Source organism: Amphritea sp. (assembly GCF_048266285.1).
Taxonomy (GTDB): Bacteria; Pseudomonadota; Gammaproteobacteria; order Pseudomonadales; family Balneatricaceae; genus Amphritea.
In genome coordinates, this window is the sequence record NZ_JBLWZV010000010.1 from 56,539 (window position 1) to 114,209 (window position 57,671).

At 49.9% G+C, this 57,671-nt stretch carries 52 protein-coding genes (2 of these 52 only partly in view); 40 read left to right on the top strand and 12 right to left on the bottom strand.

Annotated elements, in window-relative coordinates; translation table 11 throughout:
* From ACN0T0_RS12360 to can, 10 genes are all read left to right on the top strand, one after another.
* A protein-coding gene (locus tag ACN0T0_RS12360) for a type 4a pilus biogenesis protein PilO (protein ID WP_417226506.1) crosses the window boundary here: on the top strand, positions 1-54 show its 3' portion. 549 nt of this gene lie to the left of the window's left edge; 54 of the gene's 603 nt are visible here — the last part of the coding sequence; its start codon lies off the left edge, out of view; its stop codon occupies positions 52-54.
* On the top strand, positions 38-586 hold the full coding sequence (locus ACN0T0_RS12365) for a pilus assembly protein PilP (protein WP_417226508.1): 549 nt from the start codon (positions 38-40) through the stop codon (positions 584-586). Before ACN0T0_RS12360 ends, ACN0T0_RS12365 begins: the two co-directional genes overlap by 17 nt.
* A 20-nt stretch (positions 587-606) precedes the next feature.
* The gene (gene pilQ, locus ACN0T0_RS12370) at positions 607-2,700 is read left to right on the top strand and encodes a type IV pilus secretin PilQ (protein ID WP_417226510.1); all 2,094 of its coding nucleotides are present in this window, start codon (positions 607-609) and stop codon (positions 2,698-2,700) included.
* A gap of 10 nt (positions 2,701-2,710) precedes the next feature.
* Positions 2,711-3,229, top strand: coding sequence for a shikimate kinase AroK (gene aroK / locus ACN0T0_RS12375; protein ID WP_417226512.1), 519 nt, complete (start codon positions 2,711-2,713; stop codon positions 3,227-3,229).
* Positions 3,230-3,243: 14 nt separating this feature from the next.
* Positions 3,244-4,320, top strand: coding sequence for a 3-dehydroquinate synthase (gene aroB, locus ACN0T0_RS12380; protein WP_417226514.1), 1,077 nt, complete (start codon positions 3,244-3,246; stop codon positions 4,318-4,320).
* 12 nt (positions 4,321-4,332) lie between these two features.
* Positions 4,333-6,009 carry an SPOR domain-containing protein gene (locus ACN0T0_RS12385; RefSeq protein WP_417226516.1) on the top strand — a complete coding sequence of 559 codons (1,677 nt, stop codon included), beginning with the start codon at positions 4,333-4,335 and terminating at the stop codon, positions 6,007-6,009.
* A 174-nt stretch (positions 6,010-6,183) separates the two neighbouring features.
* A complete protein-coding gene (gltB, locus tag ACN0T0_RS12390; RefSeq protein WP_417226518.1) occupies positions 6,184-10,638 on the top strand; it encodes a glutamate synthase large subunit in 4,455 nt (1,484 codons plus the stop codon).
* A 72-nt stretch (positions 10,639-10,710) separates the two neighbouring features.
* Positions 10,711-12,132, top strand: coding sequence for an FAD-dependent oxidoreductase (locus tag ACN0T0_RS12395; protein ID WP_417226520.1), 1,422 nt, complete (start codon positions 10,711-10,713; stop codon positions 12,130-12,132).
* A 142-nt stretch (positions 12,133-12,274) separates the two neighbouring features.
* Positions 12,275-13,339: a uroporphyrinogen decarboxylase gene (gene hemE / locus ACN0T0_RS12400; RefSeq protein ID WP_417226521.1), complete on the top strand. Its 1,065-nt coding sequence runs from the start codon at positions 12,275-12,277 to the stop codon at positions 13,337-13,339.
* A gap of 58 nt (positions 13,340-13,397) precedes the next feature.
* Positions 13,398-14,123, top strand: coding sequence for a carbonate dehydratase (gene can, locus ACN0T0_RS12405; RefSeq protein WP_417226523.1), 726 nt, complete (start codon positions 13,398-13,400; stop codon positions 14,121-14,123).
* Between the two features lie 67 nt (positions 14,124-14,190).
* On the opposite strand, the gene ACN0T0_RS12410 is transcribed toward can, so the two are convergent.
* Complete coding sequence (locus ACN0T0_RS12410; protein WP_417226525.1) at positions 14,191-15,465, bottom strand: O-acetylhomoserine aminocarboxypropyltransferase/cysteine synthase family protein; 1,275 nt, start codon at positions 15,463-15,465, stop codon at positions 14,191-14,193.
* A 159-nt stretch (positions 15,466-15,624) separates the two neighbouring features.
* On the opposite strand from ACN0T0_RS12410, the gene radA reads away from it, so the two are divergent.
* The gene (radA, locus tag ACN0T0_RS12415; RefSeq protein WP_417226527.1) at positions 15,625-16,998 is read left to right on the top strand and encodes a DNA repair protein RadA; all 1,374 of its coding nucleotides are present in this window, start codon (positions 15,625-15,627) and stop codon (positions 16,996-16,998) included.
* Position 16,999: 1 nt separating this feature from the next.
* Here the strand turns inward: radA and ACN0T0_RS12420 are convergent, their stop codons facing one another.
* Together ACN0T0_RS12420 and ettA are read right to left on the bottom strand one after the other, a co-directional pair.
* A complete protein-coding gene (locus ACN0T0_RS12420; RefSeq protein WP_417226528.1) occupies positions 17,000-17,359 on the bottom strand; it encodes a PilZ domain-containing protein in 360 nt (119 codons plus the stop codon).
* A gap of 128 nt (positions 17,360-17,487) precedes the next feature.
* On the bottom strand, positions 17,488-19,149 hold the full coding sequence (gene ettA, locus ACN0T0_RS12425; protein WP_417226530.1) for an energy-dependent translational throttle protein EttA: 1,662 nt from the start codon (positions 19,147-19,149) through the stop codon (positions 17,488-17,490).
* Positions 19,150-19,418: 269 nt separating this feature from the next.
* Here ettA and ACN0T0_RS12430 point away from each other — a divergent pair, with 269 nt between their 5' ends.
* The 14 genes from ACN0T0_RS12430 to ribA all read left to right on the top strand — a co-directional run bounded on the left by ACN0T0_RS12430 (position 19,419) and on the right by ribA (position 30,710).
* On the top strand, positions 19,419-19,838 hold the full coding sequence (locus ACN0T0_RS12430) for an Hsp20/alpha crystallin family protein (RefSeq protein WP_417226531.1): 420 nt from the start codon (positions 19,419-19,421) through the stop codon (positions 19,836-19,838).
* A 209-nt stretch (positions 19,839-20,047) separates the two neighbouring features.
* A complete protein-coding gene (gene glyA / locus ACN0T0_RS12435) occupies positions 20,048-21,304 on the top strand; it encodes a serine hydroxymethyltransferase (protein ID WP_417226533.1) in 1,257 nt (418 codons plus the stop codon).
* Positions 21,305-21,469: 165 nt separating this feature from the next.
* Positions 21,470-21,949, top strand: coding sequence for a transcriptional regulator NrdR (nrdR, locus tag ACN0T0_RS12440; protein ID WP_417226535.1), 480 nt, complete (start codon positions 21,470-21,472; stop codon positions 21,947-21,949).
* A 5-nt stretch (positions 21,950-21,954) separates the two neighbouring features.
* Entirely contained in the window at positions 21,955-23,076 is a 1,122-nt protein-coding gene (ribD, locus tag ACN0T0_RS12445) for a bifunctional diaminohydroxyphosphoribosylaminopyrimidine deaminase/5-amino-6-(5-phosphoribosylamino)uracil reductase RibD (RefSeq protein ID WP_417226537.1), read from the top strand.
* 2 nt (positions 23,077-23,078) lie between these two features.
* On the top strand, positions 23,079-23,747 hold the full coding sequence (locus tag ACN0T0_RS12450; RefSeq protein ID WP_417226539.1) for a riboflavin synthase: 669 nt from the start codon (positions 23,079-23,081) through the stop codon (positions 23,745-23,747).
* A 24-nt stretch (positions 23,748-23,771) separates the two neighbouring features.
* Positions 23,772-24,890, top strand: coding sequence for a bifunctional 3,4-dihydroxy-2-butanone-4-phosphate synthase/GTP cyclohydrolase II (ribBA, locus tag ACN0T0_RS12455; protein WP_417226541.1), 1,119 nt, complete (start codon positions 23,772-23,774; stop codon positions 24,888-24,890).
* Between the two features lie 5 nt (positions 24,891-24,895).
* Positions 24,896-25,369 (top strand): 6,7-dimethyl-8-ribityllumazine synthase, encoded by a 474-nt coding sequence (ribE, locus tag ACN0T0_RS12460; RefSeq protein ID WP_417226543.1) that lies wholly within the window; start codon positions 24,896-24,898, stop codon positions 25,367-25,369.
* Position 25,370: 1 nt separating this feature from the next.
* A complete protein-coding gene (nusB, locus tag ACN0T0_RS12465; protein WP_417226545.1) occupies positions 25,371-25,850 on the top strand; it encodes a transcription antitermination factor NusB in 480 nt (159 codons plus the stop codon).
* 7 nt (positions 25,851-25,857) lie between these two features.
* A complete protein-coding gene (gene thiL, locus ACN0T0_RS12470) occupies positions 25,858-26,835 on the top strand; it encodes a thiamine-phosphate kinase (RefSeq protein WP_417226547.1) in 978 nt (325 codons plus the stop codon).
* A 4-nt stretch (positions 26,836-26,839) separates the two neighbouring features.
* A complete protein-coding gene (locus tag ACN0T0_RS12475; RefSeq protein ID WP_417226548.1) occupies positions 26,840-27,313 on the top strand; it encodes a phosphatidylglycerophosphatase A in 474 nt (157 codons plus the stop codon).
* Positions 27,314-27,624: 311 nt separating this feature from the next.
* The gene (locus tag ACN0T0_RS12480) at positions 27,625-27,957 is read left to right on the top strand and encodes a PepSY domain-containing protein (protein WP_417226550.1); all 333 of its coding nucleotides are present in this window, start codon (positions 27,625-27,627) and stop codon (positions 27,955-27,957) included.
* 4 nt (positions 27,958-27,961) lie between these two features.
* Positions 27,962-28,624: a response regulator transcription factor gene (locus tag ACN0T0_RS12485; RefSeq protein ID WP_417226552.1), complete on the top strand. Its 663-nt coding sequence runs from the start codon at positions 27,962-27,964 to the stop codon at positions 28,622-28,624.
* The gene (locus ACN0T0_RS12490) at positions 28,621-29,967 is read left to right on the top strand and encodes an ATP-binding protein (RefSeq protein ID WP_417226554.1); all 1,347 of its coding nucleotides are present in this window, start codon (positions 28,621-28,623) and stop codon (positions 29,965-29,967) included. The genes ACN0T0_RS12485 and ACN0T0_RS12490 overlap by 4 nt, the downstream gene beginning before the upstream one ends.
* Positions 29,968-30,077: 110 nt before the next feature.
* A complete protein-coding gene (gene ribA, locus ACN0T0_RS12495; RefSeq protein WP_417226556.1) occupies positions 30,078-30,710 on the top strand; it encodes a GTP cyclohydrolase II in 633 nt (210 codons plus the stop codon).
* Positions 30,711-30,788: 78 nt separating this feature from the next.
* On the opposite strand, the gene dxs is transcribed toward ribA, so the two are convergent.
* The 3 genes from dxs to ACN0T0_RS12510 are packed head-to-tail and all read right to left on the bottom strand — an operon-like array spanning position 30,789 to position 33,713.
* On the bottom strand, positions 30,789-32,582 hold the full coding sequence (gene dxs / locus ACN0T0_RS12500) for a 1-deoxy-D-xylulose-5-phosphate synthase (protein ID WP_417226610.1): 1,794 nt from the start codon (positions 32,580-32,582) through the stop codon (positions 30,789-30,791).
* A 5-nt stretch (positions 32,583-32,587) separates the two neighbouring features.
* Complete coding sequence (locus ACN0T0_RS12505) at positions 32,588-33,469, bottom strand: polyprenyl synthetase family protein (protein ID WP_417226558.1); 882 nt, start codon at positions 33,467-33,469, stop codon at positions 32,588-32,590.
* A gap of 4 nt (positions 33,470-33,473) precedes the next feature.
* Positions 33,474-33,713: an exodeoxyribonuclease VII small subunit gene (locus ACN0T0_RS12510; protein WP_215952165.1), complete on the bottom strand. Its 240-nt coding sequence runs from the start codon at positions 33,711-33,713 to the stop codon at positions 33,474-33,476.
* Positions 33,714-33,938: 225 nt separating this feature from the next.
* On the opposite strand from ACN0T0_RS12510, the gene pomA reads away from it, so the two are divergent.
* Positions 33,939-34,703, top strand: coding sequence for a flagellar motor protein PomA (gene pomA / locus ACN0T0_RS12515; RefSeq protein ID WP_417226560.1), 765 nt, complete (start codon positions 33,939-33,941; stop codon positions 34,701-34,703).
* Between the two features lie 14 nt (positions 34,704-34,717).
* The gene (locus ACN0T0_RS12520; protein ID WP_417226562.1) at positions 34,718-35,671 is read left to right on the top strand and encodes a flagellar motor protein MotB; all 954 of its coding nucleotides are present in this window, start codon (positions 34,718-34,720) and stop codon (positions 35,669-35,671) included.
* A gap of 114 nt (positions 35,672-35,785) precedes the next feature.
* Here ACN0T0_RS12520 and ACN0T0_RS12525 read toward each other — a convergent pair whose 3' ends face one another.
* Both ACN0T0_RS12525 and ACN0T0_RS12530 read right to left on the bottom strand, forming a co-directional pair.
* Positions 35,786-36,091 carry a c-type cytochrome gene (locus ACN0T0_RS12525; RefSeq protein ID WP_417226563.1) on the bottom strand — a complete coding sequence of 102 codons (306 nt, stop codon included), beginning with the start codon at positions 36,089-36,091 and terminating at the stop codon, positions 35,786-35,788.
* A 161-nt stretch (positions 36,092-36,252) separates the two neighbouring features.
* The gene (locus ACN0T0_RS12530; protein ID WP_417226565.1) at positions 36,253-36,456 is read right to left on the bottom strand and encodes a hypothetical protein; all 204 of its coding nucleotides are present in this window, start codon (positions 36,454-36,456) and stop codon (positions 36,253-36,255) included.
* Positions 36,457-36,756: 300 nt separating this feature from the next.
* On the opposite strand from ACN0T0_RS12530, the gene ACN0T0_RS12535 reads away from it, so the two are divergent.
* The 11 genes from ACN0T0_RS12535 (at position 36,757) to ACN0T0_RS12585 (ending at position 50,180) form a co-directional block, all read left to right on the top strand.
* The gene (locus ACN0T0_RS12535; protein ID WP_417226567.1) at positions 36,757-37,224 is read left to right on the top strand and encodes a hypothetical protein; all 468 of its coding nucleotides are present in this window, start codon (positions 36,757-36,759) and stop codon (positions 37,222-37,224) included.
* Between the two features lie 149 nt (positions 37,225-37,373).
* Complete coding sequence (locus ACN0T0_RS12540) at positions 37,374-38,006, top strand: 2OG-Fe(II) oxygenase (protein ID WP_417226569.1); 633 nt, start codon at positions 37,374-37,376, stop codon at positions 38,004-38,006.
* A 161-nt stretch (positions 38,007-38,167) separates the two neighbouring features.
* Positions 38,168-39,688 carry an ArnT family glycosyltransferase gene (locus ACN0T0_RS12545; protein WP_417226571.1) on the top strand — a complete coding sequence of 507 codons (1,521 nt, stop codon included), beginning with the start codon at positions 38,168-38,170 and terminating at the stop codon, positions 39,686-39,688.
* 150 nt (positions 39,689-39,838) lie between these two features.
* Positions 39,839-42,097, top strand: coding sequence for a phosphoenolpyruvate--protein phosphotransferase (ptsP, locus tag ACN0T0_RS12550; RefSeq protein WP_417226573.1), 2,259 nt, complete (start codon positions 39,839-39,841; stop codon positions 42,095-42,097).
* A 5-nt stretch (positions 42,098-42,102) separates the two neighbouring features.
* Entirely contained in the window at positions 42,103-42,618 is a 516-nt protein-coding gene (locus tag ACN0T0_RS12555) for an MgtC/SapB family protein (protein WP_417226575.1), read from the top strand.
* Positions 42,618-43,757: a flavohemoglobin expression-modulating QEGLA motif protein gene (locus ACN0T0_RS12560; RefSeq protein WP_417226577.1), complete on the top strand. Its 1,140-nt coding sequence runs from the start codon at positions 42,618-42,620 to the stop codon at positions 43,755-43,757. The genes ACN0T0_RS12555 and ACN0T0_RS12560 overlap by 1 nt, the downstream gene beginning before the upstream one ends.
* 80 nt (positions 43,758-43,837) lie before the next feature.
* Positions 43,838-45,277 carry a class II fumarate hydratase gene (locus ACN0T0_RS12565; protein ID WP_417226578.1) on the top strand — a complete coding sequence of 480 codons (1,440 nt, stop codon included), beginning with the start codon at positions 43,838-43,840 and terminating at the stop codon, positions 45,275-45,277.
* A 299-nt stretch (positions 45,278-45,576) separates the two neighbouring features.
* The gene (locus ACN0T0_RS12570) at positions 45,577-46,782 is read left to right on the top strand and encodes an acetylornithine transaminase (RefSeq protein ID WP_417226579.1); all 1,206 of its coding nucleotides are present in this window, start codon (positions 45,577-45,579) and stop codon (positions 46,780-46,782) included.
* A gap of 164 nt (positions 46,783-46,946) precedes the next feature.
* Positions 46,947-48,386: a RimK family protein gene (locus ACN0T0_RS12575; RefSeq protein ID WP_417226581.1), complete on the top strand. Its 1,440-nt coding sequence runs from the start codon at positions 46,947-46,949 to the stop codon at positions 48,384-48,386.
* Between the two features lie 3 nt (positions 48,387-48,389).
* On the top strand, positions 48,390-49,535 hold the full coding sequence (locus ACN0T0_RS12580) for a GNAT family N-acetyltransferase/peptidase C39 family protein (protein WP_417226583.1): 1,146 nt from the start codon (positions 48,390-48,392) through the stop codon (positions 49,533-49,535).
* Between the two features lie 123 nt (positions 49,536-49,658).
* Positions 49,659-50,180: a c-type cytochrome gene (locus tag ACN0T0_RS12585; protein WP_417226585.1), complete on the top strand. Its 522-nt coding sequence runs from the start codon at positions 49,659-49,661 to the stop codon at positions 50,178-50,180.
* A gap of 55 nt (positions 50,181-50,235) precedes the next feature.
* Here ACN0T0_RS12585 and ACN0T0_RS12590 read toward each other — a convergent pair whose 3' ends face one another.
* The 3 genes from ACN0T0_RS12590 to ACN0T0_RS12600 form a co-directional block, all read right to left on the bottom strand.
* Complete coding sequence (locus ACN0T0_RS12590) at positions 50,236-52,383, bottom strand: methyl-accepting chemotaxis protein (protein ID WP_417226587.1); 2,148 nt, start codon at positions 52,381-52,383, stop codon at positions 50,236-50,238.
* A 504-nt stretch (positions 52,384-52,887) separates the two neighbouring features.
* Entirely contained in the window at positions 52,888-54,174 is a 1,287-nt protein-coding gene (locus tag ACN0T0_RS12595) for an NAD(P)/FAD-dependent oxidoreductase (RefSeq protein WP_417226589.1), read from the bottom strand.
* A gap of 217 nt (positions 54,175-54,391) precedes the next feature.
* Complete coding sequence (locus ACN0T0_RS12600; RefSeq protein ID WP_417226612.1) at positions 54,392-55,273, bottom strand: LysR family transcriptional regulator; 882 nt, start codon at positions 55,271-55,273, stop codon at positions 54,392-54,394.
* A gap of 95 nt (positions 55,274-55,368) precedes the next feature.
* Between ACN0T0_RS12600 and ACN0T0_RS12605 the strand changes: the two genes are divergently transcribed.
* A complete protein-coding gene (locus ACN0T0_RS12605; RefSeq protein ID WP_417226591.1) occupies positions 55,369-56,544 on the top strand; it encodes an MFS transporter in 1,176 nt (391 codons plus the stop codon).
* Between the two features lie 110 nt (positions 56,545-56,654).
* On the opposite strand, the gene ACN0T0_RS12610 is transcribed toward ACN0T0_RS12605, so the two are convergent.
* Positions 56,655-57,560 (bottom strand): LysR substrate-binding domain-containing protein, encoded by a 906-nt coding sequence (locus ACN0T0_RS12610; protein WP_417226593.1) that lies wholly within the window; start codon positions 57,558-57,560, stop codon positions 56,655-56,657.
* Between the two features lie 106 nt (positions 57,561-57,666).
* Here ACN0T0_RS12610 and ACN0T0_RS12615 point away from each other — a divergent pair, with 106 nt between their 5' ends.
* Positions 57,667-57,671, top strand: partial view of a hypothetical protein gene (locus ACN0T0_RS12615; protein WP_417226595.1) — the 5' end (the start) only. The gene runs 238 nt beyond the window's last position; 5 of the gene's 243 nt are visible here — the first part of the coding sequence; its start codon is at positions 57,667-57,669; the stop codon falls past the right edge of the window.

A 57,671-nucleotide genomic window follows, 5' to 3' on the forward strand; every position in this document is an offset into this window, starting at 1 on the left:
CAGTTGGATATGACAATTAGTGCAAAGACTTATCGCTATGATGATACCAAGTAAAGTTTTGCGTTTTCTGATTCTTGTTCCCTTTCTTCTCGGCGGTTGCGTCTGGATTGAGGATGTCAGCGATCTGCGTAGTTTCGTCGCGCAGGAGAAACAGAAGAAAGTTCAAAAAGTGGAGCCGCTGCCTGAATTTAAGGCCTATCATAGTTTCGTCTATGAAGGTGCCAGTATGCGCAGTCCATTCAAACCATTAGTTTCTATCATAACAGTCGATACCGAAGAGGGTGTTGCTGACGACGGCAATAGCGGTATTAAGCCGGATATTGACCGAGAAAGATCTTACCTTGAAACATTTTCGCTGGATAATCTTGCCATGGTTGGCAGCATCAATATGAGCGCAAACGGTTCTCGCTGGGCGCTAATCAAGGACAAGAAGGGAGAAGTACACCGGGTATCCGTCGGTGATTATATGGGGCTGGATTATGGCAAGGTAATTGCCGTTAACAGCGATAATGTTGAGCTTATTGAGATTGTTACAAACGGCCGGGGTGGTTGGATGCGACGTCCCCGTAGCGTGGTGATGGATTGATGACGATGATGGTGAATACTGTGAATAAGAATATTCAGGCGGGTAAACTAACGTACTCCGCTCTCGCTAAGATGGCGGGAATGGTCATCGGATTGTTGATGCTAGCTGTCAATGCGATAGCGGCGGATGCAAAACTAATGGAATCGTCTTTTGTTGCGCTTCCTGATAATAAACTTGAAATACGTTTCGATTTTGATGTGCCGCCAACGCTGCCTAAATCGTATATGACTAACAGTCCTGCGCGGGTTGTGCTGGATATGTGGGGCGTTGAAAATACTCAGAACAGCCGTTTGCTGAGTATTGAGAGTGGCAATGTTGATAAGATCAACTTCGCTCAGGTCGCCGGACGCTTAAGAGTAGTCGTTGATCTGTTTGAGGCCTCTTCTTTTGAAACCCGTACCGATGGTAATAGCTTGTTTTTGACCGTGGGCGACCGCGGAATGGCGAAACAAGAGACTGCTAAGGTAAGTAATTCAGTATCTGCTGGCTCTAAAGCTAAGCCTGTCTTGCCAGATAAAACTCATGTAAGTGGTGTGGATTTTGAACGGACTGCCGATGGTGCGGGCCGAGTTGTTGTCTCGTTGACCGATGATCGTGCCGGCGTTGATGTGATTGAAGAAGGTAATAATGTTGTTGTAAACCTGTTAGGTGTCGGCCTGTCCGCTAGCTTACAAAACCGCATTGATGTACAGGATTTTGCTACACCGGTGATGTTTATTGACTCTATGGCCAGTGGCGAGAATGTTTCTATTCTAATCAAGCCCTCTGCTGAGCCTTATGATTATATGGTTTATCAGACTAACAACCAGTTAGTTGTGGATGTGAAGCCGATCACTCAAGCTGAACAGGATCGTATCGAGGAAGAGCGTTTCCCTTATAGCGGTGAGCGCATCGACTTGGATTTCCAGAATGTAGAAGTACGCTCGGTATTGCAGATTCTAGCTGAAGTGGCTGAGATGAACTTGGTGGTCAGCGACAATGTTGGTGGTAATATCACCCTGCGGTTGAAAAATGTCCCTTGGGATCAAGCGTTAGACCTTATTCTGAACACCAATAAGCTTGATAAGCGTGAAATGGGCAATGTCCTGCTGATTGGTACAGCCGAAGAGATTTCCGAACGGGAACGGATCGAATTGGAAAGCAGCAAGCAAGTGGAAGAGTTAGCGCCACTGCGAACTGAGTTTATTCAAGTCGATTTCCGCAAAGCGTCCGATATGGTTTCTCGCTTGAATGAGGCTAAGCTGGTTTCAGAAAGAGGATTGATTTTAGCTGATGACGAAACCAATGTATTGATGGTGCGTGAAACAGCTAACCGAATGGAAGAGATCCGTTCAACCCTGCGTCGCTTCGATACTGAAGTTGCGCAGGTGCTGATCGAAGCGCGACTGGTGACGGCAAATACCACCGTATCCAAAGATCTTGGTGTTAAGTGGGGTCTCGGGTATGGGGATACCGATTCATCTGGTAACGGCATCTCAATCGGTAGTTCCATTTCAGGTGTGTCTTCACCCGGTTCTGTGCCTAGTGGTTTGATGGTTGACCTTGGCGCTAATGTTACGTCCCCAGCCTCTGTGGCGATTGGCCTTGCGTCTAATAGTGCACTGCTGCAGCTTGAGCTATCTGCATTGGAGTCTGATGGTCGTATCGAAGTTATTTCTCAACCCAAAGTTGTTACCACCAATGGTAAAATGGCTTTGATTGAGTCTGGTAAGGAAATTCCATATACCACCACCGATGATGACGGTAACACGGATACCGAATTCAAGGATGTGGTGCTGTCATTGGAAGTTACCCCACGTATTAATCCTGGGGATCGTATTGCCATGGACTTGGTGATTAAGAAAGATTCGATTGGTGAGACATTGTCCAACGGTGAGATCAGCATTATCAAAAACCTGCTGGAAACATCGGTTGTTGTGCCTGATGGACAAACCGTTGTATTGGGTGGCGTTTTTGAAAATGAAACACAAAACACTGTTAATAAAACCCCATTGTTGGGTGATATTCCGGTGCTTGGGGCTCTTTTCCGAAATAAGTCCACCTCGAATGTTAAGGCCGAACTACTTATTTTTATCACGCCTAAGCTGGTAAAAGAGTCACTGTCAGCTCAGTAAGGTTGTTGTATTGAATATATTTCTAATTGGCCCTATGGGTGCTGGTAAAAGCACCATAGGGCGTCTTCTTTCCCATGAGTTAAAGTTAAGGTTTGTCGATTCGGATAAAGTGATTGAAGAGCTTGCCGGGGCTGATATTCCCTGGATCTTCGATGTGGAGGGTGAGCAAGGATTCCGCGACCGGGAAGCGAAAATCATTGATCAGTTGAGTGCTGAAGATAATTTAGTGCTCGCGACCGGTGGTGGTGCTGTGTTGCGTTCTGAAAATCGTTCTAACTTGCAAGGCCGAGGCACAGTGGTTTATCTACAGGCTTCGGTTGCTCAACAGCTTGAGCGCACGGCGCGGGATAAAAACCGTCCCTTACTGCAAACACCCGATCCAGAAACGGTTCTGAATACACTGATGGAACAGCGTCATCCTCTTTATCTGCAAGTGGCCGATGTTGTGGTGGATACTGAACGTCGTAACCCCAAAGCGGTGGTTACTGATATAATGGCGGAGCTTCGTGCACAGCAAATTATCAAATAGAGATAAGCCCCTCCATGCAAACGTTAAACGTAGATCTTGCTGATCGCTCATACCCTATTTTTATTGGCTCCGACCTGTTTCGTGCTGAAAACCTGACTCCCTATATCAAAGGAAATCAGGTACTGATTGTCAGTAACGAAACGGTGGCCCCCCTTTATCTCGATCAATTAAGAGCCGTGTTGCCTTCGGTTCAGGTGGATGATGTGATTCTACCTGACGGTGAGCAGTTCAAAACGTTGGATCAGCTCGGTGTAGTTTATGATCGTTTACTGGCCTGCCGGCATAATCGCACGACAACGCTGATTGCACTCGGTGGTGGGGTTGTCGGGGATATGACCGGCTTTGCGGCGGCTAGCTATCAGCGCGGTGTGAATTTTATTCAGATACCGACGACACTATTGTCGCAGGTTGACTCCTCTGTGGGTGGTAAGACGGGTGTTAACCATCCGCTGGGTAAGAATATGATTGGTGCTTTTCATCAGCCCCAAGTCGTATTGGCGAGTGTTGATGTATTAAGCACGCTGCCTGACCGTGAATTATCAGCGGGGCTGGCGGAAGTGATTAAATATGGATTGGTTTACGATATTACCTTTCTGGATTGGCTTGAAGCGAACATGACTGGGCTAATCGGCCGGGATACTGCGCTATTGAGTCATGCTATCTATCGCTCCTGTGAACTCAAGGCTGAGGTGGTCGCTCAGGACGAAAAAGAGTCGGGTGTCCGGGCGTTGTTGAATCTAGGTCATACCTTCGGCCATGCAATTGAATCCTGTCAGGGGTATGGTAATTGGTTGCATGGCGAGGCGGTTGCAGTCGGTACCGTGATGGCAGCGGATCTTTCACGTCGACTGGGCTGGATTAGCGATGCTGATTATCAGCGAGTTGTACGTATTATGCAGACGGCAAATTTGCCGGTAGAAGGCCCTGAGGGTATGACTGCCGACGAGTTTATGTCGCTCATGGCGGTGGATAAAAAAGTGATTGATGGTCAGCTGCGATTGATTTTGCTGCGAGAGTTAGGCAATGCGGTGGTAACCGATCAATTCGAGCCACAAATGTTGCAGCAAACATTAACCCACTTTACCGCTTAAGAGGGCGTGCAGATGGCAGAGCTTGAAGGAAATAGAGACGGTGACTTGGCGGATGCGTTTGCCGAATCGCACAAGGATTTCTTTTATGAGCCATCTTCACGATTGCAGATGCTGGAAAAACTTGAGCATCTCAGTCGCTTCAGTGACTTTTTATTATTAGTGACTGGGCCATCCGGTTCAGGTAAGACAACCTTAGTACGCCGATTACAGGCGGCCCCGAGTGACCGAACCTTACGGCTATGTGCAGTTGATGGTCGTCAGACACCGGGATTGAACGGTTTATTGATCTCATTGAGTGAGCAGCTGAGTCCTGAGCTTGATATTCAGGCGGATAATCAGGCTATGCTCAACGCTATATACAGCTTCGCGCAGGTGATGGCGGTAGAGCACATCCAATGGGTTATTATCATTGATAATGCCGATGAGTTGGAGAAAGCTGCGATTCAACTGTTGTTACAGATGTTGAGTGAGGCTCAAGGTTTACCGATTAAGCCTCACCTGCTGATGGCCGCCGGGGAAAACTTTCAAGCGCAGCTACAGGGTTATGATGAATATGAGCTGTTAGATGCTCAGGTGCATCAACTGATGCTCGAACCGTTCACCTTTACCGAAGCCCGAACTTATCTGTTGCAGCGTTATAGTGCAGCGTCATCGCTAAGCGAAAAAGAGTTACAAGCGGTTTATGATGGTGCAGAAGGTTATCCTGGCGGGTTAAATCAGCAGGTTGAGCAGCAGTTGCGCGGTGGACGTATTAAAAAGACGGCGCAACCAACGGGGCTTACCCGGGTGCACTTTGTCAGTATTGCCGCGGTGTTGTTAGTCGTATTACTCGGCAGTTTGTGGCAGTACTGGCCCGAAAGTGATGAGGGTACCACCCGCACTCAGGTAGAAATTCAATTACCGGTCGAAGCCGGTCCAGTGATCGCCTCGACTGAGTTGCCGCCTGTCAGTCCTATTGAAGCTGAGTCCGTTCAGGGTTCAGTTGAGTCTCTCTCTGATGATGCTATCGTGACAGCGCCGCAAACCAATCTAACTCCCGGCATACCGCCATCTGATGCCGCATTAGTTAAGGTTCAACCTGTCGCGCCAATTAATTTACCCGCTTCGTCTGAGGTTGTTGTTGAAGCGGAGCCGTCAGCGGCTATCGCAGCGTTATCATCGACTCAGCCGATAGAGTCGCCAAGGGTACAGCCTCAAGTAAAAACGCAAGTGAAACCGTTAGTTCAGCCGGTCGTGAAACCTGAGCCCGCCCCCGTACGCCCCGCTGTTGCTGCTGAACCTAGCAAACCAGTGGTTGCGGCGAAAGCTGCAGTTGTGGCAGCGCCTAAGGCGGCTAAAGTTGTCCCTGCACCTAAGCCTTCAGCGCCGGTCGTGGCTGCTTCATCACTGACCGAGGCGGAGCAAACATTGATGGGTTGGCCTGCTTCTGGTTATACGCTGCAGATGCTTGGCGCGGGGCTGAAAAGCAGTGCCGAACAGTTTATTCGGGCTCAGGCTGAGCCGCAGAAGTTTTACATGTTTCAAACCCGTTACAAAAATAAGCCCTGGTTTGTGGTAGTCTATGGACAGTTTAAAGACCGTAATACCGCGCATGCGGCTGCGGCCACACTCCCTTCAGCCTTGGCTAAGCTGAAGCCTTGGGCGAGGACTATTCAGGGGATTCAGGCGGATATAGCGACCAGAAAATAGGTTTTTTTTGTCTTACCTCGGTAAACAAAAAATTCATCTGTCTTGCTTATAATTTGTCCTTCCCACCCTCGCTGTGTAAAATACCTGTCCCTTTTTCCCTGCATTTATAACTGTAGCTGGAATATGGTGGATGCAATATATTGATAATTAAGAACTTTTTGGTGGGATTCGTTTATGAGCATAGGTCTGTATCGCCCTGGTGAGTTCAAAGACAACTGTGGTTTTGGCCTGATGGCCCATATGCAAGGTGAACCAAGCCACAACGTATTGTTGAAGGCGATTGAAGCACTTGCATGTATGACCCACCGTGGTGGGATCGCGGCTGACGGCAAAACCGGAGATGGCTGCGGGTTACTGATGCAGAAGCCGGATGCGTTTCTGCGTGCTGCTGCAAAGAGCGACCTCGGGGTTGAACTTGGGGATAGCTATGCCGTCGGCATGGTCTTTCTGTCTAAAGAGCCGGCCCTCGCGGCGGCTGCACGGGAAGTATTGAATAATGAATTGGCAGCGCAAGGATTGATTGTTGCCGGTTGGCGCGTCGTGCCGACGGATCCTACCTGTCTGGGCCCGATTGCAAAAGACACGCTGCCATTGATTGAGCAGGTTTTTGTGACCACCGATAAAGTCGATCGTGAATTTGCGGTTAGCCTATATACGGCCCGTCGCAAGACCGAGATCGCTCTGAGTGCAGATAGCGATTTCTATATCTGTAGTCTATCGGATAAGGTTATTTCCTATAAAGGTCTGACAATGCCGGTGGATCTGCCGGTGTTCTACCAAGATCTCAGCGATGAGCGTCTGGAAACCGCTATCTGTACTTATCATCAGCGTTTCTCTACCAACACTGCGCCACGCTGGCCGTTGGCTCAGCCGTTCCGTTTGCTGGCTCACAATGGTGAAATTAATACCATTGAGGGGAACCGCAACTGGTCTCGTGCCCGTTCGAGTAAGTTTGTTACCGAACTGCTGCCGAATGTGGATGAGCTGCAGCCGATTGTTAATACCACCGGTTCCGATTCTTCTAGTATGGATAACATGCTGGAATTCTTGATGGTAGGCGGCATGGATCTTTACCGTGCTGCGCGCATGATCGTGCCACCGGCTTGGCAGAATGTGGATACCATGGATGCCGAGTTACGGGCATTCTATGATTACAACTCCATGCATATGGAGCCTTGGGATGGCCCTGCCGGTATGGTAATGACCGACGGCCGTTTCGCGGTTTGTATGCTGGACCGAAATGGCCTGCGTCCATCCCGTTGGGTGATGACCAATGATGGCCTGATCTGTACCGCATCAGAGATCGGTGTCTTTGACTATAAACCTGAAGATGTTGTATCTCAGGGGCGTGTTGGTCCGGGTCAAATTCTCTCTATCGATACCCAAACCGGGGAAGTGTTACATACCGCCGATGTGGATGAGCGACTGAAGAAAGCGCAGCCCTATAAGAAGTGGATGCGTGAGAACGCTTTGCCTCTCGAACAAACCATGAACCTGACTGAAGAGTCAAAATCTTTCTGTGAGATGACCCCGGAAGAGGTCAAAACACATATGAAGATGTTCCAGGTGACCTTCGAGGAACGGGATCAAATCCTGCGACCATTGGGCGAAAGCGGTATGGAAGCCGTGGGTTCCATGGGTGACGACAAGCCAATGGCGGTGCTGTCATCAAAAGTGCGCTCTGTTTATGATTACTTCCGCCAGCAGTTTGCTCAGGTGACTAACCCACCGATCGATCCCCTGCGGGAAGCGATCGTGATGTCGTTGGAAACCTGTATCGGTGCTGAGCGAAACGTCTTTGAAGAAACACCAGAACATGCGCGTCGGGTTATTCTGACGACTCCAGTGTTGTCGGCCAGTAAGTTTTTGCGCCTGAAAAACAACACTGTTGATGGCTTTGGTGTAGCGCAGATCGATCTGAACTATGACCCTACGGTTATGGATCTAAAAGCGGCGATTGAATCGGTTGCTGATCAAGCCGAAGCCTTGGTGCGTTCCGGCAAGGTTATTATTATCCTGTCTGATTTCGCGATAGCTGAAGGCAAATTGCCGGTGCATGCCGCGATGGCGACCGGTGCCGTACATCACCGTTTGATTAACTCCGGCCTGCGGGCTGACGCTAATATTGTGGTGGAAACCGGTACGGTTCGTGATCCGCATCACTTTGCTGTGCTGTTTGGCTTCGGTGCAACTGCAGTTTATCCATACCTTGCGTATCGTGTCTTGACTGACCTGTGTGCTACCGGCGAGATGCGGATGGACTGGCTCGATAGTCATGAAAACTATCGTAAAGGTATTAAGAAAGGCCTGATGAAGATCCTCTCGAAGATGGGGATCTCTACGGTGGCATCTTATCGTGGTGCCCAGCTGTTTGAAGCCGTGGGTATTTGCTCTGAAGTGGTTGATCTGTGTTTTTCTGGAGTTGCTAGCCGTATCGAAGGCGCTGATTTCAGCGATTTCCAGAAAGATCAGCAGATATTGTCTAACGACGCTTGGATTGCCCGTAAGAAAATCCAACAGGGTGGTTTACTAAAATACGTCCATGGCGGTGAATATCACGCCTACAACCCGGATGTGGTACGCACGATCCATACGGCTGTTCGCAGTGGTGATGCCGCTGATTATCAGGCCTATGCTGATCTGGTGAATAAGCGTGGCGTGGCCACGATTCGCGACCTGATGGGGTTGCGGAAAGATGTTCAGTCGATTCCCCTGAGTGAAGTGGAACCGGTCGAAAATCTGTTTAAACGTTTCGACTCCGCGGCGATGTCACTCGGTGCCCTGTCTCCAGAAGCGCATGAATGTCTGGCGATGGCGATGAACGAGTTGGGCGGTCGCTCGAACTCCGGTGAGGGGGGGGAAGATCCTGCTCGTCATGGGACCAATCGGCGTTCTAAGATTAAACAGGTGGCGTCTGGCCGCTTTGGTGTGACTCCTGAATACCTGATCAATGCGGATGTAATGCAGATTAAGGTCGCTCAGGGTGCTAAGCCCGGTGAAGGTGGACAGCTGCCCGGTGGTAAAGTAAACGAGTTGATCGCACGGCTGCGTTATTCAGTGCCGGGTGTGACGCTGATTTCGCCACCGCCGCACCATGATATCTACTCGATTGAAGATTTGGCTCAGCTGATTTTCGATCTGAAACAGGTTAACCCAGAAGGGCTGGTTTCAGTGAAGCTGGTTTCTCGTCCAGGTGTTGGCACGATTGCCTGTGGTGTGGCCAAGGCCTATGCTGATCTAATTACGATCTCCGGTTATGATGGCGGTACTGCGGCTAGCCCACTGACATCGGTTCATTATGCCGGGTCGCCATGGGAGCTGGGTCTGGCCGATGCGCATCAATCACTGCGCGGTAATCATTTGCGTGGCAAGATTCGCCTGCAAACGGACGGCGGTTTAAAAACGGGTCTGGATGTGGTTAAAGCAGCGATCCTTGGTGCTGAGAGTTTTGGTTTCGGTACCATGCCGATGGTTGCTGTCGGTTGTAAGTATCTACGTATCTGTCATTTGAATAACTGTGCCACCGGTGTGGCAACCCAAAACGAAGAGCTGCGGGAGAAACATTACCGTGGCACGGTCGAGATGGTGAAAAACTATTTCCGCTTCGTTGCTGAAGAAACCCGTCAGTGGATGGCTTCGGTTGGTGTTCGCTCGTTGGAGGAGCTGGTCGGTCGCGTTGATCTGCTGGAACTGCTGGCCGGTACCACGGTTAAACATGGCAAATTAGATCTGTCGCCGCTGATCTCGGATGCTGGTATTCCGGCTGATTATCCGCAAACCTGTCAGGTTGAACACAACGATCCTTATGATACCGGTGCTTTGAATAGCAAGATGCTAGCACTGGCAGAACAAGCGATTAAAGATAAGTCTGGTGCCGAGTTTGAGTTGGTAATTACTAACTGTGACCGCTCAGTTGGTGCTCGCACTTCCGGTGCTATCGCGAAGGTGCATGGCAATCTAGGCATGTCTTCAGCGCCAATTCGCTTTAACTTTACCGGTCATGCCGGGCAGAGCTTTGGTGTTTGGAACGCCGGTGGTCAGGAATTATTCCTCAAGGGTGATGCCAACGACTATGTCGGCAAAGGCATGGCGGGCGGTAAGATTGTTATCAGTCAGCCAGATGTTGTCACCTATGCGAGCAATGAAACGGCGATTATCGGTAATACCTGTCTATACGGTGCTACCGGCGGTACGTTGTATGCAGCGGGTTGTGCGGGCGAGCGTTTTGCGGTGCGTAACTCAGGTTGTCATGCGGTTATCGAAGGTGCCGGTGATCACTGTTGTGAGTACATGACCGGTGGTCTGATTACGGTACTGGGTCAAACGGGCTACAACTTCGGTGCGGGTATGACCGGTGGCTTCGCTTATGTACTGGATATGGATAATACCTTTGTTGATAAGTACAACCATGAGTTGGTGGATATCCATCGGGTCGCGCCACAGCACATGGAAGAGTACAAAAACCATCTGCGCTCTGTGATTATCGGCTTTGTTAAAGCCACCGCTAGTCAGTGGGGTCAGGAGATGATTGATAACTTCGATGACTATATCGGTCGTTTCTGGTTGGTTAAGCCAAAAGCAGCCAGTCTGGGAGAGCTGCTGACTGATATGCGCTCTCGTCCGGAGTGATGGGTTCATCGAACAGGTGTTTAGTTATAGCTGTGTCTGCCTGCGGGCAGACATTATTAGGCGGGGTGAAGAATGTCTGAACGTCTGAAGAATGATTTTCAGTTTCTGGAAGTAGAGCGTGAAGGACCAACCAAGATTGCAGCGAATGTCCGTAAGAAGGAGTTTGCTGAGATCTATGAGCCGTTCAAATCTGAGGATGCGTCGGAACAAGCGCATCGTTGTCTTGAGTGCGGCAATCCATACTGTGAGTGGAAGTGTCCGGTTCACAACTATATTCCTAACTGGCTTAAGTTGGTGTCAGAAGGCAATATTATTGAAGCGGCCGAGCTGAGTCATCAGACCAACTCATTACCGGAAGTCTGTGGCCGTGTTTGTCCACAGGACCGTTTGTGTGAAGGTGCCTGTACACTGAATGATGAGTTTGGTGCTGTGACAATTGGTTCGGTGGAAAAGCATATCACTGATACCGCGTTTGCCATGGGCTGGCGTCCGGATATGAGTAAAGTGCCGGTCACCGACAAAAAAGTGGCTGTCATCGGGGCTGGTCCTGCGGGTCTGGCTGCGGCGGATGTACTGGTGCGTAACGGTGTTAAACCGGTGGTCTTTGATCGCCATCCAGAAATTGGTGGCTTGCTGACCTTTGGTATCCCAGAGTTTAAACTGGATAAAGATATCATGGTGCGTCGCCGTGAAGTCTTTACCGACATGGGTGTTGAGTTCCGTCTGAATACTGAAATTGGTAAAGACGTGCAGATGCAAACACTGGTCGATGAATACGATGCAGTATTTCTCGGTATGGGTACCTATACCTACATGAAGGGTGGTTTCCCCGGTGAAGAGTTGGAGGGTGTTTATGATGCCTTGCCGTTCTTGATCTCTAACGTCAACCGTTGCCTTGGCTTTGAAAAAGACGTGGCCGATTATATCGGCGTGAAGGGTAAGAATGTGGTTGTGCTCGGCGGTGGTGATACCGCGATGGACTGTAACCGTACCTCTATTCGTCAAGAAGCCAACAGTGTTACCTGTGTTTACCGTCGTGATGAAGCCAATATGCCGGGTTCTAAACGTGAAGTTGAAAACGCTCGTGAAGAGGGTGTGCAGTTCATGTTTAACCGCCAACCGGTGGAGGTTGTCGGTGATGGCACTAAAGTGACCGGTATTAAAGTGGTGACTACCCAAATGGGTGAGCCGGATGAAAACGGTCGTCGTCGTCCTGAAGTGGTCGAAGGCAGTGAAGAAGTTCTGCCAGCGGATGCGGTTCTGGTTGCCTTTGGTTTCCGTCCAAGTCCTGCACCATGGTTTGCGGATTTTGGTATCGATCTGCATCAGGATGGCCGTATCAAAACCTCGGTCGATGAAGCGTTTGCTTTCCAAACTAGCAATGAGAAAGTATTTGCCGGTGGTGATATGGTGCGCGGCTCTGATCTCGTTGTTACCGCTATCGACGAAGGCCGTAAAGCGGCCGAAGGCATGTTGGATTACCTTAAAGTGTAATTATCTGCCTGTTTGAAAAAGGTCGCTTCGGCGGCCTTTTTTTATCTTTATGTTACAGATCAGCAAACAGGAGAGTTGTTCGCGCCTGTGTGTAAAAACCTGTAAAATGCCCCCAGTTTTGAATCTGAATCGAGAAAAAGCAATGGCTGAATTGAAGAATGATCGTTTTCTGCGCGCGCTGATGCGTGAGCCTGTCGATGTTACACCGGTATGGATGATGCGTCAGGCGGGTCGTTATCTGCCAGAGTATCGTGCGACTCGTGCTCAGGCCGGTGATTTTATGAGCCTGTGCAAGAATAAAGAGCTAGCTTGCGAAGTGACTATTCAGCCGTTGGAGCGTTACGATCTCGATGCCGCGATTCTGTTCTCCGATATTCTGACCATTCCTGATGCGATGGGTTTAGGTTTGTACTTCGAAGCGGGCGAAGGGCCTAAGTTTAAAAAGGTTATCCGTACTGAAGCCGATGTTGATGCGCTGCCGGTGCCGGATTCAGCCCGTGATCTTGATTATGTGATGGATGCAGTGAAAACCATCCGTACTGAGCTGAATGGCCGGGTTCCATTGATCGGTTTTTCTGGCAGTCCTTGGACGCTGGCAACCTATATGGTTGAGGGCGGTTCGAGTAAAGATTTCCGGCATATTAAACAGATGATGTATGCGACCCCAGAGGTGCTGCATCAGCTGTTAGACAAGTTGGCCCAGTCTGTGACTGACTACCTTAACCAACAGATCCTCAGTGGCGCTCAGGCAGTACAGATCTTTGATACCTGGGGTGGTGTGCTGAGTGGCCCAATGTATCAGCTGTTCTCGCTTAACTATATGCAGAAGATTGCTAATGGTTTGATCCGTGAACATGAAGGCCGTACCGTGCCGGTGATTATGTTTACTAAGAACGGTGGTCAGTGGCTCGAAGCGATGACTGAATCCGGTGCCGATGCGTTAGGTTTGGACTGGACTATCAATATTGATGATGCCCGTGCGAGGGTTGGCGATAAAGTGGCGCTGCAGGGAAATATGGATCCGTCCGTGCTGTATGGTTCAGCCGACGTTATTCGTACCGAAGTCGCCGACATTCTGGCTCGTTACGGCAGTGGTCCGGGTCATGTGTTCAACCTCGGACACGGTATACATCAGTTTGTTGATCCTGATCAGCCGAAAATTTTTGTTGATGCGGTGCATGAACTCAGTGCGCAGTATCACGTCTAACAGACATCATGTTAAATAAGGGGGCGTTAAGCCCTCTTTTGTTATCTAGCGGAAAATCATGAAACGACTGACTCAACTTTTAGACAGCAATCGGCAGTGGGCCGAACAGATTAACCAGGATGATCCGCACTTTTTTGAAACCCTCGCTCAACAGCAGGCGCCGGAATATCTTTGGATCGGTTGTTCTGATAGCCGGGTGCCGGCCAACGAGATTGTGGGTATGTTGCCGGGTGAGCTATTTGTACATCGTAATGTATCAAACCTGGTTATCCACACGGATATGAACTGCCTTTCTGTGATTCAGTATGCGGTTCAGGTGCTCAAGGTTAAACATATCATGGTAGTGGGACATTACGGTTGTGGTGGTGTTAAGGCGGCGTTAGAGAGCACTCCTCATGGCTTGATCGATAACTGGTTGCGGCAGATTCGCAAGGTGAATCAAAAACATCGTGATCTGCTATCCGCATGGGATCATTCTCATCAGCGATTGGATCGGCTATGTGAGCTCAATGTGATTGAGCAAGCGTTTAACGTCTGTGAAACCACGATTGTTCAAGATGCTTGGGCCGAGGGGCAAGATCTGACTGTGCACGGTTGGATCTACGGTTTGAATGATGGGTTAGTCAATGATCTCGAATTCAATGCTTCTGAGGATGAAGAGGTTGAAACGCAATATAATTTGGCGATCAGTAAGATTGAAGCCTTGCGGCAATTGGCGGTCGCATCGGAAAAAGGTCACAATGCCCGCACCTTGTGGGACCGAGTACGTAAGCTCTTTGATTAACTGTTTTTGCAACGACTAGCTCTGATAACAAAAAGCCCCGCAGTTGCGGGGCTTTTTTTAGCGGGTGTTACTTAGCCGCTTGAAGCGACTGTTCTAAATCAGCTAGTAGGTCATCGATATGCTCGATACCGATGGATAGGCGAACCATATCATCGCTAACACCTGCAGATTTCAGCTCTTCATCGTTCAACTGACGGTGAGTGGTTTCAGCAGGGATAGATGCCAGTGATTTGCAATCGCCGATATTCACAAGGCGAGTGAAAATATTCAGCGCATCATAGAACTTACGGGTCGCTTCACGGCCACCGGCGATACCAAAGCTGAGGATGCCGGATGCCTGTCCGTTCATATACTTCTTAGCCAAGGCATTGTCTTTGTGGCTTTCCAAACCTGCGTAGCTCACCCATTTGACCTGTTTATGGCCTTCTAGGTATTTAGCTACCTTGAGGGTGTTTTCGCAGACCCGTTCCATCCGCAGTGACAGTGTTTCAACACCTTGCAGCAATAAGAAGGCGTTCATGGGTGACAGTGCCGCACCGGTATTGCGCAGTGGTACCACGCGACAGCGACCAATAAAGGCGGCTGGACCAAAGGCTTCGGTGTAGACCACGCCGTGGTAAGAGATATCGGGGGTATTTAGCAGTGGGAAACGATCAGCGTGGTCAGCCCAAGGGAATTTGCCTGAGTCGATAATGACACCGCCGATGGAGTTACCGTGGCCGCCAATATACTTAGTGGCCGCTTGAACAACGATATCCGCACCGTGTTCGATAGGACGCCACAGGGCTGGGCTAGCGACGGTGCTGTCGACGATCAATGGCAGACCGTGTTTATGGGCCAGTTCAGCCAGTGTTTCAATATCAGCAATGCCGCCGGATGGGTTGCCGATCGATTCGCAATAGATGGCGCGGGTGCGATCATCGATCAGGGCTTCCATTGCACTAAAGTCATCTTTATTGGCAAAGCGGGTTTCAATACCTTGACGGGGCAGTGTGTGAGCAAACAGGTTGTAGGTGCCGCCGTATAGCTCGCTAGTGGCGATGATGTTGTCACCGACTTCCGCAATTGTTTGGATCGCGTAGGTGATGGCTGCCATGCCCGATGCCACGGCCAGTGCCGCAACACCGCCTTCCATCGCGGCGATCCGCTGTTCCAGTACATCGCTGGTTGGATTCATGATGCGGGTGTAGATATTGCCAGGGACTTTCAGATCAAACAGATCGGCGCCGTGTTGGGCATTGTCAAAAGCGTAAGAAGTGGTTTGATAGATCGGCACCGCGGCCGCTTTAGTCGTTTCTTCCGGGCTGTAACCACCATGGACGGCAATTGTTTCCAGTTTCATCTGATGCTCCTCATGAACAATGTGATACGTTTATTTTCGTTTTAGGTCGATTCTTGTGCGCTAGATTGTAGCCCTTCAGCGGCAGAAATAAAGTTCTCTTTTGTACAAGCTGCCGCTGCTTCCGCTAGAATGCGCTGACTGATTTGAGAGGAGAGCCCGATGGCTAAGGCAAAGAGTGCGTATGTCTGTAATGACTGCGGTGCAGATTATTCTAAATGGCAGGGGCAATGTAGCGCCTGCCATGCGTGGAATACCCTGACCGAAGTGCGCCTCGGCAGCGCCAAACCTAGTGCCGCACGAGGCGCGCGGTTTGAAGGCTATGCGGGCGCAGGTGGCCTAGCCAAGGTGCAAGATTTATCGGAAGTTAATCTGGCGGATATGCCGCGCTTTGCTTCGGGCTCGGGTGAACTTGACCGGGTATTGGGTGGCGGGCTAGTGCCCGGCTCGGCAATTTTGATCGGCGGCCATCCGGGGGCGGGTAAGAGTACGCTGTTATTACAGACTATGTGCCATCTAGCACAGCAGATGCCTGCGTTATATGTCACCGGTGAGGAATCATTACAGCAGGTGGCCTTACGGGCGCAGCGTTTGGGGCTGACCACCACGAATCTGAAGATGCTGTCAGAAACCAGTGTTGAGCAGATCTGTACTATCGCCGAGCAGCTCAAACCGAAAGTGCTGGTGGTGGATTCGATTCAGGTGATGCATGTGGATGATGTGCAATCGGCCCCGGGTAGCGTCTCACAGGTGCGTGAAGCAGCAGCTTATTTGACTCGGTTTGCCAAACAGACCGGCACGGTGCTATTTCTGGTGGGTCATGTGACCAAGGATGGCTCGCTCGCTGGACCAAAAGTGCTGGAACATATGATCGATTGTTCGTTGCAACTTGAGGGGGATAGCGATGGTCGTTTTCGTACCCTGCGTAGCCATAAGAATCGCTTTGGCGCGGTGAATGAGCTGGGCGTGTTCGCGATGTTAGAGCAAGGTTTAAAAGAGGTGAAAAACCCCAGTTCGATCTTTTTGAGTCGCGGTGATAAGCCTAGCCCCGGCAGCTTGGTCATGGTGGTATGGGAAGGAACGCGGCCGCTGTTGGTCGAGGTGCAGGCGCTGGTGGATCAGAGTCATGTGAATAACCCACGCCGCATAGCGGTAGGGCTAGAGCAAAACCGTCTAGCGATGTTGTTGGCGGTTTTGAATCGTCACGGTGGGCTGCAAACCGGCGATCAGGATGTTTTCGTTAACGTGGTCGGTGGTGTCAAAGTATTAGAGACCAGCGCCGACTTGGCATTATTACTGTCGGTGGTGTCGAGCTTTCGTGATCGAGCCTTGCCGCAAGATCTAATTGCCTTTGGTGAAGTCGGCTTGTCCGGCGAGATACGGCCAGTACCCAATGGGCAAGAACGGATTAAAGAAGCGGCTAAACATGGTTTCCGTCGGGCCATTGTGCCTAAGGCTAATGTGCCGAAGCGGTCGCCGGAGGGGATGACGGTGGTAGGGGTTAGTCAGCTATCGGAAGCACTAGATGCGCTCTGAGTTACTCTTTTGCGCTGAGGTGTTCTAGCTCTCTTTCGAGTAGCACTTCAGAGCCTAAGTTCAGCTCAACTAGGCGGCGCAGGTGGGTTAGGCTTTCTAGCTCCATCGTCTGAGCCTCAAAGCCTAGATAGGTGCCAAGGTGGTGACGTAGAATCACGGGCATGCGGATAACGATATCATTAGACAAGCGAATCACTAATTCCGCAGCATCGCCTATGTCCAATAGTGCAGGGGCGATCACCGATGTTAGCGCGCCTTGAAATGAGATATCAATCAGCTTGATGGGCCAGCTATTATCTGCGGTTTGAATTTCGCAGTCTGCGTCAAAGGTGATGCGTTGGAAACGTCGCCGATCAGTCATAGTTTTCTCCTGCTATTACGTTAAGAATATCTGTTCTACAGAGAACATCAATTGGTTTACACAGCTTGAGATATTAAAAAACCGGCACGGGGCCGGTTTTTAATATGCTGATAAGGCGGCGGGCGCGCTTATTTAGCGATGCGCTTATACTTGATACGTTCTGGCTGATGATCCTTACCGTAACGCTTTTTGTAATCTTCGGCGTATTCGGTGTAGTTACCTTCAAAGAACTGCACGCTAGAGTCGCCCTCGTAGGCCAGCATATGGGTGCAGACACGGTCGAGGAACCAACGGTCGTGGGAGATAACCACGGCGCAACCTGGGAATGCCAGTAAAGCTTCCTCCAGTGCTCGCAGAGTTTCGACATCCAGATCGTTGGTTGGCTCATCGAGTAGCAGTACGTTACCACCCTCTTTGAGCAGTTTCGCCATATGCAATCGGTTACGTTCACCGCCGGACAGATCTTTAACAAATTTCTGCTGATCGGCACCTTTAAAGTTAAAACGGCCGCAGTAAGCGCGGGACGAGGTGGTGTAGTTGCCTACAACAATATTGTCCTGCCCTTCAGAAATCTCTTCCCAGACGGTTTTGTTGCCCGCTAGATCACGGCTTTGATCGACATAAGCTAGCTTGACAGTATCGCCAACTTCAATGGTGCCAGCATCTGGCTGTTCCAGCCCGGTAATCATTTTAAAAAGGGTTGATTTACCCGCACCGTTACCACCGATGATGCCGACAATGGCACCCTGCGGAATTGTCAGTGATAGGTCTTCAAACAGCACTTTGTCGCCAAATGATTTGGTCACATTATGCAGTTCAATTACTTTCTCGCCCAGACGAGGCCCTGGTGGAATATAGATTTCAGAGGTTTCGTTGCGTGTTTGGAACTCACGGGAGTTCATCTCTTCAAACTGGCGCAGACGGGCCTTTGATTTAGCCTGGCGGCCTTTCTGCCCCTGACGTACCCATTCTAACTCGGCATTGACCGCTTTATGGTGGGCCGCTTCCTGTTTGGATTCCATTTCTAGGCGCTTATCTTTCTGCTCTAGCCAGCTAGAGTAGTTGCCTTCGTAAGGTATGCCGCGACCACGGTCGAGCTCCAAAATCCAGCCCGCTGCGTTATCCAAGAAATAACGGTCGTGGGTGATGGCCACTACGGTGCCGGGGTATTCCTGAAGAAAACGTTCGATCCAAGCGATCGATTCAGCATCCAAGTGGTTGGTCGGCTCATCCAGCAACAGCATATCGGGCTTGTCGAGCAGTAGGCGGCAGAGCGCCACACGGCGACGTTCACCCCCGGAAAGGTTTTTGATTTCTGCATCCCACGGTGGCAGACGCATTGCATCGGCGGCCCGTTCCAACATGACGTCCAGATTATGGCCGTCTTTCGCCGCGATGAGATCTTCATAGCGAGCTTGCTGTTTGGCCAATTCGTCAAAATCAGCATCGGGTTCGGCGTAGGCTGCGTAGACGCCTTCGAGTCCATCCAGTGCTTCTTTTACATCAGCAACGGCTTCTTCAACCACTTCGCGGACGGTTTTGCTGTCATCGAGTTGTGGTTCCTGAGGCAGATAGCCGACATTGATGCCCGGCATTGGCCGTGCTTCACCAAGGTATTCTTTATCTAAACCCGCCATGATTTTGAGTAGGGAGGATTTACCCGACCCGTTCAGGCCCAATACGCCGATCTTGGCGCCAGGAAAGAAGGACAGGGAGATATCTTTTAGTATTTCGCGTTTGGGGGGCACTACTTTGCCGACCCGGTTCATGCTGTAAACGTACTGAGCCATTACACAACCTGTTTTCTGTTATCTCAAAACTGCGCATATCTTAGCCCTACAAAGAGTTTATTGCTATTTGATATAGGTCAAAAAAGCCACTGGAGAATCTGAAATGAGCTTTCTACACTAAGGATGCACCGGGTGACGAAGGCTGCTGGGGCGCTAATTATCGAGCTAATAAGGGCTTATTGGTCTGTCGCTTAACGCGCTGAAAGAACCGCCGGCGGCGTTGTCATCTTAGGGTGCATCACTTTAATCATGACTGGGAGGACCGAGAGATGAACAATCTGACACGTTTTAATAGTTTATTTGACGATACATTCTTTAATGATTTCTTTCGCCCGGTACAGCGTGCGGAAACTGGCGATAAAGTGCCCGCTATTGATGTGCATGATGGCGAAGGTCAATATTTGGTGAGGGTTGATCTGCCGGGTATCAAAAAAGAAGATATCAATGTCGCGTTGGAAAATGGGGTGTTGTCGATCAGCGCCGAAACGACACAGGAAGACAAACAGGAAAAAGATGGCAAGTTAATTCGCCAAGAACGCCACTACGGTAAATTTGTTCGCTCCTTGAGTGTCGGTGCCGATGTTGACCCTGCTGGCATTAAAGCTAGCTTTGATGACGGCGTGTTGAATTTGACACTGCCTAAAGTTCAGCAACAACAGCCTTCCAACGTCACTATCGCGATCGAATAGGGTCGCGCCCACGAAACGATATTCCCGATAGCGTGCCGTTGTTGGGAATATCGCCTTTATGAACGAAATTCTCTCTTAACTGACTCACTTTCAAGTGCGTTTTGTATATAAATTCGACTATAATACGCGGCTTTTCCAAGGCCCTGAAGATCGTTGCTGCGACAGCACGGTAGCCGGGCCGGTGTAAATCTCAACCTTGGGGACCGCTAATGTTTAGCAAAGAGATGACTATCGCTGGTTTTGATCCAGATCTATATGCTGCGATGCAGGCTGAGGCCAAGCGTCAGGAAGAGCATATCGAACTGATTGCTTCTGAAAATTATACCAGCCCACGGGTAATGGAAGCACAGGGTTCTGAGCTGACCAATAAATATGCGGAAGGTTACCCTGGCAAGCGTTACTACGGCGGTTGCGAGCATGTTGATGTGGTTGAACAGCTGGCGATTGATCGCGCTAAAGAGCTGTTCAGTGCAACCTATGCTAACGTCCAGCCTCACTCAGGCTCACAGGCTAATGCCGCTGTTTATATGGCGCTGTGTCAGCCGGGTGATACTGTGTTGGGCATGAGCTTAGCTCACGGTGGTCACTTGACTCACGGTGCCGCGGTTAGCTTTTCGGGTCGTATCTACAATGCAGTTCAGTACGGTTTGAATGCTGAAACTGGTGAGATCGATTACGCTGAAGTTGAACGTTTGGCGCTGGAACACAAACCCAAAATGATCGTGGCGGGCTTCTCTGCTTACTCTCGTATCGTTGATTGGCAGCGTTTCCGTGATATCGCCGATAAAGTGGGTGCTTATCTGTTCGTCGATATGGCTCACGTTGCTGGCTTGGTTGCGGCGGGTGTTTACCCTAGCCCATTATCCGTGGCGGATGTGGTAACAACGACAACGCATAAAACCCTCGGTGGTCCTCGTGGTGGTTTGATTCTGTCGGCTAATGCGGATGAAGATTTGCAGAAAAAGCTGAACTTTGCGGTTTTCCCTGAATCTCAGGGTGGTCCGTTGATGCATGTTATCGCTGCTAAGGCGGTATGCTTCAAAGAAGCGATGCAGGATGATTGGAAAGCGTATCAGGCTCAGGTTGTTAAAAATGCTCAGAGCATGGCTAAAGTGTTTAAAGAGCGCGGTATTAAAATCGTCTCTGATGGCACCGATGACCACCTATTCTTGGTCGATCTGATCGGTAAAGAATATACCGGTAAAGATGCTGATGCAGCGCTTGGTCGGGCAAACATCACCGTGAATAAAAACTCAGTGCCAAACGATCCGCGTTCTCCGTTTGTGACTTCTGGTTTGCGTATCGGTACACCTGCGATTACCCGTCGTGGCTTTAAAGAAGCGGAAGCTGAGCAATTGACTCAGTGGATCTGCGATGTGCTGGATAACATCGATAACGAAGATGTGATTAACACTGTTAAACAGAACGTTTTGGATATCTGTGCCCGCTTCCCGGTTTATAAGTAAACCGTTACAATAGGCACTATTGACGATCTGTTTCTCTATCGGGGCGCCTTGTGCGCCCCGGTTGTTTATATAAGCGCTGTTAAATGACCGGTTAGAAGTGTTTATCTAAGCATTAAAACGCTCTTTTTTGGCTGCTAGCACAGCCACGCTCTTTGAGGATGATATATGTACTGTCCGTTCTGTAATGCTCATGAAACCAAGGTGGTCGATTCCCGCTTGGTGGCAGAAGGACAGCAGATTCGCCGTCGGCGCGAATGTATCACCTGTCATGAACGTTTTACCACCTATGAAGCCGCTGAGCTTCTGATGCCCCGTCTAATTAAAGCCGATGGCACCCGCCAACCCTACGATGAAGATAAGCTACGTGCCGGTATCCAACGAGCTGTTGAAAAACGACCTGTTAGTGTCGAAGATATCGAAGCTTGTATTAGCCGTATTAAACAGCGTATGCGGGCGACGGGTGAGCGTGAGCTACCTTCTCGCTCCGTGGGTGAAGAGGTGATGCATGAACTGCGTAAGTTGGATCAAGTCGCTTATGTGCGATTTGCCTCAGTGTATCGTAGCTTTCAGGATATCAATGAGTTTAAAGAAGAGATCGATCGCTTGTCAGAACAGAAGAAAGAGGACGCCGTGAAGGCCAAGTAATCAGGATGACAGACTGGAGCGTTGCAGATCACCAATTTATGTCCCTCGCCGTCAAGCTTGCTTGGCAGGGGCTGTATACCACCGAGCCAAATCCGCGGGTTGGCTGTGTGCTGGCTAAAGATGGCAACCTGATTGCACAGGGGTATCATCGTAAAGCCGGTGAAGGCCATGCGGAGGTTAACGCCCTACGTCAGGCCGGAGATCAGGCCAAAGGCTGTACTGCCTACGTTACTTTGGAGCCCTGTAGTCATTTTGGCAAAACGCCACCCTGTGCTGATGCCTTGATTAAGGCTGGAGTCGCTGAAGTTGTTGTCGGCATGGTCGATCCCAATCCGCAGGTGTCGGGTAATGGGTTAGAAAAACTACGGCAGGCGGGCATCGCCGTGCGTTGCGGGTTGATGGAGGATCAGTGTCGTCAGCTCAATCCCGGCTTTATTAACCGTATGGCAATAGGGCGACCTTTTGTGCGTCTAAAAATGGCGGCGAGCCTCGATGGACGTACGGCGATGGCTTCCGGTGAAAGTCAGTGGATTACCGGACCGTTAGCACGACAGGATGTGCAGCGGTTACGGGCTCGTAGTTCTGCGGTGATCAGTGGCGTGGCATCGATTATTAGCGATGATGCCTCATTAACGGTACGGCCAGCCGAACTAGGGCTGGATAATGCGGCTGAAGTCGCTCAGCGCCAGCCGTTACGAGTGATCTTGGATAGTTCGGCGCGGATACCCGAACAGGCGAAGTTGCTTAGTTTGCCAGGCCGTACCCTGATTGTTAGCTGTGTCGATGCCCCCGCTTTTATTTCGGCATATAAGAATGTTGAATGGTTAACGTTAGCGGCCCACAATGGGGCGATTGATCTGCCTCTGTTGTTGCAGGAACTTGCCTGTCGAGAATGTAATGAAGTGTTGGTCGAAACCGGTGCGACCCTCGCGGGTGCTTTTATGGCAGCCGGGCTGGTGGATGAGTTGGTGCTGTATCAGGCCATGAAACTACTGGGCAGCAATGCTCGGCCGATGTTTTTATTACCGCTGGATAAAATGAGCCAGCAGAAACAATTTAAGCTGATCGATAGTCGAGTGTTGGGCGATGATGTTCGCTTGACGTTGATTCCTCGGCAGGAGAAATAAAGATGTTTACCGGAATTATTGAAGCGGTTGGCGTTGTTGCCGCCGCCGAAGAGGTGCAGGGCGATCTGCGACTGTATATCCGAACCGGTGATCTGGATCTGTCCGATGTTAAACTCGGTGACAGTATTGCCGTAAATGGCGTGTGTTTAACCGCGGTAGCGCTGCCCGGTGATGGTTTTTGGGCCGATGTGTCACGAGAAACCCTAGTGCACACGCGGTTTCCAAGCGTGGTGCCGGGCGAGCGAGTGAATTTAGAAAAAGCGATGCAACCGACTACCCGTTTTGGCGGACATATTGTGACCGGTCATGTGGATGGGCTCGGCGAAGTGATCTCAGTGGAAACCGATGCGCGTTCGATTCGCTATAAAATCAGTGCGCCAAAAGGGATTGCGCGTTATATCGCGGCAAAAGGTTCGATTACCGTGGATGGTGTCAGTCTGACGGCGAATGCTGTTGATGGCCATGTTTTTGATCTGAATATTGTACCTCATACAGCGCAAGAAACTATAATAGCCAGCTACCAGTCTGGCCGAAAAGTACATCTGGAAGTTGATATTATTGCCCGTTACATGGAGCGTCTGATCAATTACACAGATGATAATATAACGGAAGCAGTGGGCGGGGTGAGTATGGCTACCCTCGCGAGTGCTGGTTTCCTGAACCGCCGCTAATACGGCAACAGAGGCTTTAGTTTAATGGAATTAAATACCCCCCAGGAACTGATCGATGATATCCGTCAGGGCAAAATGGTTATCCTTATGGATGACGAAGACCGGGAAAATGAAGGCGATATCCTGATTGCGGCCGAGATGGTGCGCACTGAAGATATCAACTTTATGGCTACCCATGCCCGTGGTTTGATCTGCCTGACCTTGACCCGTGAGCGCTGTAAACAATTGAAATTGCCGCTGATGGTACAATCCAATGGTGCGGCTTTTTCGACTAACTTTACCCTGTCGATTGAAGCAGCTGAAGGTGTTACCACCGGTATCTCGGCGGCCGATCGTGCGCATACGGTACGTACTGCGGTACGCGAAAGTGCTAAGCCAGAAGATATTGTTCAACCGGGGCACATTTTTCCATTGATGGCTGATCCCGGCGGTGTTTTGAGTCGCGCGGGTCACACCGAAGCGGGTTGCGACCTAGCGCGATTGGCGGGTTTGACGCCAGCGGCGGCGATTGTGGAAGTCATGAATGATGACGGCTCGATGGCGCGTCGTCCTGATTTAGAAAAATTTGCTGAGAAGCATAATCTAAAAATCGGTACCATTGCCGATCTGATCCACTACCGTACCATCAATGAACATACGGTGATGCGTGACGGTGAAGGTGTCTTGGCGACCGAGTTCGGTGATTTTAACTATGTAACTTTCCGTGATGAAATTCAGGATTGTACTCATATGGCACTCACACTGGGGACGATTACTCCAGAAGAGCCAACGCCAGTGCGGGTACATCTGCGGACTGAAGTGTTGCGCGACGTTGTCGGTGCGGCGCCTGAAGAAGAGTTGAAATGGACGATGCGTCGGGCACTGAAAAAAGTGGCTGAGGAAGGCAAGGGTGTCGTGCTGTTGTTGGATACTGGCGTTAGGGTTGATCTGGGTGATGCTCTGAATCAGATGCTCAATACCGGTAAGAAAATCCGTCAGCACAATATTAGTGCTTCAGGGTCCTATCTCACGGTTGGAACCGGCTCTCAGATTCTCCGGGATCTGGGCGTAGGAAAAATGCGGGTGCTCAGTTCACCTATGAAATTCAATGCGATCTCCGGTTTCGATCTGGAGATTGTCGATTACATTGCTTGCGAAGAGTAAAGAATATGTCAGTTCAGTATATTGAAGGTGATTTTCTGACCGGAAATGGTCAATACGCGATTGTTGTCGGTCGTTTTAACAGCTTTGTCGTTGAGAGCCTGTTGGAAGGCGCAATTGATACCTTGAAACGTCATGGTATTGCGGCTGATAAGATCCGCGTTGTGCGGGTGCCGGGTGCGTTCGAAATCCCTCTGGCGGTGCAAAAAGTGGCTGCGCAGAAAAAAGATGATGCCATTATCGCGCTGGGTGCGGTTATTCGTGGCGGTACGCCGCACTTCGAGTATGTTTCTGGTGAAAGCTCTAAAGGTGTGGCTCAGGTTGGTTTGGAATATGGCATTCCCGTGGCAAACGGTATTTTAACCGTTAATTCTATAGAGCAAGCGATTGAGCGTTCCGGCACTAAAGCAGGCAATAAAGGTGCAGAAGCTGCCTTGTCTGCGCTGGAAATGGTTAGTTTGCTGCGTCAGCTTGAGGTTTAAGATGAGCGACACTGGTACGCCTAAAAAACAGAAAAAACCATCCCACACTGAGATGCGTCGTGCGGCCCGTAGCTTTGCTTTGCAGGCATTGTATCAATGGGAAATGTCCGGTAATTCGGTGACCGATATTGAACTGCAGTTCCGTATGGACAACGATATGTCTGGTACCGATCTGGACCTGTTCAGTGAGCTGTTGCATGGTGTCCCGGCCAATACTGCCGAACTGGATCGTGCCTACGAGCCGTTCTTGGATCGGGCGTTGGATGACCTCGATCCCATCGAACGAGCAGTATTGCGAATCGGTAGTTTTGAGCTGATTCACCGCATCGTCGTGCCTTACAAAGTTGTGATTAATGAAAGTGTTGATCTGGCGAAAATCTTTGGCGCTGCGGAAAGTCATAAATACGTTAACGGTATTCTTGATAAGCTGGCTGCCCGGGTACGTATGACTGAGATCAACGCTAAGAAACGTAGCCGTTAATTCGTCTATGATTAGCGATGAATTCGAACTGATTCGGCGCTACTTCTCTGCACTGGGAGTAGATCAGTCCGGTTCGGTTCGGCTGTCCGTGGGCGATGACTGCGCGGTGGTTGCGCCGCCCGCTAATCGAGATCTGGTGCTTTCAATCGATACGATGGTTGAAGGTGTCCATTTTCTGGCGGGAACGAGCGGCGATAAAGTTGCTTCTCGGTTGTTCGGTGCGGCACTTAGTGATCTCGCCGCGATGGGGGCCACTCCGGCTTTCTTTACTCTCGCGTTGACGTTGCCTAAAACCGATGCGATCTGGCTGCAGGCGTTTAGTGTCCGGTTGGCTGAATTGGCTCGTCAATATGGTGTGCAATTGGTCGGTGGTGATACCACCCGAGGCCCATTGACCCTGAGTATTCAGGTGCACGGTTGGACCTATCCGGATAAGGCGCTGTTACGCAGTGGCGCCCGTCCCGGTGATCGGATCTTTGTGACCGGTACATTAGGGGATTCAAAAGGTGGGCTGGAAAGCCTATTGAAGAATGTCCACGGCCCGCAAGTTCCCTATCTACAACACCGTTTCTATCACCCTGAACCCCGTATTGATACTGGACTGTTAATCAGCGAGTTCGCGACTGCGGCGATCGATATCTCCGATGGTCTGCTGGCCGATTTGAATCATATTCTTGTGGCTAGCAAGGTCGGGGCAATGATCAATCCCGGTGAGTTGCCGGTGTCGGCAGAACTGCATCAGTGGGTAGGTGAAGCCCAGTCCCGGGAGTGGGCGCTGAGCGGCGGCGAAGATTTCGAACTCTGCTTTACGGCCCCCGCGAGGCTGGAACCTAAGTTGGGTTGGGCGCTGCGCGAGCACAGCGTGGGGGTAACCTGCATCGGGCAGATTTCAGCCAAGCCCGGTATGTTGTTCTCTGAGGGCGGTCGGGTTTGGCCGGTTGAGCCTCAAGGCTATAATCATTTCACCAACAAACATAGGGTGTAAACCGATGAATCAGGCACCGCCTTCCGTATGGCGAAACCCTATCCACTTTTTAGCCTTTGGCTTAGGAAGTGGCGCATCTCCTTGGGCCCCAGGAACCGCGGGTACGATAGCGGCGATTCCCCTGTTTCTGTTGATTCAACCGTTGTCGCTATTTTGGTATGCGGTTGTATTACTGGTTACCTTTGTCGTGGGTATCTATCTGTGTGGTAAAACTTCAGAGGATATGGGCGTGCATGACCATGGCGGTATCGTTTGGGATGAGTTTGTCGGTTACTGGATCACCATGTTTGCCGCACCGCCTGGGTGGCTGTGGATTGTGATCGGTTTTGTGCTGTTCCGTCTCTTTGATATCCTCAAGCCTTGGCCGATTAGCTGGGCAGATAAGCAAGTCGCAGGCGGTATGGGGATTATGCTCGATGATGTGCTGGCCGGTGTGATGGCATTGGTGGTACTCCAGTTGCTGGCGGTATATCTTTAAGTTACCTTTCGGCTAATTTCGCCTTGCCGTTGGTGGGCGAAATTCCTTTTCAGTTTGAGTTCAGACACCCCTGCTAATCTTTATTACTCAGTATGTATACCTGTCTGTCATCCGGCTGTGTTGGCCTCTATGGACCATTTTCCGCTGGCCATTTCGCTTGCAACAGGCTTGGTAACAAAGCGTTGGAATATCAGCGGCAGCCACGGTTGCAAAGAGTTAAGGCTGTCTTGAACATAAGGCAGGTATTGCAGAGCAACCCTATTCGCGTATAGATTGACGTGAGGTGAGCCGACGTTAGCAGTGGAGCTATTATGAAAGCCATGATCCAAAAAATTGTATTGTTATTCTTGTTGGCATCAACGCCACTGTATAGCGGTGACTTAAGCATTAAAACGCTGGATGTCGAGGCTTGCCGAGAGCTGATGGAAGCGGGTGAGATCCTTTCGATGAGTGAGCTGATGCGACTGGTGAGCACTCTGTCCGAGGGGAAAATTATTGATACCCAGCTATTACAGAAAGGCCCCGCCTATATCTATGAGATGGAAATTGCGGCAAAGGATGGCATGGTCTCGATGCTTTATGTCGATGCGCGCAATGGTATGGTGGTCGATCCGGCCATCCTTAATATGCAACAGGAAGGGTGAGTCGATGCGTATTTTGTTAGTTGAAGATGATGCGGCGCTCGGGCCTGAACTGAAAAGCTCATTGAGTAAACATGGTTATGCGGTGGATCTGGCCGTTAACGGTGTCGACGGTGAAACGATGGGCAAAGAGGATATCTATGATCTGGTTATTCTCGATCTAGGTTTACCGGATCGCTCAGGGCTTGAGGTGTTACGCCATTGGCGCGCTGAGAAGAATAATATTCCCGTGTTGGTGTTAACCGCACGCAGTGCATGGCAAGAACGGGTCGATGGGTTCGATGCTGGGGCGGATGACTATCTGCCTAAGCCGTTTCATACTGAAGAATTGCTGGCGCGAATGACCGCCTTGTTGCGTCGCGCCAATCAACAGATTACCTCGCAGTTGGAAGCCTCAGGGCTGACCTTGGATGAGAATACTCAGTCCGTCATAAGGGATGGTGCTGAAGTGGCGTTGACCGGCACTGAGTACCGCCTACTGCGTTATATGATGCATAACCCCGGCAGAGTGTTATCGAAGCTGCAGTTGGTCGAGCATATGTATGACGATTGTGCCGAGAACGACAGTAATGTGGTTGAGGCCTATATCAAAATGCTGCGTAAGAAAATTGGCCATGAAATGATTTCGACCAAACGGGGTCAGGGGTATGTTTTTGGAGTCGCCCGTTGAAATCGATTCAGTCCCGCCTCAATATCAATTTTATTGCGGTCACGCTAATTCTGTTTACCCTGTTTTGGGTGGGGCAAAGTTGGTTTCTACGGCAGATGGCCTACGATTTTGTAGCTAACCGTTTGTCCAGCGATGCCTATACGGTGCTGCGTGCAGTTGAGATGGATATTGGTGATGGTTGGCGCATCAATGCTGATAACACCTCGTCAGTGTATCAACAGCCGATGTCTGGGCATTACTTTCAAGTGTCGGTTGATGGTAAGTGGTTTTTTTCCCGCTCTCTTTGGGACGGCCAAATCCCCACCAAAGCCGGGCTCGATATTGGTCAGGAAAATATACGCCTGATTCAGCAGAACGATAAACCTACTCTGGTATATGCTAAAACTTTTATGAAGCAGGGCCGTGAGATACAGGTGATACTCGCGGAAGATATCAGTCGTATTGAGGAATCATTGGCTCAGCTGGGCTGGTTGCTGGCCGGGCTCGGTATTGTTGGCTTAATTATATTGCTGGCGCTGCAGATCTTTATTATTCGCCGAGGGTTAGCGTCGCTGACCGAGGTTAAGGAGGATATTCTGCGCTTGAAAACCGGTGATATTCGGCAATTGTCACCCAGTAATACCACCGAAATTGAACCGTTGGTCACCGAGATTAACTATCTGGTACAGAATATGGAGCTGCGTCTGCAGCGTTCTCGTAATGCTGTCGGTAATCTGGCCCACGCGGCTAAAACCCCTCTGACGGTCATTGATCGCCATATAGACACCTTACTCGAAGAGGGCGTTGCAGAAGGTTCGAGCATTAAAGAGCAATCGCAGCGCCTGCGGGAGATGATCGAGCGTGAATTGACCCGGGCGCGAATTGCCGGAGCTGCTTTGCCGGGGCAGCGAATTTATATTGGTGAGGAGCTGGAAAAACTCACCCGCACGCTCAAAGCGATCTATCGAGAGAAGGCGTTGGTGTTTGAACTCGATATCAGCGCTAAAAGCTATTTTCCCGGCGAGCGGGATGATTTGGTCGAATTAATGGGTAATCTATTGGATAACGCCAGTAAATGGGCGACCAGTCAGATTCGTATCAAAGCCCATATGGATGATCATTGTCTCGAATTAGTGGTGGAAGATGATGGCCCAGGTATTGCTGCCGATAAGCGTGAACAGCTGATGAACCGTGGGGAACGTCTTGATGAGTCGACCAGTGGCCATGGTCTGGGTATGAGCATTATCAGTGAGATTGTGCGTCAGTATCAGGGGCGTTTTACGCTTGGTTCTTCCGCGCAGTTAGGTGGTCTTGAGGTTCAGGTAATGCTACCGCGACAGGTAAATCTTCAGCTGCAAGCGTAATATTAACCCCCTACACCTTTAATAATCTGTGATTGCCCCCATTACAGGGGTATGTCCAACGCCGTATCACTGCTAAAATAGCCGCCTTATTTTTTCGAAGGAATACCTTAGTGTCAGTCAAGTATGTCGCATCGTCTAAGCTGCCGACCCCTTGGGGGGTTTTTACAATGGTTGGGTTTGAAGACCTAGCTTCGGGGAAAGAGCATGTGGCACTGACCTTTGGTGACCTAAGTACCGGAGAGCCGGTATTGGCACGTATCCATTCCGAGTGTTTGACCGGGGATGCACTGTTCTCATTGCGTTGTGATTGCGGTTTTCAGCTGCAAGAAGCGATGAAACGGATCACCGAAGAAGGTTGTGGTGTATTGCTCTACCTGCGTCAGGAAGGCCGAGGTATCGGGCTGCTCAACAAGATTAAAGCATATCATCTGCAAGATGGTGGCGCCGACACGGTGGAAGCCAATGAGAAACTGGGCTTTGCCGCTGATATGCGCGATTACAGTATGTGTGAAAAGATGCTCGCGCACTTGGGTGTCGATAGCGTTAAGTTGATGACTAACAACCCACGTAAGGTGAAGGCCTTAGAAGAGTATGGCCTGAAAGTCGCAGCCCGTGTGCCGTTGCAAGTGGGTAAAAATCGCCATAATGAACATTACTTAGCAACCAAGATGGGTAAGCTTGGTCATCTGATGAGTGAACATCACTTTCAAGATGACGGTTCTGACAAAGAATCAAAAGAATAAAAGAAACCGGCTATTGAAGCCGGTTTTTTTATGTCCCAATCGTATGATGGGCGAACTGAGCCTGAAGGCAGGCAGGGATTAGGGTAGCGGTAGATATGGCTTAATGGCAGCGACAATGCCTTGGCTGTCTAAGCCACATTCGGTCAGTTGTTCTGCGCGAGTGGCATGTTCGATCCAGCGATCAGGGATGCCAAGACTGAGTAGCTGGTTGCTGTATAGCTGCGCATGTAGATACTCACCGACGGCCGCTCCGGCGCCTCCTGCCACGACATGATCTTCAAGGGTAATCAGCAGTGGATGAGTTAACACCAGCTGATCGATCAGCGCCTGATCGAGGGGCTTAACAAAGCGCATATCCACCAGTGATAGGTTGAGCTGTTTTGCCGCGTCAGTAGCGGCGGGCAGCAACGGGCCGAAGTTTAAGATCACTCCTTGTTCGCCTTGGCGTAACAGTCGGGCCTTACCTAACGGCACGCTGGCTGAGGTCGTTACACTGTGGCCAGGGCCTTTTCCGCGCGGATAACGAACCGCCGCGGGTCCTAGATGCTCATAGCCTGTTTGTAACAGGTTGCACAGCTCTTGTTCATCTGCCGGGGTCATGATGACCATGCCGGGAATACAGCGCAGGTAGCTAATATCGAAGCAGCCCGCATGGGTTGCGCCATCTTCGCCAACCAGTCCCGCCCGATCCACTGCCAGCAGCACATCTAGATCCTGGATGGCGACATCGTGAATGAACTGATCATAGCCACGCTGTAAAAAGGTGGAATAGATCGCCACGACTGGTTTCATCTTCCGATAAGCCATACCAGCGGCCAGTGTTACGGCATGTTGCTCCGCAATGGCGACATCAAAGAAACGGTCGCTGAAACGCTGCGAAAATTCAATCAGATCCGAGCCTTCACTCATCGCCGGCGTAATCGCTACGGTACGGCTATCCTGTTCAGCTAAATCGCAGATCCAGCGGCCAAAGATGTTGGCGTAATTGGTTTTTTTCGCTGCCGGGCTAGGTGTGCCTGCTTTAGTTTGGGTGAGCGGCTCGATTTTGGTGATGGCATGATAGCCAACCGGATCTTTTTCGGCTGGCGCAAAGCCTTTACCTTTAATCGTGGTGATGTGGAGAAACTGGGGCCCGGGGGTGTTTAGCGAGTGTTGCAACGCAGGCAGTAGCTGGTTGAAATCATGGCCATCTATCGGGCCGTTATAATGAAAATTTAAGGCTTCAAAAAGGGATGCTGAAGTAGCGGCCATCTTATCCTTCAGATTTTTCGCCAGATAGGTTGCCAGCCCGCCTTCATTACGCGAGATCGACATGTCGTTATCATTCAGAATCACCAATAGATCGGCATGGGTGTGGGCGGCATGGTTAAGCGCTTCAAAGGCCATACCGGCGGTCATCGCGCCATCGCCGATAACGGCAACGGTCTTATGAGGCAACCCCTGTAGTCGATCAGCGAGAGCCATCCCGAGAGCGGCGCTGATGGAGGTGCTTGAGTGGCCAGTGCCAAAGCTATCGTAGGGACTTTCCTTGATACGAGGAAATGGCGCTAAGCCATCTTTCTGACGGATGCTTAGCAGTGCTTCCCGGCGCCCGGTGAGGATTTTATGGGGATAACTCTGGTGACCAACATCCCAAATTAGATGATCATTGGGGGTGTCGAGTAGATAGTGCAACGCGATAGTGAGTTCGGTAACTCCTAATCCGGCACCAAAATGCCCCCCCGTCTGGCCGACCGCAAATAGCAAAAAGGCGCGCAGCTGTTCGGCCACTATCGGCAGTTGTTCCGCCGTCAGTCGTCGCAGCTGCGCAGGTGAGTTAAGGCTGTCTAGCAGCGGGGTGTCCGGACGGTTCACCGGTAGGGCATAAAACATAGTGATCAATACTGGCGCTCAACAATGTAGTCAGCGAGCCAGTGAAGCGGCGCAGCTGCATCTTTAAAATAGTCGATACTGGCGTGGGCCTGTTCATTAAGATGGGTGAGTTTCTGCTTGGCGCCGGCCATACCCAAGAGAGCAGGGTAGGTAGACTTCTCATGCAGCAGGTCAGAGCCTTGGGGTTTACCCAGTGTTTCGGTATTGCTTTCTATATCGAGAATATCGTCTTTCACCTGAAATGCCAGCCCGATCGCGCGGGAATAGCTATTCAGGGCTTGCAGGTCGGCGGGGGTGGCGTGGGTGCTGGATAACGCGCCCATTTCGATACTGGCATTGATTAGTGCACCGGTTTTATGGCGATGCATCAGCTCGAGCTGTGCAATACTAATTTGCTTGCCTTCGTTATCGAGGTCGATCGACTGACCGCCCACCATGCCCTGATAGCCACTGTCGCGGGCGAGTATTTGCAGCATACGCAGGTTGATTTCTGCGGGTAAATTGTTGTCGGCGGCTAGGAGCTGGAAGGCTAGAGCCTGCAAACCATCCCCAGCAAGAATCGCGGTGGCTTCATCGAAGGCGATATGGCAAGTGGGTTTGCCGCGGCGTAGCTCGTCATCATCCATCGCCGGTAGGTCATCGTGAACCAGTGAGTAGCTGTGGATACATTCGATGGCGCAGGCTGCTGCGTCGGCCTGTGCTAACGAGCCATCAAGTAGTTGGTTGGCCATATAGACCAGCACGGGACGCACCCGCTTACCACCATTAAACAGTGAGTATTGCATCGCCTGACGCACTTTATCAGCATCACTTGAGTGGTTTAAAACCGTGTTCAGGTGTTGCTCTACCCGATGCTGGTACTGCTGCAACAAAGGCTTAGCATCCATCGGCTTATTCCTCGGGCAGGATAAAGGGCGCTTCTTTTAACTCCCCGTTCTGCTGAATTAGCATCTGCACCTTTTGTTCCGCATCGGCGAGAATAGTCTGACAGTCGCGGGTAAGGCGCACGCCCTGTTCAAAGGTTTGCAGCGATTGCTCTAGCGATAGTTCGCCCTGCTCCAGCTGGTTAACCATGGATTCTAATTCTGCCAGCGATGTTTCAAAATCGGGTGTTTTTTTCTTTGCGCACATAGAGCATACCGTCGGGGATTGGAGCCGTTTTAAAGGCGACAAGTTACCGGACAGGCCGGTCAGGGTCAATCAAGCGAATAAATTGTACTCTAAACAGGGTGATATAGGGGAACCCGGTTAAAATTTTGCTATTATCCGGTTAAAGTTTTACCGCTATACGGGCGATAACGTGAGATTGGTCAGGCCTTTTAGGCGCTGGCATGTCGATACACGAAGGGGATTTGTGTGGATTTAGCAACACTGGTTGGGTTAATTGGCTCATTAGGCATTGTTATTGCCGCCATGGTACTGGGTGGTGATCCTGGTGTCTTTTTCAACGTACCGTCGTTACTCATCGTTATCGGAGGCATGCTGTTAGTGGTGCTGATGAAGTTCACCTTGGGGCAGTTTCTCGGGGTGGGTAAAATCGCGGCGAAGGCGTTTCTGTTTAAGTCCGTCAGTCCAGAAGATATTATCGCTGAAACGGTTGATTTGGCTGATGCGGCACGTAAAGGTGGTCTGCTTTCCCTCGAAGATAAAGAGGTGAGTAGTGATTTTATGCAGCGTGGCATTCAGTTATTGGTAGACGGGCATGATCCAGATATCGTAAAAACGCTGTTAAATAAAGAGATGAAACTCACCAACGATCGTCATCAGACCGGAATTAGCGTATTTAGCTCGATGGGCGATGTGGCGCCGGCGATGGGCATGATCGGGACTCTCGTGGGTCTGGTACAGATGCTGTCGAATATGTCTGACCCTAAATCGATCGGTCCGGCGATGGCGGTGGCGCTGCTGACCACGCTATACGGCGCGATGATTGCCACCATGATTGCTTTGCCGATTGCCGATAAACTGTCTATTCGTAAAGATGAAGAAGCGCTTAATCAGGCGTTGATTATCGATGGTTTGCTGGCGATTCAGGCGGGTCAGAACCCTCGGGTTATTGAGCAGATGCTGCGTAACTACCTGCCGGAATCTAAGCGTGCCGTAGCCGCTGAACAAGGCTAAAGGGGTATACACGGATGAGCGATGAAGAACTCGAATGCCCCCCCTGTCCAGTCGGTTTACCGGGTTGGTTGGCGACTTTCGCCGACCTAATGTCACTGTTGATGTGTTTTTTCGTACTGCTACTGTCATTTTCCGAGATGGATGTACTTAAATTCAAACAGTTAGCGGGCTCTATGCGTGAAGCATTTGGGGTGCAAAATCAGGTTAAAGTAGAAGATATTCCCAAGGGCACCAGTATTATTGCTCAAGAGTTTAGTCCGGGGCGACCAGAGCCTACGCCGCTCAACGAAGTGCGGCAGATGACGCTTAATAACGATCTGCAAACACTGGATGTTAGAACCAAAGAGGGTGAGTCTGAGGTTCAAGAGAAGCTTGAGGGTGAAACGGCCAATCAGCTGCAGCAGATGTTAGAGCAGATGGAAGCTCAGGCTGAAGCGCAGGCAAAAAAAGAAGCGGTTGAGTTTGCCGCTGCGCTACGCCAAGAGATCGGCCAGGGTAGTGTGGAGATCGATACTGACGGTCGTAAGATTGTTATCCGGGTGAAAGAGAAAGGCTCATTTGATTCGGGCTCTGCGGAGCTTAAGTTTGCCTATATCCCGGTGATTGCCAAGATCCGTGATGTGTTGCTAAATGTCGGTGGTAAAGTCGCGATTGAAGGGCACAGCGATAATATCCCGGTCTCCGGGGGAATGTATGAATCTAACTGGGGACTATCAACGGCGCGGGCACTGGCGGTTGGACATGAGCTGTTTGCTGATCCGCGTATTGACCAGTCGCGCTTCACCATTATTGGTTATGCTGATACTAAACCCTTGGCACCGAATAATACCGCTGAAAACCGCAGTATGAACCGTCGGGTTGAGATCATTATTCAGAAAGGCGATGATCCTGAGCAACTTGAAAAGCTACAAACCCAAGGGGCGGATGATCAGGACTTTGGGCCACTAGAGCCGCAGGATGTATTTTGATTGGCTGACGTGCACTGTTGGTAAAATGGTTGATCAATATTTGACCATAGTAAGGCGAAAAAAAACCGGCTAAGGCGCCGGTTTTTTTTATCTTTGGAATCGGTGTTTTAGCGATTACTTAGAATGGTCGATCATGTACTGGATAGCGCCTTTCAGTTCGCCTTCAGTACAATCCATGCAAGTGCCTTTAGGTGGCATTGCATTCAGGCCATTGGTTGCACTAACAAGCAGTGCGTCAATACCTTTGGCGGCACGAGGAGCCCATTGATCAGCTTTACCAACGATGGGTGCGCCTGCGGCACCGGTCATGTGGCAAGCCATGCACTTAGTGTTATATAGCGTTGCACCATCACGTTCAGCCATCGCTGCAACAGGGGTCATTAGCATGGCAGTGACTGCCAGAATCATTGTCTTTTTCATATCACCTTCACCTTTTTTAGTATCCGTTAATAGCTGTCGTTTAACCGACCCGGAATTTTAGTCATCGCAGTGTATGCGTTTGACTATACCAAAGTAAATACCTCAAAAGGTCTGAATCGAAGCTGAATCAATAAAGAGGGAGATAGTAATAACGCCGCTATTTAAGGGCGTAGGCTCATCGCGTAAGCGGCTTGGTTATGCTGACTTGAAGCTTTTAATTGCTGTGTTTTACGCTGTTTAATATAGCTGTTGTAATGGTTCATTATCTGTTCAGAAGGTAGATCAATCATCATTTTGATTTGATCTGGACTATGGCCATCCCGAAGTAATTGGCCGATTTGATGTTCAGTTGTGTTCATTGACATTGTTTAAATCCTTTTTTGTACTTAACTTAAAGGAGTATGGCGGAGGATTATGACAAAAATATTTCTCAGGCCATTAATTCTGGGTAATATCAGGTTTTTTGTTGTCGTTTGGGGACAGAATAGTATATGTTCTATTTATTACTCAAAATGAGATGTCTGTTTGCTTTTGCCTCTGATTAGGTAAATTGAATGTGAAATGAATGTTTCACGCAAAAATACAGTGAGGAGGCAAAAATGGGTAAGGCGACTTTGAACCCGGGTGGTTCTGTTCAAACAAAAAATACATATACAGGAGAGGCTATGCCGACTAGTTTGCGTGCCAGTTATGATGCTGATGAATTAGCTCAAAAGCTGGGATTTGTGTCTTTTTCAACTGACTTTTTGATTCGTTGTTATCGAGTCTTTGATGGTGATATTAAATCGGCCATTATTTTTAATGTGATCTCACTCTGGGCACTACGTCAGCGTGAAGAGGCGGAAGATAGTCAGCAAGTCGCAGGCTTTTCGTGTAATAACCACTCTATCAGTATCGCTACCGGTATTCCCTATGAAACAGTGCGCCGTAAAGTGAAAGCGATGGTTGAGAATGGTTGGCTGGAATTTAGTGATTCTTCCCATGTACTGCTTAACTCCGTTAAATGGAAAGATGTGTTGAGTGACGTTGTCGATCCTGAGCGCTGTGTGGTTGGCTATGTGCGTAGTACCGATGTTACGCCGTCGTTTTCACGTAATGAGCGTCACGGTAGCCCGGCTGATCGGCGAAGCTGAGAGTTCGCATTTTGATACCGGGGTCGCTATTGCGGCCTTTTTTATGGTCTGTGATTTGACTGCTGCTTGATGGTCGATAGTGATTGCCTGCGTTCTTTTTTTTCGGTCAAATGCACACATCTAATGATGTGTTAAATAGGGAACCGGTCATGTCAGCCAACGAGCTGTTCGAACAGATTGCTGAAGAGATCTATCAGCAAGGGTATTCAGTGCTTAGTCATGCGCTACCTGAGCCGCTGTGTCAGGCGCTAGCGGTAGAAGTTAGGGCGTTACCTAAAGACCGCTTTAGTCGAGCGGGTATTGGCCGTCAGGACGCTCACATTAAAGCCGAAACGATCCGTCGTGATGAGATCTGCTGGATTGATAACAGCACCGAACCGGGGCGTGAGTGGTTAGCGTGGACTGGGGAGCTACAGCAAGCGATTAATCGACGGTTGTTTTTAGGCTTGTTCTCGTTTGAAAGTCATTATGCTCATTATCAGGCCGGTGATTTTTATAAGGTTCACCGGGATGCTTTCCGCGGGCAGCAAAATCGCGTGCTCACGGTGGTCGCTTATCTTAATCCGGATTGGCGGATTGAGGATGGCGGTGAGCTGCTGGTCTATCCCGACGAAGGTAACGAACCGTTGTTGCAAGTGCTGCCAGAATTCGGCACCTTGGTGGTGTTTCTTAGTGAAGAATTTCCCCATGAGGTTCTGCCAGCCCAAGCCGATCGCTATAGCATTGCCGGCTGGTATCGTATTAACAGCGGCAACAGTCATCGGGTCGATCCCGATAGTTGATCGTTGCAATAGCGGCACAGCCCTAGGCATTGCATTGGCAGGCATCGGAGAGTGCTGGTGATAACACCCATTGATTGTTAGTTTGAAGCTGAACAGTGCTCGATTTTGTCTGTCGCAGTGATAACATATGGCTTCGATAGGTTTTAGATTAAGGACTGCCGGTGTCCCTCTCTGTTAAATCCGCATCATCTTTTCGACTTTTTATAGGGTTACTACTTGGCTATGTGCTGGTGCACTTGCTCATACGTTTGGCGATGGGAGGCACGCTGGAACTGGATGAGGCTGAACAGCTGATTCTAGGGCAGCAGTTAGCTTGGGGGTATAACACTCAGCCGCCGCTTTATAGCTGGCTTCAATGGTCGTTTTTTCAACTCTTCGGTGAAGGGATCTTTGCACTGACCCTGTTGAAGTCGTTATTACTGTTTGTCATCTATCTGTTTACCTGGCTTACGGCACGTTGCCTTATTCGCGAACCACGGATCGCCCTGTGGGCGACGTTTTCACTCTTTTTGATACCCAGTATCGCTTGGGAATCCGTGCGAGATCTGACTCACTCGGTACTGGCCACTGCGATTGCCGCGGCGACGTTCTATACGGTTATCCGCATTTATCAACAACGCTCTCTCGGTGGCTATTTGGCTCTGGGTGTGTTGTTGGCGTGTGGTATGTTGGCGAAATACAGCTTTGCGCTGTTTGCCTTGAGTCTCCTGTTGGCCGCCGTGTCATTGCCGGGCTATCGACGTTTATTGTTAGATCGACGTATTCTCATATCTGCCGTGCTGGGGTTGCTACTTGTAACACCTCATCTGCTGTGGGCTTTGGCGCATCAGGATCAGATTAGTGGCTTTATCGCTAATCAGGTCGGTGAAGGACAACAAACGGATTATCTAGCTGGGGTGATCAGTGGTTTGTCGAGTCTGATAAAGAGTGCCGTAGAGTTCTTGATCCTTGTGTGGCTGGTGTTGACCTTGTTATTTCCGTCTGCCTATCGGGCATTACCCGCTGATAATGTGAATATTCACCGGTTACTTACGGCACGTTTTTTATTGGCGGCTTTGCTGGTATGTATTGCTTTGATTATGGTGATGGGGGCGACGCATTTTCAGAACCGCTGGTTTCAGCCGCTACTGTTTATCTTTCCGCTGTATTTCCTCAGTCGCGCCGATGCCATGGGGGTAACAGCCCGGCGGGAGATGTTATTGCGTTCGGTGATTATCTTTTTCGCCGTTACCGTTATTGTGTTGCGTTTTAGTCAGTTTTGGCTGGCGCCCTATATGAAGCGCAATGTGAACCGCATGCAGTACCCTTCGGCTGATATCGCCGAGCAACTCAGAGAGCAAGGATTTAACGGCGGCACTATCATTGGTGATAGCAATTTAACCGTGGCGAACATCGGCCTCTACTTCGATGATGCGCGCTTATTAAGCCCTAAAACCGAATTTTTCATTGCGGATAATCGACCCGCAGAGGATCCGGGGCAGTGCTTGATCGCTTGGCATGTGAAGCAAGATGAGCAGATGCCCACCTCGCTGGCGGCTTATCTTCGTCATCAAGGGATTGTTGTCGGCGCAGCAAAACAGCATTATGTCAGTGCGCCCTATCAGTATACTGAGCGTGGCGAACATCGTATCGGTTACTTCTTGTTTAGCTCGGAAGCGACCTGCAATATCGAGGTAAATTAAGCCACGTTAGCTTACCGAGATGAGAGACGTATTTTTTAGCTTATAGCACAGCATTAACTGTGCTCATTTTAGTCGGTCTGATGATGCTATCTAGGTGTGGCCTAGCTTGGGTGTCGAATTAGAGTCGGTGACAGCATCAAGGCGGGAGTTATGAATCAGGATTCTAGTGAGAGTGCATTAGTCAAACTCACTCAAATTATTCAATCAGCAGCGAAAGCGAATACTATCGAGGCGCAGATTCAACATATTGTTGATGCGATCAGTGAAACGCTGTTGGTCGATGTCTGCAGTCTCTATCTCAAACAGCGGGATGAGAGTATGCGGTTGGTCGCCAGTCACGGCTTGGTGCGTAAGCATTCGGTGGTTATCCCGGCTAAGCAAGGCTTGGTTGGTCACGTGATGCAGCTGCAAAGTGTTATCAATATTAAAGAGCCTCACGAGCATCCTGAATATTATTTCGTCGCCCAATCTAAAGAGGAACGTTTTCATAGTTATTGCGGTGTGCCGTTGGTTTACCGTGCCCAAGTGTACGGTGTCTTGGTGGTACAAAGCCGTCGTGCCGAAGTGTTGCCCTCTGATTATGTGGCGTTACTTTCAACCCTCGCGACCCATCTGGCGATGTTGCTGGCCACCTATCCGAAAGAGGTGTTTCCTGGCCGTTCTAAAGCGAAGCATTATCCCGGTATCAGTGGTGCTCAGGGCGTCGCTATCGGCCGTGCTTTTATGCGCAAGTTACCAAGGCTTGCCGATATTCAAAAGCTAAAAGCCTCGAATGCCGAGTTGGAATATAGCCGTTGGGCGAGTGTCAAAGCTGAAGCTGTTAAGCAACTTCAGGACGAACGTAATACGATTAAGGATACCCTAGGCGAAGGTCTCGCTTCGGTGCTCGACGCCTATCAGATGCTTTTGCAAGATGTTACGTTTGAACAGCGGATCTTCGACGAGATAGCGGCGGGATTTCAGCTACCTTGGGCACTTAAACAATCGGTTGGGTTCTTTTCTGATAAGTTTAAGGCGATGGAAGACCCCTATCTGCGCGAACGGCATGAGGATATACAGCAGTTAGGCGCTAAGCTGTATCAGATCTGGCAGAAAACCGCTGAACCGGAGATGCCCGCCGGTAATGAACCACTGATTTTGGTGGGTGATCATATTAGTGTGTCGGATATCGTTAACCTGACCACCGAACAGTTAGCAGGTATTGTCTGTTTTGCCGGCGGTTCACTATCGCATATTGCCGTTTTTGCCAATGCTTTAGGTATCCCTGCGGTCATGGGGATCGGGGAAGTGCCGGTGTTGACCGGAGATCAACTGGTTGTCGATGGTGATGCTGGGCAGGTGATCTGTTCCCCGAGCCCGAGCACGCTCAAAGAGTATCAGCGCACACTGTTCGAAAGACGCACACTGGAAACGCGCTTACAGGCGGACAGTCAGTTACCCGCAGTGACCACCGATGGTGTTCGAATTACTTTGTTGGCGAACTCGGGCTTACAAGCAGATGTGTTGCCCGGCTTGCGATATGGTGCAGAAGGGATTGGTCTGTTCCGTACCGAAGTGCCGTTTATGATCCGTTCGAGCCTGCCATCGGAAGATGATCAGGAGATTATCTATCGCAACCTGATTAGCCACTATAAGGATAAGCCGGTGTATTTCCGGACATTGGATATCGGTGCCGATAAGCCGCTGTCTTATCTGCCGGTGGTGAAAGAGGATAACCCGGCACTGGGTTGGCGTGGCATTCGCTATACACTGGATAACTTACCCCTGTTGATCACTCAACTTCGGGCTATTTTAACCGCTGCCGCTGGCAACCCGCAGGTCCATCTGATGTTGCCGATGATCGCTTCAACCGAACAGTTAGATCAGTGCTTGGCGGTACTTCATGAGGTTCATCAGCAGCTGGTGGATGAAGGTGTGCCGGTCTGTTTACCGAAGATTGGGATTATGGTCGAGGTGCCTAGCTGTATAGCATTACTGCCATTCTGGCGTAAAAAACTGGATTTCATCTCCATTGGCACTAACGATTTGAGTCAATACCTGCTGGCTCTGGATCGTAATAGTCCGCTGGTGGGTAAATGGTATGATCCTTTGCACCCCTCTGTTTTACATGAGCTGATGCGGATCGCCACCACATCTAAACAGTTGAACTTGCCGGTCAGTGTCTGTGGTGAGATGGCATCCGATCCCGTGGCGGTGGTGTTATTGCTGGGGATGGGCATTAAACAGTTGAGCATGAGTGCGGCAAAAATTCCGTTGATTAAATGGATCGTTCGAGAGATTTCTCAAACTGAAGCGCAAGAGCTATTGGCGCAGGTGTTACAGCAGGATAATGCTACCGCCATTCGACAGTTGGGGCAGCAGTTTTTAGCCTCGAAGCAGTTGTTGTTCAATGACATCGGGCAACGATGACGGTGATGGATATCCAATCAGAATGGCTGCAAATCCTGTATGCGCTAGTGCGTATTGAGCCGTTTGAGTGGGGCTCTATTGGCACCGCCATTGGTTGTGGTGCCCTGATTGGTTGTGAACGTCAGATTCGCGGCAAACCGGTCGGTATTCGTACTTCGGCGTTAATTGTCGTGGGCACTTACTTGTTTCTTGCCAGCGCTTTTTTGCTGCAAGGCGAAACGATAGACCCAACCCGGATTATCGGGCAGGTGATTACCGGTATTGGTTTTCTTGGTGCGGGTGTGATGCTTGCCCGGCATGGCGAGGTCATCGGCGTAACATCGGCGGCGACTATCTGGATGTTGGCGGCTTTAGGGGTGCTGATTGGTTTGGGGTATCGCTTACCGGCAGTGAAGTTGTCATTTCTCGTGGTGATTATTTTGACCGGGGTCGAGCTGCTTGAAGCCCGGCTGACCATGCTTACCCGCGGAGTTCACCGTAAAGTCGACGCCTCGTCAGCGCGTTCAGCAAGGATCAAATAATGAGTGTCGATACAGTAGAGATGGCTCGGATACAAACCTTAGATACCGCCCTGTTTGAACAGATTAAGGGGATCAATATTCTTGATGCGGTATCACCGCAGAATTTTCGCCAAGAGAAGCTGGCTTTTTTTGCCTCTAATTTTTCCCAAAGCCCAAATTTTAGTTACGCAACGAGGCCAATCGATTCATTCCGGCTGAAGCGGGATCTATTTAATTTACCGGTAGATAAGTTGGGCGACGAAGATCTATTCACGCTCTACAGCAGTGTTATTGAATCCTATGTGGATAAAATCGATCAATATAAATCGATCAGCACGCCAGACTTTCTCTATGATTCGTTGCGTTATTACGGTGAACCGAGTGAGAAAGATAGTCGCAATGCCAACTTCATACTGCACTTGCCTGATACGGAAGAGAGCAGCGATAGGCTGCTCGGTGCGGCGGATATTGTGGCCAACCTTGAAGCGTTCGCGCAGCGGGAAAGCTATCAATATCAGATTAAACTGGACGATAGCCTGATCGCTAATGCACTGGTGTCGGGCACCACAGTTAAGGTGAATAGTTCGGCATTGATCTCGTCTACCGAGGTTAATGCCTTAGCGCATCATGAGCTAGGCGTGCATCTGGTGACGACACTCAATGCGCGCAGTCAGCCCCTGCGAGTGTTGGCGATGGGTTGCCCGGTCAATACCATGACCCAAGAAGGGCTGGCAATTCTGAGCGAATATCTGGCTGGTTTCATGACGCTGCCCCGTTTGAAAGTGTTGGCGCTACGGGTACTGGCGGTTGAGTCGATGATTGAAGAGAACGACTTTAAAAAAACCTTCCTGTTACTAAAAGAGCAACACCATGTTGCCGATGAGCAAGCCTTCACTATCACTGCGCGGGTCTATCGAGGTGGCGGCCTGACTAAAGACTATCTCTATCTGCAAGGGTTGCACCAGATGCTCAACGCCTATGAAACCCGTGAAGATTTTAGCAATCTATTGAGCGGTAAGGTGTCGATTGCCCAATTGTCACTGGTTACTCGCCTTATCGATAAGGGCTATCTGATTAAGCCTAAATTGATCAGTCCGGCGATCGCCAATCCGGTCGAAAATGATGCTATTCAACAGTTTATTACCCATGCGATTAAATAGAGAAACGGGCTCGTCTAGCCTATAGTTAAAGCGTTAGCAAACTGCGATTTAGCGTGTGGCTAACAAACTGAGGCGAGACTATGAAAAGCAAGCGTAAAAATAGCAAGGATAGCCATCAACAGGGGCAAGCCAAGGATCATTTCGCCCCAGTCGTGGTCGATAAAGGAGCGCTTTGGGGCACACAGACGCAGCGTTCACTGATCAATTTTAATATTGGTAAACAATGTTTTGAGACGGACTTTATAATCGCGCTGGTGGCGATAAAGCGTGCTTGCGCCGAGGTGAATCATCGCGAAGGGCGTTTGTCGATGGGGCACTATGAGGCTATTATTCAAGCCTGTGATACCTTATTGCAAGGCGAGCATCGAGATCAGTTTCCGCTAAGCGTTTGGCAAACCGGCTCCGGCACTCAGACCAATATGAACGTCAATGAGGTGATCTGCACCCTGGCAAACCGTTTTCAAGCGAGCACGGATAAACCGGCCGGCGAGGCGATTCATCCCAATGATCACGTCAATATGTCACAGTCATCTAATGATGTGTTTCCCAGTGGGATGCATCTGGTAGTGGCGCAGCAGAGTCATCACCAATTGCTACCTGCCATCGATCACCTGATCGAGCGCTTGCAAGAAAAACAAACAGAATTTATTGCTGTTTACGCCGTAGGCCATACCCATATGATGGATGCGTTGCCGCTGACGATTGGCGCAATGTTATCTGCTTATATTACCCAACTGACAGAAGCACGAGACGCGGTAAATGATAGCCTTAGCGTTATTTATAAATTGGCGATAGGCGGCACTGCCGTGGGATCAGGCAGTAATGCCCCGGCTAAGTTTGGCGAGCAGGTCGCCAAGGTGCTGGCACAACAGTACGGTTGGCCCTTCAGTGCTCATGAAAATCGCTATGCGGCGGTGTCCGGCGAAGATGCTTCGTTACGTTTTAGCGCTGGATTAAAGCAGTTAGCTGCGGCGCTACTGAAACTGGCTAATGACGTGCGCCTATTAGGTAGCGGCCCTCGATGTGGCTTCAATGAGTGGCAACTGCCTGCCAACGAACCCGGTAGTTCGATTATGCCCGGTAAGGTTAATCCGACTCAGTGTGAAGCGCTGAGTATGGTGTGTTTGCAGGTCTTCGGTAATGACTTGACCGTTTCAATGGCGGCCTCGCAGGGGCAGCTACAGTTGAATACTTACCGCCCGGTGATTATTCATAACCTGATGGAAAGCCTGCAATTGCTAACTGACGCGATGGTTTCCTTTGCCGACAACTGTATAGCGGGGTTAGCGTTAAATAGGGAACAGATTGAACAGCACATGGCGGATAACCTGTCGGTCATTACACTGCTGGCCCCACAGCTTGGCTATGATGTTGCTTCGGCGATTGTGCATCAGGCACATCAGGATAGCTGTTCACTGGCTGTTGCGGCGGAAACCTTAGGGTATTACCCTCAAGCGGACTTTACCGCCTTGATGCAGAGTGTCTTAAAGGATCAGTTAACCATGCCGATGGCTAAATAAAGCTGCGGTGTTTGTCGATGACAGCGTTGCAAGAATAGGTTAAAAAATCCCCAAAATAGTATTGACCGCAAACATAATTAGTTCGATACTCGCAGAATGATGAAATCACAGAGCAACACACAGATATCAGTCACCGACTACCTCAATACATTGCGACGCCGTGTATCGATTACCTGTGTCTGTTGGGGTGTTGAAGGCCGACGACGATAACCGTCTAAGCCCACGAAATTCTAAACAAGCCGCAGGTAACCCCTGCGGTTTTTTTTGTCTTAAATAAATGATTGAAAAGGAATACCTAGATGAACAGTTCATCTGCAGATGGATGGTCAGAGAAGCAGCACTACCTTATTCCCATTACCCCACGGCCGGAGCTCTGCTTTATGCGCGGCGAAGGTCACTATCTGTTTGATCAACATGGTAAACGCTATCTTGACTGGATACAGGGTTGGGCGGTGAATACGTTAGGCCACAGTGCTGAGGTGATGCAGCAGGCATTGATCAAGCAATCGGCACAACTGATTAACCCGAGCCCGGCTTTTTATAATCAGCCGATGTTGGCGCTGGCCGAGTTGTTGTGTGACAACTCAAGGTTTGATCAGGTGTTTTTCACCAATAGCGGTGCAGAGGCCAATGAAGGGGCGATTAAATTGGCTCGTAAGTGGGGCCAAAAACACAAACAAGGCGCCTATAAAATCATTACCTTCGACCATAGTTTCCATGGCCGGACATTGGCTACCATGTCGGCCACCGGCAAAGAGGCCTTCGGCCCTTTATTTGAGCCGAAAGTCAGTGGTTTTACCAAGATTGCCTATAATGATTTAGCTGCCACTGAAGCGGTTATTGATGAGCAAACCGTGGCTATTATGTTAGAGCTGATTCAGGGGGAGGCGGGGGTGATTCCGGCTGATGCTGAATTTGTTGCTGGTCTCGATGCGCTGTGCAAACAGCATAATGTGTTATTGATTGTCGATGAAGTACAAACCGGCATTGGCCGTACCGGTAGTCTGTTTGCCTATCAGCAGTACCAGGCTGAACCACATATTATGACCCTGGGTAAAGGCTTGGGTGGTGGTGTGCCGATTGCCGCCATGGTGATCGATGAAGCAGTTAGTTGTTTTGATTATGGCGATCAGGGTGGCACGTATAACGGTAACCCATTGATGTGTGCCGTATCGGGTGCGGTTTTGCAGGAGGTCTTGGTGGCTGACTTTTTAACTCAGGTTACGCGGGTTAGCGACTATTTCTGCGAACAGTTGGCGGTGCTAGCAAGCGACTTTGGGTTGGGGGCTACGCGAGGTAAGGGGCTGTTGTTGGCCATTAACACCGGCGCGTTTAGTGCGTCAAAAATAGTGGAATTAGCCAGAGACGCCGGCCTGTTGCTGAACGCACCCCGGGAAGATTCACTGCGCTTTATGCCGGCGCTGACATTGACTGAAAAAGAGGTGGATGAGGGCATTGGGATATTAGCCGAAGTGCTGGCTCACCTTAAAAAATTTGCGCAGTAACTGCGCTTCGGATCTGCGCGTTGTCGGTCAACTATCGTAACGCGCATACAAATCGATTCTGAAATACGCGAATCAAAACGACTTAACAACCCTGTGAATGTGGGGTGCCCAAACCGTCAGTTAATGATGTGCTCAAGCATCACCCTAAACTTTTGGACTGACAGATGTATAAAACGCTTTTTGTGGTAGATGATGACGTTTCGTTATCCGGTTTGCCATCCAACACTCTAACCTTTGAAACCTATTTGCGGGACTACCCTAAACGGGGCGAACCCAAAATCCGCATCATTAACCTTTGTGATACCGAGCGCTATCTGAGTAAGGGCTATTACTGCTCTTTATTGGCCGAAGCTCGTCAACATCAGGTGTTGCCCAGCGTTAAGGTGATCAATGCATTGCGAAGTCGTGGTGATGCTCCGCTGTGGATAAGTCATTCATTGTACGATGGTGAATTGGCAGCACTGGGCACACAGCTAATCTGTATGGGTGAAATCGCCGATGAACGGTTTAAAAAAATCGCCCGCCACGCTTTTCAGCAATTTCCGGCACCGTTGCTGCAAATGACTTGTGATGTGAGTGATGCGGGCAACGGTATTCACTTGAGTCGTTGCTCCCTGACTTCGCTGACCCCTGAGCAGCTTAACTTTGCATTACGGGTGATGGATGACTATGCCCGTATCAGTTGGCACAAAAAAGGCCCGGGTAAAAAGTATCGCTGGGATCTAGCGATTTTGGTGGATCCACAGGAGAAGGTTCCCCCCAGCGATAAGCGGGCGATCTCCCGGTTTGTTAAAGCGGCAGAAAAGTTTGGTATTCGAGTGCAAAGGGTCACGGCGGATGAGTTAAGCCATCTGAATCGTTTTGATGGTCTGTTTATCCGTGAAACCACGGCGATCGATCATCATACCTATCGTTTAGCCTGCGAAGCGGAGGAAAACGGCCTAGTGGTATTGGATGATCCCAGCTCGATACTGCGGTGCTGTAATAAGGTGTATCTGCATGATGCCTTTAATTACAAACAGGTTCCGAGCCTGAAAACGCAGTTTATTACCGATGCGAATGAGGCGACTCTAAACGGTCTTGAAACGGCGTTTGGCTATCCACTGGTGCTTAAATTGCCGGAGGGTTCATTCTCCAAGGGGGTGTTTAAAGCTGGCAGCCGTGATGAACTGAAGACCTTATTGGATCAGCTGTTCCAAGAGTCTGCACTACTGCTCGCGCAGGAGTATATGTTTACCGATTATGACTGGCGCATTGGGGTGCTAAATGGCCGGGCAATCTATGCTTGTCGGTATTATATGGCGCGCAACCATTGGCAGATTTATAACCACGGATCGAAGCGTAATTTCTCCGGTGGCTTCGATACCCTGGCAACCTTTGAAGTGCCGCGGACGGTGTTGGATGCTGCGTTAAAAGCTGCTGCTGTAGTGGGTGATGGCCTGTACGGTATTGATATTAAAGAGGTCAATGATTGTGCTTATGTTATTGAGGTTAACGATAACCCTAGCCTTGATAGCGGTGTGGAAGATCTTTACTTAGGGGAAGAACTGTATATGCAGGTGATGCATGAGTTTCTGCGGCGCTTTGAATTACGGGGCCGTTAAGCGATGACGATAATAGCGGCAGTGCCCGCAATAGAGGCAACAGCGGTCTTGTTTCGTCTGGCTAATCTCGATGATTTAGATCGCTTGGAACAGATCGAGAACGATTGTTTTGTTGGCGACCGCCTGCATCGACGTAGCTTGCGCCATTGGATTAAAGCCCCGCATGGGGTCTTGATCGTAGCCTTAGTAAAGCAGCAAGTGGTGGGTTACGGGCTAGTTTGGTGCCATAAAGGCACCCGCTTGGCGCGTCTATACTCCCTTGCGTTGCTATCCCATGAACGAGGCTTGGGCATTGCGACGCGGCTGGTGGGCGAGTTAGAGGCGCGAGCAGCTGAACGGGGTTATCTGTTTATGCGGCTAGAGGTGGCTAAGTCGAATCAAGCGGCCATGGAGTTGTATCGCCGCCGGGGTTATCGAGTGTTCGGTGAATATCATGATTATTACGAAGATCACACCGATGCCCTGCGGATGCAGAAAACAATTCAGTACCTCAGTGTTGATAAAACCCAGCGTTTAACACCTTGGTATCAGCAAACCACCCATTTTACCTGTGGCCCAGCGGCGCTGATGATGGCGATGGCCAGTCTCGATGAGACACGGCTGGTGGATCAGCAGGAAGAACTGGATATCTGGCGAGAAGCGACAACCGTGTTTATGACGACCGGACACGGCGGTTGTCACCCGTTGGGATTGGCTTTAGCCGCAAGCCAGCGGGGCTTCAGTGCTGAAGTGTTTATGAATACCGAAGCGCCACTGTTTGTTGACGGTGTTCGTTCGGCGCATAAGAAAGAGGTTATGGAAGTGGTGCATCAGCAGTTTGTCGAAAAAGCGGCTAACGATGCGCATATCGATGTGATCTATGATGAAGTGGGGCAGCAGCGGATCTCTGACTGGTTGCAGGCGGACTATGCCGTGATTGTGTTGATCAGCACCTTTAGGCTCGATGGTAAGAAGGCACCCCATTGGGTCGCGGTGACCGGTATTGATGAACGCTGTTTCTATGTGCATGACCCTGATGCCGGTGAACTTAGCCAATTAGCCATCGACAGCCAATACCTACCTATCACCCGTCAGGATTTTGATAAGATGTCTGCCTTTGGTAGTGGTCGGCTGAGAACCGCGGTGGCGATTAAACGACGCACGGATTAAGGCTGTGAGGCCTTGATTCGATTGGCATTGATAGGACTTAAACCTTTATACTCACCACTATTTTGTTCGCTGGTCGGCATTGTCGACGGTCGAGTTTTGATTGATAAAGGAAGGCATAGAGCCATGAAAAAAATAATCTTATCCATCTGCCTTATGGCGTTTGCCGCGCTTACGACACAGCAGGTGCTGGCCCACGGCGGTGCCACGGGCATAGTGAAGCAGCGCATGGATTCGATGGAAGAGATGAAAGACTCGGTGAAAGCGGCAGGGGCGATTTTTAAGGGTAGAAGCGACTATAACGCAGACACCATCCGTAAGGCGGCTGAGACGATTAAAATTCACTCGGGTGATGCTATTACAGAGCTGTTTCCCGAAGGAAGTCTATCGAGGCACTCGGAAGCTAAACCACTGATCTGGGATGAGTGGCAGCGTTTTAAAACCTTGTCCGAGCGCCAGACTCGCATGGCTGAAGGGTTGTATCTCGCCGCCGATAATCAGATCGGTAACAACATGGCATCAGCGAATCTGTCTGAACAGGGGATGGAAGATCCGCAAATCCTAGGACAGATGTCCTCTCATGCGGTGTTCAAGATGCTGGTTGATAATTGTTCATCCTGCCATGATCGTTATCGCGAAGAGGATTAAACGCATCAACCCTGTTGCAATAGCTTGCTGCAACGGGGGTTGTTTGAGTTGCACTTTAGTGTGCACTGACTTGGAACACACTGACCAATTGATTGAGCTTATGGGCGGTGTTTTTCACCGAGGTGGAGCGTTCTTGTAGCGTACCAATCGAGCCATTCATCTGTTCTGCTGAGACACCCACCCGCCGAGCAGCATCACCGTGGCGCTGACTGTTCTCATCTAGCTGTTTGATGGCTAGGAACATATGTTCCACGAGATTGTGCAGTCGGGTGTTTTCACTCGAGGCTTGTTCGGTCTTTCTTAAACTGCGATCAACATCCTGCACCCCCGATTCCATAAAATCCACGGCGCTTTGAGTTTCTTGCTGAATCCCTTCGATCATCTGCTGAATCTCATTCGCCGAGGCGGCGGTGCGATGGGCCAAGCCACGTACCTCTTCAGCAACCACCGAAAAGCCCCGGCCATGTTCACCGGCTCGGGCGGCCTCGATAGCCGCATTGAGGGCCAATAAATTAGTTTGGTTGGTGATATCACTAATCACACCGATAATGTTTCCGACTTCGACAGTGCGGCTATTCAGTGAATTAACCTTGGTTGCCGATGTTTCAACAATATTACGGATATCTTCGGTGCCTGCCCGCACCGATTCAAATTGTTGGCGTGCCTCTGAAACGACACTGTCCATCGCCTCTTTGAGGGATTCTGCCGTGGTTGAGGCCTGACTAATCTCAGTCAGTTGTTCTTCGAGCAGTACCAATATTTCTTGAATCGCGTCACTTACCTCCGCCGACACTTGGTAGGCCTCTTTATTGGTATCAAGCATCGCTTGGTTGGTCTGTTTCACATGGCTACTGGACGTGATTACTTGGCCGACGATGCCATCGAGGCTATCAATAAAGCTATTAATCCAGCGTGCCATATCACCGGTCTCATCAGCGACTAGCTGGTGGGGCGCGATACGTTGTCGTAAGTTGCCCTCACCCTCAGCAATGGTGCGAATAACCTCGGTCATACCATCGAGTCGCGATGCTAGCCGGTTGGTGCTGAGTTTAGGAAACATCAGAGTGGTTACCAGCAATAGCAGCAGCGACAAAACATCAATCGCATATTGAGGCAGCTCGGTGAAGGTGTGCAGGGCACTGTTAATACCCAGAATCGCCGCGGCGGTAAAGCCAAAGCCTTTCATTAAACTAAGGTTGATAGAACGACGACGATAGACCTCCTCTAAATCACCCTCACACATCATGCCCCAGCGGTCGGGTGAGCCTTTTAGTTGAAAGGTGACTCCCTTGCCGATCACCGGAATGTGGCGGTAATCAGAATAACCCGGGTAGGTGATAAATAGATTGTCACCGTTGCGAATGGTTTCGCGCACACCCGGATGGAGTTGGCCTGTGGCGGGATCGGTAAAGCGTAACTCTAGCTCGGTATGGTGTCTGACGCTGACCGTGCCCCAGCGAGTGTGGACACCGCTTTTTAAATTTTCGCCGTGGGAAAAAGTATCATCTTCAAAGCGGGAGCGGGATAACGCGGTGCCCTGCTGAATACTTCGGTCGAAATGAGAATCGACCATAAAAATATAGTTGTCACCGGATTCCGGATAGATATGGCCGGCTTCCCGTTGGATTAGGTCGCCGAGCACATCGTTCGGGACGCGGGCACAAATAGCCCCGATAGACTCGCCATTTTGCTCGATGGGCTGATAGAACATCAGGGTAACTTCATCGTGGAAGTTAGAGCTAGAGGCGCCGATATCTAAGGTTAGAGAGTCGGTGTAAGGGCCGTGCAGAAACGGTTTTTTAACTCCTTCAGACCAAGCGGCGTGGATAAGATCGGAGGCTCCGATATGAGCGCTATGGGTCGAACTGATTACCTTGCCTTGCAAGTCGATAACAAACAGCTCAGAAAAATCACGGCTCGATGACAGGCGCTGATTGAGCCAAGACAGATCGATATTGGCAAGGGTTGGTGCCAGATGTTCAGCGATAAAGGCTAACTGATCCCATTGATGCTCGACCCACTGGTTGAGAATTTTCACCCGAGTGGCGGCAATGCCTTCAAAAGTTTGTTCCACCGATGAATAGGTATGACGGTTTAGAAAGCAGGATTTATACATCGCTAATTTACCGGTGCTGCCAAACCAGTTAAGCCACTTTCTTTCCTGCGCGCTGAGGTTCATTGAACTACTTTTAAGCTGAGCCATGACGACGACTACCCTCAGACAGTGTATAAAAAATATATGAGATATTTTAAGCAATTATTATGCCGTCATGGCAAAAAGAGCGGCTGCGTGTGGAAACAATCTTCCGGATAAATTGAATGGTTTGTTTTGGTGCGAAGGGTGATGGGGGTAAGGTTGATTTGCGCTATTTTGGTGCTGATTATTTTATAGGCTTATGAAACGCATGGGATACATCATGAGCAGCCGTTAATAACGCTGTTTTGCGAATATCAGAATGACTTTCTGATATTCGCTTCTCAGGGGAAGATGGTTCTGATCGCTTAATTGAAGTCAAAACAGCCAAGCACACTTTTTTATATCACACCGAATGAGCTTCGTTTGTCGTAGCAACATGCAACGCGCTATCACTTGTATCGGGTATTCCGGTTTAGAGATGCTCCTCGCGTATTTACCTTACAGGGCTGTTTAGAGCAGCTATGCGATCTGCAAGGGTTAGTTCGCCTCAGGCCCAGTGACCTCTAGCTATTAAGGGTTGTGACGCTCGTGCTTTAGCTTGTCAATTCTTAGCGTTTTCATAATGAATTTCTCAAAAACGGGCTCGCTAACGCCAGATCGGACTTTGTGCATAAAGTATTTCTCGAAGCCGACTTTGGCCAGATGAACCCATTTTCCAGATTTCATCCAGTTGACGTTTCTGGGGGGGATCTGCGGCATGGCGACAAAGGCGATGCCATTATCACCCATATCCGCTAGGCAGATGGCGTTCCAACTAGCTTCATTTTCAAGCGGCTGGTTATCCAAGGTTGCGCGGATATTGCGGGCGGTGGCGGTCACCATACTCTCAATCATAAAGCCGGTTTTGGGCACGCCGGTAGGGACGGGAGTGGGCTTTTTCGGTGCAATCGCAACGGCCACACCGATGCCCCAAATATTGGGATAGGCGGGATTACGTTGGTGCTTGTCGATAATAATAAAGCCGCGAGGGTTGACCAAACCGTCAATATCTCGCACGGCGTCGATACCTGTAAAGGCGGGCAGCATCATTGAATAGCCAAAGGGTAGTTGATGACGCTGTTTTTCTTTGCCCTGTTCGTCGCACTCGATAACGTGCATGAGGCCATCTTCAATACGGTCGATCTTAGCGTTACAGATCCAGTCGATATGGTGTTTACGTAGCTCGCTTTCGAGCATGGTTTTGCTGTCCCCCACGCCATCTAGGCCAAGGTGCCCGATATAGGGTTCTGAGGTGACGAAGGTCATGGGAACCTGATCACGGATTTTTCGTTTGCGCAGGTCGGCATCCATGACAAAGGCGGTTTCATAGGCCGGGCCGAAACAACTGGCACCCTGAACGGCGCCGACCACAATGGGGGCGGGTTCTTCGGCTAATGCCATCCATTGATCACAGGCTTTTTCGGCATGGTCGATATGGCAAACAGAGGCGGTGAAACCTTGCGGGCCGAGACCTTCGATTTCGTCGAAGGCTAATTTGGGGCCGGTGGCGATAATCAGATGATCATATGACAGTTTGGAGCCGTCGCTGAGCTCTAATTCGTTGCTCTCGGGGTGGACACTTTTGGCGGCGTTAACGACCAACTTAATACCGCGCTTGGTTAGCGGTGGCGCTAGGGCAGCGGTGATATCTGAACGCTTACGCCAGTTGACCGCAATCCATGGATTAGACGGTACGAAATGATAGTAATCTTTATCGCTCACAACGGTTATTGTATCGTCTGGCCCTGCGAGATCTTTCATTTCATAGGCCATGGGAACACCGCCAAGACCCGCACCGAGAATAATGATATGTGCCATACATTGTCTCCAGAGAAACTGTCAGTTTTATATTTATTAGATATATCTAATATAAGGTCAAAAAGTACACAGAGTCAATGCAGAGGGGTTAAACAATGGTCTTAGCTTGCGAGATATGAACTAGTGCAATAGGGCGGTGGCTGGCTTTGGGGGACAGAAATACTGACTGCTAGTCGGCTATCTTGACCGGCTATGTTGCTGTTTTTATGTCGTTATTTTAGAGGCTTAGATGAGGTTGAATATAATCGAGAAAAGCACTAATGCGAGACGATAAGGCCGTATGACGATAATACATTGCCTGCACCTGCTCACGTGAATTCGGGCTGATAATGGCCCGATCAAAAAGTTCGATGAGTCGACCGTTTTTGAGGTCATCGTTAATCATAAATCCTGACAGTAAGGCGATACCTTGGCCGGCTAAGCAGAGTTGACGAATGGTTTCTCCGCTGCTGGCACTGAGGGTCGGCTGAATAGTGAGAGGTGTTTGTAATGGCCAGCGGTTTAACGTGGGGCTATCGGTAAAGCGGATCAGTTGGTGACGAGAGAGATCATCTACGCTGGCGGGTTGACCCTCGCAAGCGAAGTAATCCGGGCTGGCGACAATATGCACAGGGCTTCGTCCGAGCTGTCGAGCATGCAGGTTGGAATCGCTAGGTGCACCGATGCGGATGGCGATATCGGTACGTCGTTCAATAAGATCGATTATATTTTCGTTGGAGATCAATTCCAGCTGGATGTCAGGATAAGTGGATCTAAAGCCTGCCATAAGAGGGATCATCTGATGCAAGATAAAGGGCGTGGCGGCATCGACTCTAAGCCTGCCGCTGGGCGATCCTTTGAGAGTGTGTAACAGGTCTTCCGCTTCTGCTAATCGGCCGAGACCGTCGCGTATCGCGGAGATAAATAAACGCCCCTCTTCGGTGAGATCAATCTGGCGAGTGGTGCGATTCAGTAATGTACAATCGAGTTCTTTTTCCAGTCGGGTGACCGCCCGTGAGACCCGAGCAATTTGAAGATCTAGCCTGCGTGCCGCGACAGAGAATCCACCGCAGTCGACCACGGCTAATAGTATTTCGAGATCATCGGTGCGGGACACTATTGTCATATTCGTAAAAGTAATTTGTGATTATTACTGTTTTTGCAAAATTATCACTGCGCATAATCCTCTGCAATCTAAATCAAGAGGAACATTTTATGCCTATTGCTCTATTTGCGCTGACTCTCAGCGCTTTCGCTATTGGCACCACCGAGTTTGTGATTGTCGGATTGGTGTCTACGATCGCTCAGGATCTGGGCGTCTCTCTACCATCAGCGGGCTTGTTGGTTAGTTTATATGCTTTGGGTGTGGCTATCGGTGCGCCGGTATTAACTGCGTTGACGGGCCGTTGGAATCGTAAAACGGTTTTGCTGACGATTATGTCACTGTTTGTGGTGGGTAATTTATTGGCTTGGTTAGCTCCAAATTATGGTTCATTAATGACCGCTAGGATTATTACCGGTCTCGCACATGGTGTCTTTTTCTCTATCGGCTCAACGATTGCCGCCGGCCTAGTAACCAAGGAGAAAGAAGCCAGTGCCATTGCGATTATGTTTACCGGGCTAACCGTCGCTTTGGTGACCGGTGTCCCATTGGGCACTTGGATTGGCCAGCACTTTGGCTGGCGGGCTACCTTTCTGGTTGTCTCCGGTTTAGGTTTTGCTGCGTTGCTGGGTAGCGCATGGTTGGTGCCATCCAGTTTAAAGCAGGCGAAACCTGCGAACATCTCTCAACAGTTGAGTGTTTTGACCCAGCCAAGGTTGTTGCTGGTCTATGGAATGACCGCTGTTGGTTATGGTGGTACCTTTGTTGCCTTTACCTATTTGGCTCCGATCTTGGAGCAGGTATCTGGTTTTGATACCGGCGTGATTAGCCTGATTTTACTGGTGTATGGTGTTTCGGTGGCGGAGGGGAATATCTGGGGTGGTCGTTTAGCCGACAAAATCGGGCCGATCAAAGCGCTGTATATCATCTTTAGTGCACTCGCATTAGTGTTGCTGACCTTTACGTACACGGCTGGAAATCCATTGACTGCAGTACTAACCGTGTTGCTGTGGGGAGGTTTTGCTTTTGGTAATGTGCCGGGATTGCAGGTATATGTTGTGCAGTTGGCGGAAAAATACACACCGCAGGCGGTGGATGTGGCATCCGGCCTTAACATTGCAGCGTTTAATGTTGGCATCGCCTTAGGCTCGTTACTGGGCGGATTTATTATCGATACTATGTCGCTAATGGATACTCCTTGGATTGGCGCGTTGATCGTGCTGGTGGCTTTGCTACTCACCTGGTTATCGGGCACTCTCGATAAACGTGAACAAGCACAGACCGTCTAGTCATTCGCTTTATGGATGGTATCGCCCGGCTCACTATCTCAGGTTTTCATTAGCGAGGTTCAATGGCCGGGCGAGATGAAGTGCCGCTGTATCGGTTGAAGCGGTGATGATCATGGCTGTTGAGGGGAGATGGTCGATAAAAAGTTTGCCGGTTGTTTCATCCGCTCAATGATCATATCTCGGAATGCCTGCACCCGTGCTGAGAGTAGTTTGCGATCAGCCCAGACGATATAGGCAATACCGGTTGGGCACTCGACTTGCGGCAGCAATATCTCTAAGCGGCCATTCTCGACCAGTGGAGTGACAATAATGCTGGGTATCATACAGATACCAACCCCAGCACATGTGGCCTGAATGATAAGCCGTAAACTATCGATCGAATACTTGGGCTTTAATGGGATGCGCAGGGGCTTGTTAGCCTGTTTAAACTCCCAATAGGGGATAGTGTTGCCGGCCAATAAATCATGTTGCAGCAGATCTTCAACGCACGTTGGTGATCGGTGTTTAGCTAAGTAGCTTGGTGATGCTACTAGGGTCAATGTCATATCAAACAGGCGGCGTTGCACAAGATGTGGGGCTTTGGGCGGATTAGTCGATATGCTTAAATCGATTTGATCATCAAAAAAACTCTCAGTGTCGGAGGAAAAGTCGATATGTATATTGACTTCAGGATGAATCGCCATGAACTCAATGGCGGCTTGCTGTAAGAAACTATCGGCAAAGGTTTCTGGACAAGAGACCCGAATATCCCCGGTTAATGTTGGCTGCCGATTGGATAACTGCTGCCACTGTTCGTGTAGCTGTTTGAAAATGGGTGCGTAACGTTGGTAATACTCATTACCGGCGGTCGTGAGCTGAAATTGCTTGGCATGCCGGTGTAGTAGCTTTTCCCCTAATTGTTCCTCTAAGTGAGCTACCGCACGGGAAAGCGTTGGCGCTGATACCTTTGTATGCAGACTGGTCACGGCAAAACTACCGTACTCTACTGATTGGCAAAACCAATATAAATTGGTCATATCCTTAGCTTTCATATATGCACGCTTGGGTTTCTTTATTGGCTGTTTTGAAACGATATGGCCGATGTTATATTTTCATCATTATTTAAACAACAGGAACGATCCGATGAA

Bases quoted from the DNA above. Each gene is read 5' to 3' on its own strand.
- ACN0T0_RS12505 (WP_417226558.1), bottom strand. From the start codon at position 33,469: ATGGATGCTAAGCCTTTGTTGCAGCAGTACCAGCATCGGGTAGAGCAA.
- nusB (WP_417226545.1), top strand. From the start codon at position 25,371: ATGAGCGACACTGGTACGCCTAAAAAACAGAAAAAACCATCCCACACT.
- ACN0T0_RS12385 (WP_417226516.1), top strand. From the start codon at position 4,333: ATGGCAGAGCTTGAAGGAAATAGAGACGGTGACTTGGCGGATGCGTTT.
- ACN0T0_RS12475 (WP_417226548.1), top strand. From the start codon at position 26,840: ATGAATCAGGCACCGCCTTCCGTATGGCGAAACCCTATCCACTTTTTA.
- ACN0T0_RS12365 (WP_417226508.1), top strand. From the start codon at position 38: ATGATGATACCAAGTAAAGTTTTGCGTTTTCTGATTCTTGTTCCCTTT.
- ACN0T0_RS12540 (WP_417226569.1), top strand. From the start codon at position 37,374: ATGTCAGCCAACGAGCTGTTCGAACAGATTGCTGAAGAGATCTATCAG.
- ACN0T0_RS12575 (WP_417226581.1), top strand. From the start codon at position 46,947: ATGTATAAAACGCTTTTTGTGGTAGATGATGACGTTTCGTTATCCGGT.
- thiL (WP_417226547.1), top strand. From the start codon at position 25,858: ATGATTAGCGATGAATTCGAACTGATTCGGCGCTACTTCTCTGCACTG.
- ACN0T0_RS12555 (WP_417226575.1), top strand. From the start codon at position 42,103: ATGGATATCCAATCAGAATGGCTGCAAATCCTGTATGCGCTAGTGCGT.
- ACN0T0_RS12560 (WP_417226577.1), top strand. From the start codon at position 42,618: ATGAGTGTCGATACAGTAGAGATGGCTCGGATACAAACCTTAGATACC.
- ACN0T0_RS12485 (WP_417226552.1), top strand. From the start codon at position 27,962: ATGCGTATTTTGTTAGTTGAAGATGATGCGGCGCTCGGGCCTGAACTG.
- ACN0T0_RS12595 (WP_417226589.1), bottom strand. From the start codon at position 54,174: ATGGCACATATCATTATTCTCGGTGCGGGTCTTGGCGGTGTTCCCATG.
- ACN0T0_RS12410 (WP_417226525.1), bottom strand. From the start codon at position 15,465: ATGAAACTGGAAACAATTGCCGTCCATGGTGGTTACAGCCCGGAAGAA.
- ribBA (WP_417226541.1), top strand. From the start codon at position 23,772: ATGGAATTAAATACCCCCCAGGAACTGATCGATGATATCCGTCAGGGC.
- gltB (WP_417226518.1), top strand. From the start codon at position 6,184: ATGAGCATAGGTCTGTATCGCCCTGGTGAGTTCAAAGACAACTGTGGT.
- ACN0T0_RS12590 (WP_417226587.1), bottom strand. From the start codon at position 52,383: ATGGCTCAGCTTAAAAGTAGTTCAATGAACCTCAGCGCGCAGGAAAGA.
- ACN0T0_RS12420 (WP_417226528.1), bottom strand. From the start codon at position 17,359: ATGACTGATCGGCGACGTTTCCAACGCATCACCTTTGACGCAGACTGC.
- ribD (WP_417226537.1), top strand. From the start codon at position 21,955: ATGACAGACTGGAGCGTTGCAGATCACCAATTTATGTCCCTCGCCGTC.
- ettA (WP_417226530.1), bottom strand. From the start codon at position 19,149: ATGGCTCAGTACGTTTACAGCATGAACCGGGTCGGCAAAGTAGTGCCC.
- ACN0T0_RS12525 (WP_417226563.1), bottom strand. From the start codon at position 36,091: ATGAAAAAGACAATGATTCTGGCAGTCACTGCCATGCTAATGACCCCT.
- ACN0T0_RS12605 (WP_417226591.1), top strand. From the start codon at position 55,369: ATGCCTATTGCTCTATTTGCGCTGACTCTCAGCGCTTTCGCTATTGGC.
- ribE (WP_417226543.1), top strand. From the start codon at position 24,896: ATGTCAGTTCAGTATATTGAAGGTGATTTTCTGACCGGAAATGGTCAA.
- ACN0T0_RS12580 (WP_417226583.1), top strand. From the start codon at position 48,390: ATGACGATAATAGCGGCAGTGCCCGCAATAGAGGCAACAGCGGTCTTG.
- ACN0T0_RS12565 (WP_417226578.1), top strand. From the start codon at position 43,838: ATGAAAAGCAAGCGTAAAAATAGCAAGGATAGCCATCAACAGGGGCAA.
- nrdR (WP_417226535.1), top strand. From the start codon at position 21,470: ATGTACTGTCCGTTCTGTAATGCTCATGAAACCAAGGTGGTCGATTCC.
- dxs (WP_417226610.1), bottom strand. From the start codon at position 32,582: ATGTTTTATGCCCTACCGGTGAACCGTCCGGACACCCCGCTGCTAGAC.
- hemE (WP_417226521.1), top strand. From the start codon at position 12,275: ATGGCTGAATTGAAGAATGATCGTTTTCTGCGCGCGCTGATGCGTGAG.
- ACN0T0_RS12510 (WP_215952165.1), bottom strand. From the start codon at position 33,713: ATGTGCGCAAAGAAAAAAACACCCGATTTTGAAACATCGCTGGCAGAA.
- ACN0T0_RS12610 (WP_417226593.1), bottom strand. From the start codon at position 57,560: ATGACCAATTTATATTGGTTTTGCCAATCAGTAGAGTACGGTAGTTTT.
- can (WP_417226523.1), top strand. From the start codon at position 13,398: ATGAAACGACTGACTCAACTTTTAGACAGCAATCGGCAGTGGGCCGAA.
- ACN0T0_RS12480 (WP_417226550.1), top strand. From the start codon at position 27,625: ATGAAAGCCATGATCCAAAAAATTGTATTGTTATTCTTGTTGGCATCA.
- ACN0T0_RS12585 (WP_417226585.1), top strand. From the start codon at position 49,659: ATGAAAAAAATAATCTTATCCATCTGCCTTATGGCGTTTGCCGCGCTT.
- aroB (WP_417226514.1), top strand. From the start codon at position 3,244: ATGCAAACGTTAAACGTAGATCTTGCTGATCGCTCATACCCTATTTTT.
- ACN0T0_RS12395 (WP_417226520.1), top strand. From the start codon at position 10,711: ATGTCTGAACGTCTGAAGAATGATTTTCAGTTTCTGGAAGTAGAGCGT.
- ACN0T0_RS12535 (WP_417226567.1), top strand. From the start codon at position 36,757: ATGCCGACTAGTTTGCGTGCCAGTTATGATGCTGATGAATTAGCTCAA.
- ACN0T0_RS12520 (WP_417226562.1), top strand. From the start codon at position 34,718: ATGAGCGATGAAGAACTCGAATGCCCCCCCTGTCCAGTCGGTTTACCG.
- ACN0T0_RS12430 (WP_417226531.1), top strand. From the start codon at position 19,419: ATGAACAATCTGACACGTTTTAATAGTTTATTTGACGATACATTCTTT.
- radA (WP_417226527.1), top strand. From the start codon at position 15,625: ATGGCTAAGGCAAAGAGTGCGTATGTCTGTAATGACTGCGGTGCAGAT.
- glyA (WP_417226533.1), top strand. From the start codon at position 20,048: ATGTTTAGCAAAGAGATGACTATCGCTGGTTTTGATCCAGATCTATAT.
- ACN0T0_RS12570 (WP_417226579.1), top strand. From the start codon at position 45,577: ATGAACAGTTCATCTGCAGATGGATGGTCAGAGAAGCAGCACTACCTT.
- ACN0T0_RS12450 (WP_417226539.1), top strand. From the start codon at position 23,079: ATGTTTACCGGAATTATTGAAGCGGTTGGCGTTGTTGCCGCCGCCGAA.
- ACN0T0_RS12530 (WP_417226565.1), bottom strand. From the start codon at position 36,456: ATGTCAATGAACACAACTGAACATCAAATCGGCCAATTACTTCGGGAT.
- ptsP (WP_417226573.1), top strand. From the start codon at position 39,839: ATGAATCAGGATTCTAGTGAGAGTGCATTAGTCAAACTCACTCAAATT.